Annotated in this window: 49 protein-coding genes and 3 pseudogenes (1 of these 52 running past the window's edge); 24 read left to right on the top strand and 28 right to left on the bottom strand. The window is 37.3% G+C overall.

Annotated elements, in window-relative coordinates; genetic code table 11:
- Positions 1-908, bottom strand: the beginning of a protein-coding gene (locus tag ACOWPH_RS19655) for an AAA family ATPase (RefSeq protein WP_015217077.1). 1,285 nt of this gene lie to the left of the window's left edge; only the first 908 of its 2,193 coding nucleotides appear in the window; the start codon lies at positions 906-908; its stop codon lies beyond the left edge, outside the window.
- A gap of 180 nt (positions 909-1,088) precedes the next feature.
- Between ACOWPH_RS19655 and ACOWPH_RS19650 the strand changes: the two genes are divergently transcribed.
- Positions 1,089-1,349 (top strand): AbrB/MazE/SpoVT family DNA-binding domain-containing protein, encoded by a 261-nt coding sequence (locus tag ACOWPH_RS19650; protein ID WP_015217076.1) that lies wholly within the window; start codon positions 1,089-1,091, stop codon positions 1,347-1,349.
- A pseudogene (locus tag ACOWPH_RS19645) lies at positions 1,337-1,666 on the top strand (type II toxin-antitoxin system PemK/MazF family toxin). Before ACOWPH_RS19650 ends, ACOWPH_RS19645 begins: the two are co-directional and overlap by 13 nt.
- Before the next feature lie 73 nt (positions 1,667-1,739).
- On the opposite strand, the gene ACOWPH_RS19640 reads toward ACOWPH_RS19645, so the two are convergent.
- The 8 genes from ACOWPH_RS19640 to surE form a co-directional block, all read right to left on the bottom strand.
- The gene (locus tag ACOWPH_RS19640; RefSeq protein ID WP_015217075.1) at positions 1,740-2,366 is read right to left on the bottom strand and encodes a class I SAM-dependent methyltransferase; all 627 of its coding nucleotides are present in this window, start codon (positions 2,364-2,366) and stop codon (positions 1,740-1,742) included.
- Positions 2,367-2,488: 122 nt separating this feature from the next.
- The gene (secA, locus tag ACOWPH_RS19635; RefSeq protein ID WP_015217074.1) at positions 2,489-5,278 is read right to left on the bottom strand and encodes a preprotein translocase subunit SecA; all 2,790 of its coding nucleotides are present in this window, start codon (positions 5,276-5,278) and stop codon (positions 2,489-2,491) included.
- 312 nt (positions 5,279-5,590) lie between these two features.
- A complete protein-coding gene (locus ACOWPH_RS19630; RefSeq protein WP_015217073.1) occupies positions 5,591-6,130 on the bottom strand; it encodes a dihem cytochrome c in 540 nt (179 codons plus the stop codon).
- Positions 6,131-6,388: 258 nt separating this feature from the next.
- Positions 6,389-8,203, bottom strand: coding sequence for an ATP-binding protein (locus ACOWPH_RS19625; protein WP_015217072.1), 1,815 nt, complete (start codon positions 8,201-8,203; stop codon positions 6,389-6,391).
- 205 nt (positions 8,204-8,408) lie between these two features.
- The gene (locus ACOWPH_RS19620) at positions 8,409-9,317 is read right to left on the bottom strand and encodes an AAA family ATPase (protein WP_015217071.1); all 909 of its coding nucleotides are present in this window, start codon (positions 9,315-9,317) and stop codon (positions 8,409-8,411) included.
- Positions 9,318-9,478: 161 nt separating this feature from the next.
- Complete coding sequence (locus ACOWPH_RS19615) at positions 9,479-10,582, bottom strand: bifunctional riboflavin kinase/FAD synthetase (protein ID WP_015217070.1); 1,104 nt, start codon at positions 10,580-10,582, stop codon at positions 9,479-9,481.
- A gap of 722 nt (positions 10,583-11,304) precedes the next feature.
- Complete coding sequence (locus tag ACOWPH_RS19610) at positions 11,305-12,192, bottom strand: MBL fold metallo-hydrolase (protein WP_015217068.1); 888 nt, start codon at positions 12,190-12,192, stop codon at positions 11,305-11,307.
- 281 nt (positions 12,193-12,473) lie between these two features.
- Positions 12,474-13,271, bottom strand: coding sequence for a 5'/3'-nucleotidase SurE (surE, locus tag ACOWPH_RS19605; protein WP_015217067.1), 798 nt, complete (start codon positions 13,269-13,271; stop codon positions 12,474-12,476).
- Between the two features lie 416 nt (positions 13,272-13,687).
- Here surE and pheS point away from each other — a divergent pair, with 416 nt between their 5' ends.
- From pheS to ACOWPH_RS19590, 3 genes are all read left to right on the top strand, one after another.
- Positions 13,688-14,680, top strand: a complete 993-nt coding sequence (gene pheS / locus ACOWPH_RS19600; RefSeq protein ID WP_015217066.1) for a phenylalanine--tRNA ligase subunit alpha — start codon at positions 13,688-13,690, stop codon at positions 14,678-14,680.
- 84 nt (positions 14,681-14,764) lie between these two features.
- Positions 14,765-15,166 carry a putative toxin-antitoxin system toxin component, PIN family gene (locus ACOWPH_RS19595; protein ID WP_015217065.1) on the top strand — a complete coding sequence of 134 codons (402 nt, stop codon included), beginning with the start codon at positions 14,765-14,767 and terminating at the stop codon, positions 15,164-15,166.
- Between the two features lie 26 nt (positions 15,167-15,192).
- Positions 15,193-15,429 carry a hypothetical protein gene (locus tag ACOWPH_RS19590; protein ID WP_015217064.1) on the top strand — a complete coding sequence of 79 codons (237 nt, stop codon included), beginning with the start codon at positions 15,193-15,195 and terminating at the stop codon, positions 15,427-15,429.
- 105 nt (positions 15,430-15,534) lie between these two features.
- On the opposite strand, the gene ACOWPH_RS19585 is transcribed toward ACOWPH_RS19590, so the two are convergent.
- From ACOWPH_RS19585 to ACOWPH_RS19575, 3 genes are read right to left on the bottom strand one after another with little or no spacing between them, the layout of a single operon-like run.
- The gene (locus ACOWPH_RS19585; RefSeq protein ID WP_015217063.1) at positions 15,535-16,980 is read right to left on the bottom strand and encodes a RecQ family ATP-dependent DNA helicase; all 1,446 of its coding nucleotides are present in this window, start codon (positions 16,978-16,980) and stop codon (positions 15,535-15,537) included.
- Entirely contained in the window at positions 16,977-17,723 is a 747-nt protein-coding gene (locus tag ACOWPH_RS19580; protein WP_015217062.1) for an HNH endonuclease, read from the bottom strand. Before ACOWPH_RS19580 ends, ACOWPH_RS19585 begins: the two co-directional genes overlap by 4 nt.
- Before the next feature lie 2 nt (positions 17,724-17,725).
- Positions 17,726-19,030, bottom strand: coding sequence for an AAA family ATPase (locus ACOWPH_RS19575; RefSeq protein WP_015217061.1), 1,305 nt, complete (start codon positions 19,028-19,030; stop codon positions 17,726-17,728).
- A 96-nt stretch (positions 19,031-19,126) separates the two neighbouring features.
- Here ACOWPH_RS19575 and ACOWPH_RS19570 point away from each other — a divergent pair, with 96 nt between their 5' ends.
- On the top strand, positions 19,127-19,552 hold the full coding sequence (locus tag ACOWPH_RS19570; RefSeq protein ID WP_015217060.1) for a DUF29 family protein: 426 nt from the start codon (positions 19,127-19,129) through the stop codon (positions 19,550-19,552).
- Positions 19,553-19,592: 40 nt separating this feature from the next.
- Here the strand turns inward: ACOWPH_RS19570 and ACOWPH_RS19565 are convergent, their stop codons facing one another.
- Together ACOWPH_RS19565 and ACOWPH_RS19560 are read right to left on the bottom strand one after the other, a co-directional pair.
- A complete protein-coding gene (locus ACOWPH_RS19565) occupies positions 19,593-21,185 on the bottom strand; it encodes a 2-isopropylmalate synthase (protein WP_015217059.1) in 1,593 nt (530 codons plus the stop codon).
- Between the two features lie 90 nt (positions 21,186-21,275).
- Positions 21,276-21,797 (bottom strand): NYN domain-containing protein, encoded by a 522-nt coding sequence (locus ACOWPH_RS19560; RefSeq protein ID WP_015217058.1) that lies wholly within the window; start codon positions 21,795-21,797, stop codon positions 21,276-21,278.
- Positions 21,798-22,616: 819 nt separating this feature from the next.
- Between ACOWPH_RS19560 and ACOWPH_RS19555 the strand changes: the two are divergent.
- From ACOWPH_RS19555 to ACOWPH_RS19540, 4 genes and pseudogenes are all read left to right on the top strand, one after another.
- Positions 22,617-24,945: pseudogene (locus ACOWPH_RS19555) on the top strand (CHASE2 domain-containing protein).
- Between the two features lie 269 nt (positions 24,946-25,214).
- Positions 25,215-26,903, top strand: coding sequence for a potassium channel family protein (locus tag ACOWPH_RS19550; RefSeq protein WP_015217056.1), 1,689 nt, complete (start codon positions 25,215-25,217; stop codon positions 26,901-26,903).
- A 353-nt stretch (positions 26,904-27,256) separates the two neighbouring features.
- Complete coding sequence (locus ACOWPH_RS19545) at positions 27,257-27,634, top strand: hypothetical protein (protein ID WP_015217055.1); 378 nt, start codon at positions 27,257-27,259, stop codon at positions 27,632-27,634.
- Between the two features lie 277 nt (positions 27,635-27,911).
- Complete coding sequence (locus ACOWPH_RS19540) at positions 27,912-28,301, top strand: hypothetical protein (RefSeq protein WP_015217054.1); 390 nt, start codon at positions 27,912-27,914, stop codon at positions 28,299-28,301.
- 160 nt (positions 28,302-28,461) lie between these two features.
- Here the strand turns inward: ACOWPH_RS19540 and ACOWPH_RS19535 are convergent, their stop codons facing one another.
- The 5 genes from ACOWPH_RS19535 to ACOWPH_RS19515 form a co-directional block, all read right to left on the bottom strand.
- Complete coding sequence (locus ACOWPH_RS19535; protein ID WP_015217053.1) at positions 28,462-29,415, bottom strand: class I SAM-dependent methyltransferase; 954 nt, start codon at positions 29,413-29,415, stop codon at positions 28,462-28,464.
- 149 nt (positions 29,416-29,564) lie between these two features.
- Positions 29,565-29,762, bottom strand: coding sequence for a hypothetical protein (locus ACOWPH_RS19530; protein ID WP_015217052.1), 198 nt, complete (start codon positions 29,760-29,762; stop codon positions 29,565-29,567).
- A gap of 4 nt (positions 29,763-29,766) precedes the next feature.
- Positions 29,767-30,039 (bottom strand): BrnT family toxin, encoded by a 273-nt coding sequence (locus ACOWPH_RS19525; protein ID WP_015217051.1) that lies wholly within the window; start codon positions 30,037-30,039, stop codon positions 29,767-29,769.
- 154 nt (positions 30,040-30,193) lie between these two features.
- The gene (locus ACOWPH_RS19520) at positions 30,194-31,438 is read right to left on the bottom strand and encodes an NYN domain-containing protein (protein ID WP_015217050.1); all 1,245 of its coding nucleotides are present in this window, start codon (positions 31,436-31,438) and stop codon (positions 30,194-30,196) included.
- 398 nt (positions 31,439-31,836) lie between these two features.
- Positions 31,837-31,968 (bottom strand): hypothetical protein, encoded by a 132-nt coding sequence (locus ACOWPH_RS19515; protein ID WP_015217049.1) that lies wholly within the window; start codon positions 31,966-31,968, stop codon positions 31,837-31,839.
- Positions 31,969-32,114: 146 nt separating this feature from the next.
- Between ACOWPH_RS19515 and acnB the strand changes: the two genes are divergently transcribed.
- Complete coding sequence (gene acnB / locus ACOWPH_RS19510; RefSeq protein ID WP_015217048.1) at positions 32,115-34,745, top strand: bifunctional aconitate hydratase 2/2-methylisocitrate dehydratase; 2,631 nt, start codon at positions 32,115-32,117, stop codon at positions 34,743-34,745.
- Positions 34,746-34,920: 175 nt separating this feature from the next.
- Positions 34,921-35,250, top strand: a complete 330-nt coding sequence (locus ACOWPH_RS19505) for a hypothetical protein (protein WP_015217047.1) — start codon at positions 34,921-34,923, stop codon at positions 35,248-35,250.
- A gap of 322 nt (positions 35,251-35,572) precedes the next feature.
- Here the strand turns inward: ACOWPH_RS19505 and ACOWPH_RS19500 are convergent, their stop codons facing one another.
- On the bottom strand, positions 35,573-37,240 hold the full coding sequence (locus ACOWPH_RS19500) for a mechanosensitive ion channel family protein (RefSeq protein WP_015217046.1): 1,668 nt from the start codon (positions 37,238-37,240) through the stop codon (positions 35,573-35,575).
- A 367-nt stretch (positions 37,241-37,607) separates the two neighbouring features.
- Between ACOWPH_RS19500 and ahcY the strand changes: the two genes are divergently transcribed.
- The 5 genes from ahcY (at position 37,608) to ACOWPH_RS19475 (ending at position 41,785) form a co-directional block, all read left to right on the top strand.
- The gene (gene ahcY / locus ACOWPH_RS19495) at positions 37,608-38,885 is read left to right on the top strand and encodes an adenosylhomocysteinase (RefSeq protein WP_015217045.1); all 1,278 of its coding nucleotides are present in this window, start codon (positions 37,608-37,610) and stop codon (positions 38,883-38,885) included.
- Positions 38,886-39,004: 119 nt separating this feature from the next.
- Positions 39,005-39,424 carry a XisH family protein gene (locus ACOWPH_RS19490; RefSeq protein ID WP_015217044.1) on the top strand — a complete coding sequence of 140 codons (420 nt, stop codon included), beginning with the start codon at positions 39,005-39,007 and terminating at the stop codon, positions 39,422-39,424.
- Complete coding sequence (locus ACOWPH_RS19485; protein ID WP_015217043.1) at positions 39,412-39,744, top strand: XisI protein; 333 nt, start codon at positions 39,412-39,414, stop codon at positions 39,742-39,744. The genes ACOWPH_RS19490 and ACOWPH_RS19485 overlap by 13 nt, the downstream gene beginning before the upstream one ends.
- A gap of 181 nt (positions 39,745-39,925) precedes the next feature.
- A complete protein-coding gene (locus ACOWPH_RS19480) occupies positions 39,926-40,468 on the top strand; it encodes a hypothetical protein (RefSeq protein WP_015217042.1) in 543 nt (180 codons plus the stop codon).
- Between the two features lie 150 nt (positions 40,469-40,618).
- Positions 40,619-41,785: a hypothetical protein gene (locus tag ACOWPH_RS19475; protein WP_015217041.1), complete on the top strand. Its 1,167-nt coding sequence runs from the start codon at positions 40,619-40,621 to the stop codon at positions 41,783-41,785.
- Between the two features lie 69 nt (positions 41,786-41,854).
- Here the strand turns inward: ACOWPH_RS19475 and ACOWPH_RS19470 are convergent, their stop codons facing one another.
- Positions 41,855-42,472, bottom strand: a complete 618-nt coding sequence (locus ACOWPH_RS19470; RefSeq protein WP_015217040.1) for a hypothetical protein — start codon at positions 42,470-42,472, stop codon at positions 41,855-41,857.
- Between the two features lie 341 nt (positions 42,473-42,813).
- On the opposite strand from ACOWPH_RS19470, the pseudogene ACOWPH_RS19465 reads away from it, so the two are divergent.
- Together ACOWPH_RS19465 and ACOWPH_RS19460 are read left to right on the top strand one after the other, a co-directional pair.
- Positions 42,814-43,090 (top strand): annotated as a pseudogene (locus tag ACOWPH_RS19465) (XisI protein).
- A gap of 234 nt (positions 43,091-43,324) precedes the next feature.
- The gene (locus ACOWPH_RS19460; protein WP_284697386.1) at positions 43,325-43,459 is read left to right on the top strand and encodes a hypothetical protein; all 135 of its coding nucleotides are present in this window, start codon (positions 43,325-43,327) and stop codon (positions 43,457-43,459) included.
- A gap of 166 nt (positions 43,460-43,625) precedes the next feature.
- On the opposite strand, the gene ACOWPH_RS19455 is transcribed toward ACOWPH_RS19460, so the two are convergent.
- Entirely contained in the window at positions 43,626-44,930 is a 1,305-nt protein-coding gene (locus tag ACOWPH_RS19455) for a Tudor-knot domain-containing protein (protein WP_015217039.1), read from the bottom strand.
- A gap of 745 nt (positions 44,931-45,675) precedes the next feature.
- Positions 45,676-46,581: a hypothetical protein gene (locus ACOWPH_RS19450; protein ID WP_015217038.1), complete on the bottom strand. Its 906-nt coding sequence runs from the start codon at positions 46,579-46,581 to the stop codon at positions 45,676-45,678.
- A gap of 628 nt (positions 46,582-47,209) precedes the next feature.
- On the opposite strand from ACOWPH_RS19450, the gene ACOWPH_RS19445 reads away from it, so the two are divergent.
- The 3 genes from ACOWPH_RS19445 to ACOWPH_RS19435 all read left to right on the top strand — a co-directional run bounded on the left by ACOWPH_RS19445 (position 47,210) and on the right by ACOWPH_RS19435 (position 51,047).
- Positions 47,210-47,371, top strand: coding sequence for a ribbon-helix-helix protein, CopG family (locus ACOWPH_RS19445; protein ID WP_015217037.1), 162 nt, complete (start codon positions 47,210-47,212; stop codon positions 47,369-47,371).
- 260 nt (positions 47,372-47,631) lie between these two features.
- Positions 47,632-50,217 carry a GAF domain-containing protein gene (locus ACOWPH_RS19440; protein ID WP_015217036.1) on the top strand — a complete coding sequence of 862 codons (2,586 nt, stop codon included), beginning with the start codon at positions 47,632-47,634 and terminating at the stop codon, positions 50,215-50,217.
- 344 nt (positions 50,218-50,561) lie between these two features.
- Positions 50,562-51,047 carry a hypothetical protein gene (locus ACOWPH_RS19435; protein WP_015217035.1) on the top strand — a complete coding sequence of 162 codons (486 nt, stop codon included), beginning with the start codon at positions 50,562-50,564 and terminating at the stop codon, positions 51,045-51,047.
- Between the two features lie 63 nt (positions 51,048-51,110).
- On the opposite strand, the gene ACOWPH_RS19430 is transcribed toward ACOWPH_RS19435, so the two are convergent.
- From ACOWPH_RS19430 to ACOWPH_RS19420, 3 genes are all read right to left on the bottom strand, one after another.
- Positions 51,111-51,398, bottom strand: a complete 288-nt coding sequence (locus ACOWPH_RS19430; RefSeq protein WP_015217034.1) for a TMEM165/GDT1 family protein — start codon at positions 51,396-51,398, stop codon at positions 51,111-51,113.
- Between the two features lie 27 nt (positions 51,399-51,425).
- A complete protein-coding gene (locus ACOWPH_RS19425) occupies positions 51,426-51,830 on the bottom strand; it encodes a TMEM165/GDT1 family protein (protein ID WP_015217033.1) in 405 nt (134 codons plus the stop codon).
- 93 nt (positions 51,831-51,923) lie between these two features.
- Positions 51,924-52,274 (bottom strand): YkgJ family cysteine cluster protein, encoded by a 351-nt coding sequence (locus tag ACOWPH_RS19420; RefSeq protein ID WP_015217032.1) that lies wholly within the window; start codon positions 52,272-52,274, stop codon positions 51,924-51,926.
- A gap of 165 nt (positions 52,275-52,439) precedes the next feature.
- On the opposite strand from ACOWPH_RS19420, the gene psb30 reads away from it, so the two are divergent.
- Positions 52,440-52,559: a photosystem II reaction center protein Ycf12/Psb30 gene (psb30, locus tag ACOWPH_RS19415; RefSeq protein WP_015217031.1), complete on the top strand. Its 120-nt coding sequence runs from the start codon at positions 52,440-52,442 to the stop codon at positions 52,557-52,559.
- A gap of 240 nt (positions 52,560-52,799) precedes the next feature.
- On the opposite strand, the gene recJ is transcribed toward psb30, so the two are convergent.
- A complete protein-coding gene (gene recJ, locus ACOWPH_RS19410; RefSeq protein WP_015217030.1) occupies positions 52,800-54,860 on the bottom strand; it encodes a single-stranded-DNA-specific exonuclease RecJ in 2,061 nt (686 codons plus the stop codon).
- A 331-nt stretch (positions 54,861-55,191) separates the two neighbouring features.
- On the opposite strand from recJ, the gene ACOWPH_RS19405 reads away from it, so the two are divergent.
- A complete protein-coding gene (locus ACOWPH_RS19405) occupies positions 55,192-55,950 on the top strand; it encodes a Uma2 family endonuclease (RefSeq protein WP_015217029.1) in 759 nt (252 codons plus the stop codon).
- A 62-nt stretch (positions 55,951-56,012) separates the two neighbouring features.
- Here the strand turns inward: ACOWPH_RS19405 and ACOWPH_RS19400 are convergent, their stop codons facing one another.
- Positions 56,013-56,438 carry a hypothetical protein gene (locus ACOWPH_RS19400; RefSeq protein WP_015217028.1) on the bottom strand — a complete coding sequence of 142 codons (426 nt, stop codon included), beginning with the start codon at positions 56,436-56,438 and terminating at the stop codon, positions 56,013-56,015.
- Positions 56,439-57,671: the final 1,233 nt, after the last annotated feature.

The following is a 57,671-nucleotide window of genomic DNA, read 5'->3' as shown; positions in this document are numbered from 1 at the left end:
AAAGTTGTAAATAATTCCTTCAAAGTATCAGTTATTTTATCAGTTTCATTGCTAGATGATCCAGATTTTTCTCTAATAAGCTGACGTAGATAACTAGAAGCAATAGCTGTTTTCAGGTTTGAATATTTGTTTGTATGATTATATAGAGCAGATTGCCGTAATTGGTTTTCTGTTGAATCAGTCTTTAGGTTAATACCACCAACTTGCTCACGAGAATAAACTCGATTTGCGCTATGGTAATCAATAATACCAATTTTTTGCGGATCATAAAGACTAAAAACAAGACTTAGTACTGGTGATGGCAATATTTCTAGTTCACGTTTACGATCAGACCATAGTTTAATAGAACCAGCATAATAATTCTGATTTAATTCATTTTCAAAATATGAGACTTTAACTAAATTAGAATCAAGCAATTGTTGATTATTTTCATAAAATGGAGTTGCTAATGATAAGGATGTTGTACTAAATAAATATTGTGGATTTTGTGGACTTGTAAAACTATCCCAATTTTGATTATTTTCTCTAATTTGATTTGTTGTATATTCAGAAATAAGCTTTTTTTGTTGTGATCCGCTTAATGAAGCCAATTCATGTAAAATGTGTTGTTTTTCTTGGTCAGTAAATAAAAACTCTGCATTTATTTCTATAGGTTTATTTGGATCTTGAAATATAGATGATATATTAGCTGATCTCTGATTCCAATTAAGTAGAAACTCATTAAACCATTGCTGCCATTCATTATCCTGATAACCTCCATAGGCTGACTTTAATAGTCTAATTGCATCAAATATACAAGACTTCCCGCTACCATTAGGACCGGCAATCACAACAACATCACCCAAATCTGTTAATTTCAAAGATGTTATGGCACGAAAATTTTTGATTTCCAGTCTAGTAATACGCATTATTAAGAAATTTAGATTCAAACTAGAATAGATACATAATACAACATGAAATATAATCATGCAACTTGAAACAAGTCTTAACCTATCTCAGAGATTTAAACCCTTACTTTTAGCTTTACACTTGACTATCCCCATCCTTGTAATTACAATGTAAATACCACCTATTCCCAAACACAAAAAATGGATACATCAATCAAAACCAGAATAGTCAAAATCGGTAACTTCCAAGGTTTACGCATCTCCAAAACCCTATTAGAACAAAGCGGAATTAAATCAGAAGTAGAAATAGAAGTTCAAGAAAATCATCTCATTATTCGCCCAGTTGAACAAGCAAGAAAAGATTGGGAAAAAGCATTTATAGAAATGGCAGAAAACCGCGATGATATCTTATTAGATGACATCAATACAACAGAATGGGATAAAGCTGAATGGCAATGGTAGTCAACAGATTTGATGTTTTCCTAATTAATGTTGACCCTACCATTGGCAGTGAAATAAAAAAAACACGCCCCTGTTTAATAATTTCACCCAACGAAATTAACCACCATATTGCTACCGTCATAGTGGCACCAATGACAACAAAAGGGCAACCATAACCGACAAGAGTAACTTGTCAATTTCAAGGACAAGATGGACAAATTGTACTTGACCAAATTCGCACAGTAGATAAAACTCGATTAGTCAAATTTCTTGGTCAAATTAGTGCAGAAGAGCAAAAAACAGTTATGGATATCTTAGCTGAAATGTTTGCTGAATGATTAACCTCAAATCTCTTAACTTCGTGTTCTTACGTCAACTTATATGATAAAAAACATCTTTAATATTTAATTTTTATGTTTGTTTTTGTGCTAATGCCCAAACGCAAAAAGGAAAATCAGGCTCATTTTTTAATGACTGCAATAAAATTGGACGATAAATAGCCCATTCATGCCAGTTTGCTTGAATGCAAGCGCGATTTCCCCATGAACCTGTTTTTGTATTTTCTAAAGGAAATCCGCATTCTGCTAAAAAATATTTTAATCCTGTTTCTGTCCAGCGACTGCAATCAATAGGATAGTCATGGATACGAATTAAAAATGGTGTAGATAGGAGAAAATATCCTCCAGGATTCAGCATTTGATACACATTTTTAGCTGCACGATAAGGCCAAAGCAAATGTTCAAATACTTGATCAGCAATAATTAAATCAAAAGTTTCTGGTAGAACCATTTCGCAAATATCGTATTCAGGATACTCAACTGTCTTATATTCCTTAAATTCAGTTTTCTGCCAATAATTACCTGATATTTCTAAAACTTTTAATTGATTGGGCTGTAAACTTTCCACAAGCTTTTCAGTCTCTTGTTGCATCACAACTCTACCCCAGTGTGTGGATTGATTATTGTTATTCAACAGAAAATCTAAAGATGCTCTAATTTTTTTAAATCCAGGTACTGTTCTCAATGCGTTATTAAACATATTTACTAAGTAGATTTTTCCTAATTGAATGCCTATTATCCTAACTCAAATACGCTAATTACATAAAATAAAGACGCAGAGAAAACTCTCTGCGCCTCTCTTGTCTCTGCGTGAAAAAAATCTTAAACCATCTCAGAAGTCTGCACAGTAGGCTGAGGCTGAGGCTGGAACATAAACAGCGAATAAACCACATCACGGCGGATATTCACCATCATATCCAAGAACAACTCATAACCCTCACTCTTATACTCAATCAACGGGTCTTTTTGACCATAACCACGCAAACCAACCGACTCACGCAAAGCATCCATTTGTTGCAGATGTTCCCGCCACAAAGTATCTATGCGTTGGAGAATAAAGAACCGTTCCGCTTGACGCATCAAACCCGGTTGAATTTGGTCAATTTGCGCTTCCTTCATATCATAGGCAATTCGCGCTTGTTCATGGAGGAAAGCTTTAATTTCGCCCATTCCCATATCTTCTAATTGGTTAGGCTGCATATCAGCCAACAGGTAAACAAACTCCTTCACCTTCTCCACCAATTTTTCTAATTCCCATTCTTCCGAAGGTAAATCAGGGTTGATGTAATAATCAACGATGTCATCCATCGTTTTTTCAGCGTATTTAATTACCTGTTCCTTCAAATCTTGACCTTCTAGCACCCGCCGACGTTCCGCATAAATAGCACGACGTTGGTTATTCATTACCTCGTCATACTCAAACACCTGTTTACGGATGTCGTAGTAATAGGTTTCGACCTTTTTCTGTGCGCCTTCCAAACTGCGGGTTAACATACCTGATTCAATAGGCATATCTTCCTCTACTTGGAAAGCATTCATCAAGCCGGCGACGCGATCGCCCCCAAAGATCCTTAATAGGTTATCCTCTAAGCTAAGGAAGAATCTTGTCGTGCCTGGATCACCTTGTCTACCAGCCCTTCCGCGCAACTGGTTATCAATCCGGCGTGACTCATGGCGTTCTGTGCCGATAACGTGCAAACCGCCTCTACTCACCACATCATCATGTTCAGTGCTGGTGAATACTTCATACTCATGCTTAATGCGTTGGTAAGCTTCCCGCAATTTTTGAATAACAGGATCATCTATTGGTGCTTTTTCCGCAGCTACAGCTACCTTATCTTCCGCTTCCAATTCTGGTAAACTGCGCTCACCATATTCCTTCACCGCTACTTCTACAGCTTCTTTTAAAAGCTGTTCAGTCTCCTTCGACAACTGAGTGGGAAAAATTTCTGGGGAAGCCCGCCAAGTTTTCACCTTTTTACCAGGTGCAAAACCTTGTCCACTACCATGACCCATAGGTAGCCCAGAAGCCCTTTGCATACCGAAGCTATCTTCATCTTCTGGGCTGACAATACGGGGCATAAAGTATTCCCGTAGCTTCAACCGCGCCATATATTCGGAGTTACCACCGAGGATGATATCTGTACCTCGTCCTGCCATGTTGGTGGCGATAGTTACAGCCCCTCTGCGTCCGGCTTGGGCGACAATTTCCGCTTCCCGTTCCACGTTTTCTGGTCTAGCGTTAAGTAACTCGTGGGGAATTTCTATTTCCTTGAGGAGTCGGCTGAGAAGTTCGGATTTTTCGACGCTGGTTGTACCCACTAACACAGGTCTACCATTTTCGTGCATTTGGGCGCATTCTTGAGCGATCGCTCTCCACTTACCCAATTCCGTCTTAAACACCATATCAGACAGGTCTTCCCGTCTTCTAATGCGGTTAGTAGGAATAATCGCAACTTCCAGTTTGTATATCTTCTCAAACTCCACTTCTTCCGTTTTTGCAGTTCCCGTCATTCCCCCCAACTTGGGATACAGCAAAAACAGGTTTTGATAAGTAATCGTAGCCAAAGTTTGGGTTTCTGGCTGAATTTCTACGTGTTCCTTCGCTTCAATTGCCTGGTGTAATCCATCACTCCAACGTCGTCCCGGCAGCACCCGGCCTGTAAATTCATCCACAATCACAACTTCATCATTGCGGACAATATAATTTACATCCTTAAGAAACAATTCCTTAGCCTTAATCGCATTAAACATAAAATGCGCCCAAGGATCTTCCGGGTCAAATAAATCTGTCACACCCAAAAGATTTTCAGATTCTGCAAAACCTTCATCGCTTAAAAGAACGTTACGCGCCTTTTCATCCACCTCATAATGTTCATCTTTTTTCAGCGTAAAAGCAATTTCTGCCGCTTGCAGGTATTTTTCTGTTGGTCTTTCCACCTGTCCAGAAATAATCAGCGGTGTCCGCGCCTCATCCACTAAAATCGAGTCTACCTCGTCAATAACGCAATAATTAAACGGCGGTTGTACCACATCAGCCATAGATGTCGCCATATTATCCCGCAAATAGTCGAAACCTACTTCGCTATTGGTGACATAGGTAATATCGCACTGATAGTTTTTTTGGCGTTCACTGGGAGTCATAGTGGACTGAATTAGCCCTACACTTAATCCCAAGAATCGGTGTACCTGCCCCATCCATTCCGCGTCCCGACGTGCCAGATAATCGTTAACGGTAATGACATGGACACCTTTACCAGTTAAGGCATTTAAATAACTCGGTAAAGTAGCCACCAAAGTTTTACCTTCACCGGTTTTCATTTCGGCGATTTGTCCGCTATGCAGAATCACACCACCTAATAGTTGCACATCAAAGTGGCGCAACCCTAATACTCTCCGTCCCGCTTCCCGGACAACAGCAAAAGCTTCAGGCAATATATCATCAAGTGTTTCACCTTTGGCAAGCCGTTGTTTAAACTCAACAGTTTTGCCTTTTAACTCCTCATCAGAGAGTGGCTGAATTTCTTCCTCTAAGAGGTTAATTTCTGTAATGTAAGGTTGGTATTTTTTAAGCTTACGAGCGTTGGGATCGCCCAACAATAGTTTTAGCATGGCAGTTTATAGAACTAAATCAAGGGGGATGGGAATTAAAGGTTTAGCAAATAGCTATATGATTATAGACATTTAACTCAATCCAGCCATTTTGCTTTTGAATGGCGTGGAAAAGAGAATTTACTCAAAAACCTAATAAAAACAGGACAATCACCTTGATATGATGATTGGTTTCAACCTATATTTTATATTTAAAGTCCCTTCATAGTATCATTTTGGCCTCAGATGATGCAGGGAAGAAAGATGAGGAGCATGAGGGAGATATTCTCTTAACTTACTATCACCTGTTACCTGTCACCTGTCACCTTCTTCCTACTCCCACTCAGTCGTCAGGCTACGGAAATTATACTTACTAGCACCGGGATGACAACTTACACAACTGTTAACTTGCAAAGGTTTTGGCAATTTGACATCAGGATGCAAAGCTTGGAAATAACGTGATCTATTGAAGCGATAAGGTGTTGCTTCGTCTTCGAGTCGCACACGGGAAAAAGTTGATAGGTATTTCCACACCAAAATCCGCTGCGGATCTACTAAGGGCTGAATCTGTACCCCATAGTGCTGAGAATCTTCAATCAGATTTTTCCAAGTTTGGGTAGGAAAAATTGCTGGTGGGATGCCAATGTGACAACTGGCGCAGTTTTCTAAATATAGTTCTTGCCCTAGTTGGTATTGTGCAGGTACTACATCAACAGTGCCAATAGAGGCAGCGGGGTTAGCTGCTTGGGTGCTGGTAGCTAAACCTAGTATGAATCCTATGGCTATACTCCAAGCAAAAATCACCAGCATGACAATGAAGAGTTGGCGCTTGAGTCGGCGTTGGGGAGATTTGGACTTTACTAAATTTGACATATACCTCACACTCACAAATAAATGTCGTACCTGTTGCTAATCATAATCGGTGATACCTCTCTATTGGGTTCCTCTTTTTTGGAAAAATTGCAGTGGTATACTCTGAGGAAAATGAGGCTAAATCGAGCTATTCTTGTTCCGTCCGAGTATCATTTTCCTCAGAAATAAATCTTTACAAACCGTTTACCAGATCAAGCTTTTAGGTAAAGTCATCAGATGATTTTACCTAAATTTGGCATTAACGTATAAATCAAAATTTTAGATTCCTTTGTACTTTTGTACGTAAAGTTTTCTATTACGTAAAAATAGTGGGTTTGTATTTTCTAACGCTTTTTTAGCTGATTCTAATTGCTCAAACTCAACAATCGCAAAACCTCTACTTTTTCCGGTCATTCTATCTTTAGGAAGATATACATCAGAGATTTCACCAAATTGACTAAATAATGTTTCTAAATCCTGCTCATCAGCATTAAAATCAACATTACCAATAAATATTTTTGCATAATCTGAAGTATCATTACTTCCAGATACTTTTGCAGTATCTATCACATTATAAGGTAATTGAATTTTAAATCGAGCAATGCTTTTTTTAGAAATATTTTGTTTTTTAGCAAGTCTTGTTGCTTCATCAGATGAAACCTCGCTAACCAAAATACCAATTTTTCTTAAACCTTCTACCAATTGACGATAATAATCAGTATCTAAAATACCCACATTTTCAAAAATCTCCTTTGGAGAAATTAATCTGCCATTAATTCCCAACTTAACTATAGTTTTCTGCTCTCTAGAAAGTTGTAAATGCTCAAAATTATCTAACCACATTTTCTCTTCTTTGGTATAGATAAATTTATGAAATAGTGAGACAATAAATGATTTATTAGGTGAAGAAATTTCTGGTTCAACCAATTCATTGCTTTTCATTAAAGCAAACATCCTTCTAATGCCTTCACCAAGTTCGCGGATATAGCCAAACTCTCTTAAAACTCTAGCGACATAGGTATTTCTGGTTTCATGTGCGCCTTTGAGTTCTTTCAAATCTTCAATAGTATATTTAGATAATAATTTTCCTGGACTAAGTACCTCTAACCTATCGTCAAATCTTCTGATTTCAATTCCACGACCTTCAATGCTATAATCTCGGTGGGTGATTGCATTGATTAAGGCTTCTCTGCAAGCAAGTTCGGGATAAATTACTTGTGTTTTAAATAGTCCATCACTTGAATAACGTGTTTCTGTTAAAGCCGGTCTCAGTGCTTCCCAACTATCTTCCACAAGTTTAAATATATTACCCGTTACCTCTGCTACTTCATTGATGTTATAGTCAGGAGCAGGTTTTTCTTCAGTTCCGTTTATCCTTAATATTCTTACTTGTAATCGAGGATGCCATTTGGTAGGATTTTTTGCAAATAACAATAAGGCTGCTCGTCTTAACCTTAAACGATCTCCATCAAATTCTGCTAATTCAGCATACTGTAAGAACTTTTCCGGTGAAATAGATTTAATTTTAGTGATTTCTTGTGCAACCGTTGCTACCAACTCTAAGTCTAAGTCTCTTACACTTGCCAAATCTACAAATTGTCTATCATATTCTCTAGAAATGGCTTCTTCTCTCAAGAATCTAATACTATCAGCAGAAGTTGGTACACTTTCTCGATCTTTGCGTTGAAAACATTCTCCTTTTGATGTTTGATGAACAAATGTAGCACCTTTATCAATGGAAAAATAAGCTACTTTTTTTCCTTCATAGTCAATAAGATTTTTACGCTTAATAGATAGTGGTGTATCTTTCAAAACATAATTTTCAGGTGCATTTAAAATAGCGTTTATTTTTTCTTCTGTAAAAGGCAAGCCTGTCACCATATTATTATCTTCTATACCCACAAAAAGTTCCCCACCGTCAGCATTGGCAAATGCCACCAAGGTTTTTGCTATATCAGCACAAATTTCTTTTAAATCACGGGGCTTTTTGTCATTTGCATGACCTTGTAATGCACTTTTAAATTCACGATAATAACTTTCACCTAATTCTAAGGCGATTTCAATTCTTTCTTTAAGTCTTAAAAGGTCTTCCATAATTATTATTTGTAATTTTTTGTTTAATTAATTTTTGTAGCCACCATTGGGTAATTCATTTTAATGCTGTGAATAGTTTTTTGTGTAAGACTTACGCAAGTGTCACATCAAAAATCTATATGTCAGTTGCGTAAATCCTGTTGTAGTGCGATCGCTTCTTTTGTGCTGTTACTATTGATTGTAGCGCGATCGCAAGGTTTCAAAACTAAGGAATCGACACAGTTCGCAATAAACGATCTACTATAGTCCTAGAATTCCTGCCACCTCTAGGAATCAGGCGATGAGACATAACGTAAGGTGCAAGAAACTTCACATCATCGGGAATAGCATAATCTCGCCCTAACATAAAAGCTCGTGCTTGACTGGCTTTTTGTAATGCCACAGTCCCACGAGGACTAACACCAAGAGTGATTTCTTCATCCTCTCTAGTTGCTCGCACTAATTCTAAAATATATTGCTGCAAAGATATTTCTACTTTTACTTGCGAACAAAGTTGCCGTAACTGAGCTATTTCGTCCAAGGTGATACAAGGCTGCAAATCAGCTACCTGAATCCCATTTTGCAGGTTTTGCAACATTCCCAATTCGTCTGACTCAGAAGGATATCCCAAGCTTAAGGACAACATAAACCGATCCATTTGTGCTTCGGGCAAAGGAAAAGTACCTTGGTACTCAATGGGGTTCTGGGTAGCAATGACAAAGAAGGGCTGAGGAACTGCACGGGAGACACCATCAACTGTTACCTGATTTTCTTCCATCACTTCCAGCAATGCTGACTGGGTGCGGGGGGTAGCACGGTTAATTTCGTCAGCTAACAGCACATTGGCAAATATTGGCCCAGGGAGAAAACTAAATTCGCCGCTTTTAGGATTCCAAATATTAGTGCCAGTGATGTCAGTTGGTAACAAATCGGGGGTACACTGTAACCTTTGAAATTTACCATCTACAGACCGAGCTAAAGATTTGGCGAGTAGGGTTTTACCAACCCCAGGAACATCTTCTAGCAAGGCATGACCACCACTCAACAAAGCAATTATCACTAAATGTATTGCTTCATTTTTACCAACGATGGTACGAGCCAGATTTTGTGTTAAAGCGTCAATTTTTTCTCTCATGCACTGGGGTTGGGGAATTGGGGAGGTGGGGACTGGGGACTGGGGACTGGGGAAGATGAGGGAGATGAGGGGGAATATTTATTTTTCTCGTCCCTCCAATCACCTATTACCCATTACCAATCACCCTTTACCATACATTGTTCCCAATTAACATTCCAAATTCAGCATTGTGTACTCAAAATTTCTCTAGCTACTGTACAGTCAAGTTGGATTTGGGTTTTTAGGGCTTCTAGGGCAGGAAATTTTTGTTCGGGACGCAAAAATTTTACTAGCTGTACTACCAAGTTTTTTCCATATAAATCACCAGACCAATCTAACAAGTGTACTTCTACTGAAGAATGAGTACCGTTGACAGTGGGGCGATTGCCGATATTCATGACACCTAAGTTCTGTATAGGCAGATTTTCTGGCGTTTCGTTGAGGATGATCACCCGCACTGCATAAACTCCTTGAAGGGGTAAAAATTTATCTTTTGGTAGTTGCAGGTTGGCGGTGGGAAAGCCAATGGTTCTACCCAACTGTTGACCTGGTATGACTACACCTGTGAGTGTATAAGGTCTTCCTAGTAAGCGGTTGGCTCGTTGAATATCGCCTGCTTCTAAAGTTTGGCGAATTAAGGAAGTGCTAATGCGACCATCTTCAATTGGCTCGGTATTGCTACAACTGCTATTTTTGAGCAAGTCGCCTGTATCAGTTTGTAAGGGAACAATGGTTACAGGTATATTGTACTGGGCAGCGAGTATTTGCAAATCTTGGGCAGTACCCATGCGCTTTTTCCCAAAACAGAAATCTTGCCCAACGCTAATTTTTTGACATTGTAGTTGTTGGACGAGGATTTTGGCGACGAAATCTTGGGGTGATAGGGCAGATAGTTCTTTGTCGAAGGGTAATAGTACTAATTGTTCTACTCCAAGCGATCGCAATTGTTGAACTTTTTCATCAAGTGGTGTCAACAAAGCACGGGGTTGACCTGTAAAAAATTCCTGGGGATGAGGATCAAAGGTGACAACTGTTGAATATATATGTCCTGAGGATGATGGCAAAGTTGATGATTGACTAGGATGAATAGGTGCGCCTTCTGGTATTTTCTCCCCAGTTCCTCGCCCATCTTCACCCCTTGCTGACTGCAAAACTGGTTGAATTACCTTTTGATGACCAATATGAACACCATCAAATTTACCAAGAGCGATCGCAGTCGGTGTTCGAGCCAATTCGGTCGAAGAAGCAACCCACACAGAACACCCATTTTGAGACAAATTTAGCACGTGGATTCTGGGATTTTAGGTTTATTTTTAGCTATCAGCGCTTGGCGACCTCTCAGTTGCTTATATTTTTGCTGTAGGACGTTTACCTATCCTCAGCAGCTTGAGAGGCTTCTAGAGGCTTGTTTGGCCTGCTGGTGAAGCCAAAAAGCTGATCTACCAGTAATTGCCACTTCACCAATAGGTAGGCTATGGCGCTGTTAGCTCTCTGATCACCAATTTAATCTAAAATCTACAAATGACGGAAGAAAGGCAGAGGACAGAGGAATAAGACGCAGAAATATTGAAGAAGGAGTCAGAAGCTAGACGCTCGTTCCTCGCTAACGCTGTGCTATCAGTCGAGGATACCCCTGCGGTAAGCAAGCTACAGATTTGCGACTGATTATTCGCCCTTGGCGTTCCCGAAGGGTAGTCCACTAAATCTACGATTTAGTGGGGGTCTTAAACCCGGTTATTCATCCGTCACTCCCACAGAATACCCAACATTCTGTTCGATAAATTTTTGCTGAATCGTTTTTACAGAAACACCTAATTTTTTGGCGAATTCATTAGACATAGGTAGTGAACAACAATGTAGAAACGTTCCATGGAACGTCTCTATAAGGGTGCTGGAAAACGCATATTTAAATTCGGTTGATGTCTATTAGGCTTATACATAATACACCTATAGATATTTGTCAATAAGTGTACAGACTTGTTTGTTTAATTATCAACGATAGACTTACTTACTTGCTCAGAGGTAAGGATTCTGATACAGGATCTAAAACAGGAATTGGTAGTACTAATCCTTCCTTTGCCATGATTGCACCAGGAAATTTTTCAAATGCTTGTTTGCCTATATTATCTAAAAAATCATCGTTGTGGGCTGGATCATGGTGGTAAATAACTAGGGTTTTGACGTTGGCCGCTTGTGCTATTTTGACTGCTTCTTGCCAAGTGGAGTGTCCCCAGCCAATTTTTGGTGATTTTGGAGAATAGTATTCTTCGTCAGTGTAGGTGGAATCGTAAATTAAAATATCGGCATCCCGTGATAGCCAGAGAATATTTTCATCTAATTTGTCAGGAAAATGCTCTGTATCTGTGATGTAAACAGCGGCTCCACCTCGCCAGTTCACTCTATATCCTACGGCTTCACCGGGATGGTTTAACGGTGCAGTTTCTATGATAATGTCGTCGATGTAGATTGGTTTGCCGGCTTTAATGTTGTGAAATTCCAGATTAGCCTGCATAATCTGCAATGGAACGGGGAAGTTGGGATGAAGCATTTGATCATTGAGCCGTTGCTCAATGGTTGACCCATCGGGTGCGATCGCTCCATAGATATGAAACTTATTACCTTTGATAAAGGCTGGGGTAAAGAAAGGAAACCCCTGCATATGATCCCAATGGGAGTGGGTGAAGAATATATGACCTTCTACTGGCATTTGGGGCAATAAAGATTGTCCCAAAACGTGTACTCCCGTACCACAATCAAAAACTAAGTTTTTACCACCCACTTGCATTGCAACGCAAGGAGTATTACCACCATAACGGACGGTATTTGAACCTGGACAGGGGATGCTGCCCCTAACGCCCCAAAATTGAACTGTAAATTGATTCTCTATCCTAGACATGGGTGTTGGTTGCTGGACTGAGCTGGCGATCGATCAAAAAATGCTTTTTATTTTTTCAGTTTATGCTGTCTGACTAACCTTGGGTATAACAATTCTACTAGTAAAAATGTATACCTTAATAAATTTTTATCGTAACTATATTGTAATAATATATATTACAACTTTCGATCTAGCATAATTTATGTGTATTGAGTTATCCCAGTATATCTCCTAAATTCGCAACTTCAGATGTACGGCGGTAAATTTAATGAATACTAAATTTTGAGCAGACTCTGAAAAATTTACGGAAATTTAAACTCCCATGTAGATAGTTTATCCAGTCCATTAGCATAGGTAAGATTGTATTGCAATGGAGTAATACTGATGTAGTTATTACGGACAACATTGACATCAATGGGAATATCTGGGGATAAATTTAACCCAGCAGGTGGTTCGACATCCTCTAAAACCTCACCAGTTAACCAGTAATAAGTTTTGCCACGCGGATCAACTCGTTTGTCGAAAACATCAACATAGCGACGTACTCCCTGACGAGTGAGAGTGACACCAGCAATTTCTTCCCAGGCTATGGGAGGAATATTGACGTTAAGTAACATTAAGTCTGGCAAAGGTGCTGCTGCTATCTGCTCAACTAAGAGTTTGGCAAAGTTGGCAGCTGGGTGAAAGTCTCTGTGGGTATGACTGGTAAGACTCAGCGCAATACTAGGAATGCCTTCTATCATACCTTCCATCGCCGCTGAAACAGTACCTGAATACAGAATTTCGGTTCCTAAATTGGCACCTTGGTTAATTCCAGATAACACCAAGTCAGGAGGAGAATCTAGCAAAGCCCACAATGCTAATTTTACACAATCAGAAGGTGTCCCATCACAAGCCCAAGCTTTGATGGCGGGATGAAAAACAGATTCAACTATTTCGGCACGAATTGGTTGATGTAAGGTTAATCCGTGTCCTGTTGCTGATCGCTCTCTATCTGGACAAACTACGGTAACGTCATGACCAGCTTGTGCCAGACAGTCGGCTAAGGTGCGTATACCCAAAGCGGAAACACCGTCATCGTTGCTAATTAATAATTTCATGTGTGATTGATCATTGGTTCTTGGGTAATTGGTGATTAGTCATTAATAATGAGTTAAATGTCTATTGTCAGTGTTTTTGGTCACAAGAGAGAATATAAAATTTCTGTTATGGGAGATCTAAGTTAAATTCTATTGTCTTACAGCGGATTGCAGGTCAATGATGTACAGAATCTAAATTCAAAGCCAGACACCAAGCCAGTACAGAGTAATGAGTAAGAAGGAGAGTCAAGCACTCGGTACTCACAACTCTTCTGACTCCTGAATTCTGCTGTATATCCATGCTAGTACAAAGAGGCAGGAGTCTCCGCTAAAAACTAGGGCGGTGGAAATAATACCATATAATCATGGTCGTTTACGCCCTCTGTCTGTGGCTGGGGACTATAAACTATAGACTAATCACAAATGACTAATAACTAATGACTAGCAATTTAGAGGAACAACTTTTAGCATTGCGACAAGAGGGAGAAAGTGCGATCGCATCTGCTGATACCCTGGAACGCCTAGAGGAACTTAGAGTTAACTATTTGGGCAAAAAAGGTCAATTGGGGGCGCTGTTACGCAGTATGGGACAGATGAGTGCAGAGGAACGTCCCAAAATTGGTGCGATCGCTAATACAGTGAAAGAAGCCATTCAAAACAGTCTCGACCAGCAACGCACTGCTTTAGAATCTGCTCAAATTCAGGCACAGCTAGAGGCTGAAACTTTAGATGTAACAATGCCCGGTATTTACCGCCCCCAAGGTCGCATACATCCCCTCAACGGCATCATTGATCAGGCGCTGGATATCTTCGTCGGTATGGGTTACACCGTCGCCCAAGGGTCAGAGATGGAAACAGATTACTACAATTTTGAAGCCCTGAATACCCCTCCTGACCATCCAGCCCGTGATATGCAGGATACTTTCTACTTGCCAGATGGTAATTTACTGCGGACTCATACCTCATCGGTGCAAATTCGCTACATGGAAAAAGAAGAACCACCGTTTCGGATTGTGGCCCCAGGACGAGTTTACCGAAGAGATGATGTAGATGCGACCCACTCCGCAGTTTTCCATCAAATTGAACTTTTAGCGATCGATGAAGGAATGACTTTTACAGACCTCAAAGGCACTGTAAAGATGTTTTTGCAAGCAATGTTTGGCGATTTACCAATTCGCTTCCGGGCTAGTTATTTCCCCTTTACCGAACCTTCTGCTGAGGTAGATTTACAGTGGAATGGCCGCTGGTTAGAGGTCATGGGTTGCGGAATGGTTGACCCAAATGTACTGAAATCAGTGGGTTATGACCCAGAAGTTTATAGTGGTTTTGCCGCCGGTTTTGGTGTAGAACGTTTTGCGATGGTGTTACATCAAATTGATGATATTCGCCGTTTGTATAATAGCGACTTACGCTTTTTGCAGCAGTTTTAACGTAGGGGCGGGGTTTCCCCGCCCTTTACAATATCAAACAAAGCCGTGTGCCAACAGTGAAAAGCGTCCAGCAACTATAAGAAAATGACAATTCCATACCAAATTGTATTAGATACAAATGTGCTATTATCAGGACTAATATCAAGTCGTGGCGCATCCTATAGGCTTTTAACAATACTTAAGGATACCCGTTGGCAATTAAATATTTCTACTACCTTAATCTTCGAGTATGAAGCAATTCTCAAACGAGAAAAAGACCTCTTAACTTTAAATGATGAAGATATTGATAACATTATAGAAGCTATTTGTGCCATTGCCAATAAACGTACCATTTTTTATTTATGGCGACCAATAGCCATCGATCCAAATGATGACTTTATCATAGATTTAGCCGTAGAATCACAAGCTGATTTTATTATTACTTACAATCAAAAAGATTTAAAGCCAGCAGATAAATTTGGCATTAAAGTTGTATTACCCAAATAATTTTTGCAAATCGTAGGAGAAATATCATGAGTAACTTAAACGTGCAAATTCCTGATTCTTTATATAAACAAGTTGAAGCCTTAGCAAACAAAGAAAATATGTCTCTTGAACAACTTGTTTCCATTGCACTATCAGCACAAGTTTCAGCATGGATGACAAAAGATTATATTGATGAAAAAGCTAAACATGGTAGTTGGGATAAATTTCAGCAAGTTTTAAATAAAGTTCCTGATATAGAACCAGATGAATATGATCAATTGTGATTGATCATATTTATTAAGTAAACATATTTGATATGTGCTAAAAATTCCATATATCCAACAATACAGTGGGGGAATGCGTCCTTTTTTAGAATCTCTAGTCTAAAATTATTGATGTTTACAATTATCACAATGTCCACAACGCCAGTTTTCAGCTTCTTTACTAAAACCAAAAGCATTTAACAAAAACTGCCAACGACACTTTTTAGTATTCAGATATTCACTCATTTGTTTCGCAGCTTGTAACTGCATTTGCGGCTGACTTCCTGACTTTACAGAAATCGTATAATGAAAAGGATCAAGCCATTGTAATTGTCCACTACTATGCAGTAAAGAAAGCGCCATTGCACCATCAGGAAATTGTCGCGTTACAGCAGTTACTTCTCCCTGTTGTGGTAACTTTTTCGCTAATTGTTGGGCTTTTTGTTGTTGCTTCAACATTTGTTCTTGAAAAAATTGCTGTCTTTGTTTATCATCAGCATCTAAAAATCCCGTCGGTTCACTGATTAAAGTTAACGCTTCTGCTGGTTTTCCATCTCTACCTCCACGTCCTATTTCTTGCACATATTCAGATAATAAATGTGGTGCATGAAAATGAATAACCCAGCGCACATCACTTTTATTAATACCCATCCCAAAGGCGCAGGTACACACCACAAATGGTATTTTTCCACCTAACCAACTTGCTTCTACGGCACGTCTTTCTGTTGCACCTAATCCTGCGTGATAACTAGCAGTTTTATATCCTATTTCTGTTAACCACTGGGCTAAATTCTCGCTATCTCTCCGAGTGCGGACATAAATTAAACCAGCCTGATTTGGTCGATTTTGAATAAACTTTAATAATTGTTGTTTTCTTCCCTTTGGTGTCCAAGCAATTTTAACACTAAGATGTAAATTATTCCGATAAGGATTAAGTCTATAATTATCAGGTTGTTGTAATTGTAAAACTGTAGAAATAATCTTTTGGGCTGAAGGATCAGCAGTTGCAGTAAAAGCTGCTAAACTAATTTTAGTTCCTGGTGGTTTTGATTTTAATAACGCTGGACGGACTGCACCTAAACGTCGATAAGCTGGACGAAAAGTATCACCCCATTGTACTAAACAATGAGCTTCATCAAGGATAATTCCATTAATTTGTAATTGGGGATGAGATAATTTTTCCCAAACCGGGGGACTCAATAAAGTTTCTGGTGATAAATATAATAATCTTAATTGTTGTTTTTCTAAAGCTTGCAAAGTTGTACGACGTTGGGATGTAGATAATTCACTATGTAAAAGTGCAGCTTTTTGATTTTGCTGTTTGAGTTCTTCTACTTGGTTTTCCATTAGTGCTACCAAGGGAGAAACTACTAAAGTTAATCCTGTTTTTAATAATGCGGGAAGTTGAAAGCAAATTGACTTTCCGCCTCCTGTAGGCATAATTATTAAAGCATCTTTTTGTGATAATAAATTCTTGACAATTTCTCCCTGTGGAGGACGAAAATCTTCATAACCCCAGATTTGTTTTAATGCGGTGCGGATTTCGGTTAATGATGTGGTGGGGTGATTCATATTCTTGCCTTGGGACGATGAATAGCCTTTCCTTCCTGATCAAAGCAATCTATAGCAGTTCCCGGAAATGCAAAAATAAAACGTTTTAGCATTTCAGGATCATCTTTAAATACTGTCATCCAAACTGAGAAAAATCCCTTATCAACTGCATGACTAACGATGATATCTTGCATTTGTTTTAGTGATTCTTTATCATTATATTGACGAAGTATTTTTAAATATTTTTCTGCTGTATCCCAAGCGTCTTTCCGATTTATCCATCGGCGATCTTTCATTTGCATATCAGGCTTAGGTGTTTTATCAAGTCCCACCATTTCAATAGTTGCTTGTGCTACTTTTTGTTCTTCAATACCTAAAGAAGGATTTATCGTAACCAATCCACCTTGGCTATATTCTACACATCGAAAAGTATTATCTTGATCAATCCAATAAAATTCACTTCTAGCGGCTATTTTAGCAGAGGTTATGTGAAGATGTTTCCATGAACTGTTCCATCTCTTATCCATAGCCCCTTTTTTAGTTGAATTGCAGTTATTACAAGCTAAACACAAATTTTCCCAATTAGTTTCTTCATCAGGAAATTGCTCTTTTGCTTTTGGTAATATATGTTCAACAGCGATAGATGAGCCAATACGCATTTCACAGTAAGAACAGTATTCACCAAGTTGATTAATTAAATCTCCTCGTGCATTTTTATAATCTTTAAAAACTTTAGTATTCTTACCTCGAATAACTGGCCTCATTTTTATAATCCTCTAGCAAGACGTTCCATTTTTAAAAAAGCATGATAGGCAACATCATCACTATATGGTTCTATTAATTCATCCAGTTCCATTTTTAATTTTTCCAATTCTTCTGGTGATGAATTATTAGCATTTTCTAACATTTGATAGTATCTTTCTGCTGTTTTCATCATCCTTTCGTATCGTTCATTTCTATATGGATGAGGAACGTGCATAACATTTTCTGTTATGTATTCTATATTTTTGTTTTCATATTCATCTGCTGGTATTAAATCTGGATTATTGAGATCAATAAGTTCTCCGTCTCTTAAAGATTGGATGATATGTTCAGAATGGGTAGTTGCAAAAAATTGAATGTTAGGAAATGTTCTTTTTAAATCTTCGACTACTCGACGTTGCCATTTGGGATGAAGGTGTAAATCAAGTTCATCAATCAGTACAATACCTGGTGTAAGTCGCGCAGCTTCAGATTCAAGATGAGGATTGAGGACTGCTGCACGATAAGCAATATCGGCAACCATGGCAACCATATTTTTTACACCATCGCTGAGTTTATTAAAAATTTGGGAGTTTCCATCCAGGGATCTCACAACTAAATTATCTTCACGATCATCGTATTTTATCTCAATCCAATTATCTATTTGACAAACAGATAGAGCATTTAAAATTGCTGGATGAGTTGTTACAGATCCTTCTCCGAAGCGAATTTCAAATTTAAACCAATCAAGAATTAAATTTGATCTACGATCAAGACACTCTGTGTATCCCCAAAAACGAGATTGTCTTGTTGGTGAATTTCTCATATCCTCTAACGCTTGATTATCCTCTAACGCTTGATTATTCTGGCTCTTCCACCAAAGCCTACCTGTTCCATAATATGCTACTAAAGGAAGGTTGATGTTTTGAGAATTGTTCACTTTTTCTCTTAGATAATCTGCAAATTGGAGAATATTTAGAGATTGGTTTATAGAATTTATTCTAGAATTTATACGAGTAGTTGACCATTGAAGTTGAACATCGTTAATTATAGATTTACAAAATAATCCAACAGGTAGTTTCCATTCAATTTTCTGATTTCTAACTTGTCTAATATCTGAATCTTGGATTCGACTTTTATCTTGAAATGTATTTTCTCTAATCTCAGCAAGACGATATATAAATACTGCAATTATCAATCCTATCGCGTCACAAAATGCAGTTTTACCAGTACCATTATCACCGATAATAACGTTAAATTGATCGGAGAACTCAAAAATTTTATGTTCAAAGCATCGAAAATTCTGAAGTTCAAGCTGTTGTATTTTCATAATTATTCCTCAGAAATATAGTTTCATAAAGTACGTTTAATGATAAATTCAAAATATAATAAATATTAATTGCTAATCAAAATTTCCACAAATAACATGGAAGAAATACTAGAACTGAGACAACTCCTAGAACAGGGTAAAATTTCTGAAGCTTTACTATTGGTGGATGAATTGGAAGAAATGAGCCTAAGTGATAAAATCAATAAAATTGATAGTTATGGCGTAATTCTACTCATCCATTTAATCAAACAAAAAGCTGAAAAACGTTCTACCCGTTCTTGGGAAATATCTATTGAAAATGCAGTACGGGAAATCAATAAAATTAACAAGCGCCGCAAATCTGGTGGTGTTTACTTGAATCAAACAGAATTAATGGAAATTTTCCAACAAGGATATCAAGTAGCACTAAAAAGAGCGGCGCTAGAAGCTTTTGAAGGACGTTATGAAACTGAAGAATTAGCAGCTATGGTTGTTAAACAAGAAATTTTAACTCAGGCGCTGGAATTGATAAAGGTGGGTTAGTACAGGATTGATAACTTACCCCTTCTAACCCACCCTACTGTTATGCTGTTACTTCTTCTTTGGGATTTTGTTGTAAAGCCCCGTACAGCCTATTTAGTGCATTTACGTAGGCTTGAGCCGATGCAACGATGATATCGGTGTTGGCTGCATGACCTGAAAATACACGCGATTCATATTTCAAGCGGATGGTTACTTCTCCAAGGGCATCTATTCCGCCTGTGACAGATTGCACAGAGAATTCAATCAATTCATTTGGTACATTTACTACCCGATTGATGGCTTTATAAACTGCATCTACTGGGCCTGTACCTATGGCAGCATCTGTTAATTCTTCGCCGTCGGGGGTGCGGAGTGTGACTGTGGCGGTAGGTTTGGCGTTGCTACCGCAGGAAACCTGTACTAACTCGACTCGGAATAGTTCGGGTGCTTGTTGGATTTCGTCGTTAACGATCGCTTCCAAATCCCAATCTGAGATTTCTTTCTTTTTATCTCCTAATTCTTTGAATCGCACAAAGGCTTTATTTAATTCGGTTTCTGACAGTTCAAAACCCAATTCTTTCAAGCGAGTCCCAAAGGCATTTCTACCGGAATGTTTACCCAAGACGATTTGATTGTCTGTTAAACCAATCAATTGGGCATCCATAATCTCATAGGTGAGTTTATTTTTCAACACCCCATCTTGGTGAATACCAGACTCGTGTGCAAAGGCATTTGCACCAACTATGGCTTTATTTGGTTGCACCAACATTCCTGTCAAGTTGGAAACAAGACGTGAAGTTTTGTAAATTTGTTTGGTGTCAATATTAGTTAATGATTCTTGAGAATCAGCAGGTCTACCAAAGAAGGGGTTAAAATATTGCCGGCGGACGTGCAGTGCCATTACCAATTCTTCTAAAGCGGCATTTCCAGCGCGTTCACCAATGCCATTGATGGTACATTCTAATTGTCTAGCACCATTTTTAACTGCTTCGAGGAAGTTAGCAACTGCTAAACCTAAATCGTTATGGCCGTGAACAGAAATAATGGCTTTGTCGATGTTGGGGACGTGTTCTGTAATGCCTTTGATGATGTTGCCAAATTCGCTGGGTGTGGTGTAACCCACGGTATCAGGAATGTTAACTGTTGTTGCACCAGCTGCGATCGCTCTTTCTAAAACTTGATACAAAAATTCTGGGTCAGAGCGTCCTGCATCTTCAGGAGAAAATTCTACATCATCGGTGAAGGTTTTGGCATAAGCTACCATTTCTTCAGCAATGGCTATCACTTCCGGCCTAGTCTTTTTCAGCTTGTATTGCAGATGGATATCGGAAGTGGCAATAAATGTATGAATCCTACGTTTAGCGGCTGGTTTTATCGCTTCTGCTGCGGCTTTAATATCATCATGTCTGGCTCTGGCTAAACTACAAATTACAGGCCCATCTTCTATGCCCACAGTTTGGGCAATTTTGCTGATTGCTTCAAAATCGCCGGGACTAGCGAAGGCAAAACCAGCTTCAATTATATCTACACCTAAACGAGCTAATTGTTTAGCGATAATTAGCTTTTCGTCAATGTTTAAGGTTGCTCCTGGACACTGTTCCCCATCTCGCAGTGTCGTATCAAAGATGATAATTCTGTCTGCTTGATTGCTCATTGGTTTTGGTTTGTTTAGTTGTGACTGTGGGCTTAAAATACCTTGAACTTTATTTTTTAACTCTGGCTTTGTAAATAATTATTAATTTTACTAAGCTTCAGTTTTTTCTATCTGGTCTCTGATATCGTTCAAGTCTATATATCTGTCAGTAGCATTACGCAACTCTCTAGCAATCATCCCTTCTGTTGATACAACTGTAATATGAGTATTTTTAGAACGTAATAGTTCTATAGCTCTCTCAAAATCCCCATCACCGCTAAATAAAACAACTCTGTCATACTGGTCAACTGTATTAAACATATCTACAACAATTTCAATATCTAAATTCGCTTTTTGCGAGTAACGACCAGAAACATCGTCATAGTATTCTTTAAGAATTTTGGTGCGGACTGTATATCCCAAACTAATCAGTGCATCTCGAAAACCGCGTTGATCTTGTGGATCTTTTAAGCCTGTGTACCAAAAGGCATTAATTAATGTTGTGTCTGACTGCTCATTCTTGAAATATTCTAATACCCGTCGCGGATCAAAAAACCAGCCATTTTTTTGTTGAGCATAGAACATATTGTTTCCGTCTACAAAAATAGACAGACGATTCATTGGAGAACCCATAGAAATTTACACCTAATAATAGATAAGAATGTAAGATGGAACAATAGATTATAGCAATTCTTAATTGGCAAGGTCGCTAATATCTATAAAGGTAGTTTTCATGTATAGCTTTTATCTTACCTCTGTCAAAGCATAAAATTGGCTAAAACATTAAATTTGATATACTCGTTAACTGAACTTGTTTAACCTCCAACTTTTTTCAAGATACCCTACGATCAAAATCTACCAATAAAATCGACCCAGTTACAGGATTGTGATCTGTATATCGATCAAGTTTACTCCTAAAGAGGTATAGTATGGGCTGGGAATAAGATCTAGGCTGATGCCCATCAATAGATTTTGTCCTCAATAGCAGAAATAAGTTTCTGGTAAGTATCAAGATTTAACCACAGAAAGAAGACTTCCTGGCAAGGTTGCCTAGTATACCATTGTTCAGAAGTTGCCTTTTGCCTGGACTTTGCTAAATCAAGAAGGAAGCAGTTAGTGATAGAAGGCTAAAAGTTTAGTCTCTTCCTGCTGTCCTTTTAGTGGAGTTGAGTCCTAAAGTTAGGATAAAATCTCACCGTCACCAATCACAAAGGTGAAGCATATCTGGAAGATATCTGTGCAACAATCACAGATAGGAATTTAGCCACAAGGAAAGTAGGGCAGTATCTGGATGGGAAGTTCTTTAGCGGTAATGTAACAATGCAAGTTTAATTGGAATTAAAGCATACTTGAGTAATGATATAAGGTATAAGAGTTTGATTTCCCGATGTTAGTACTAGATGCTGTGTGTATAAATAAAAGCGTTGTACTTAAATTAATGAGTAACACGATATGGCAGAAGAATCTAGATCGACCTCAATTAAAAAATCGCTATCTGCTGCCCAGAACCAGTTAAGTAAATTCACAAAAGGAAATTTAACTGCCTCGTTACACCAGTCTAAACTAATGGTGCATGTTTGGTCATCTGCTCAGTGGTACTTCGGCAATACTGGCAGCAGTACTGAGTGCTTCTGGTGGAGATGGGGTGAAACTGATAGAAACTCAAGCTTTAACTACTTTTTTTCAAATACGTGGGCCAATAACGGCACCGCAAGATATTGTGATTTTGGCAGTTGATGATCAGTCGATATCAATTCCTGAACAGTATTATAGGACTGATCCTCAACAGTATGCCTACTTAGAACCACTAAAATCTTTTCCTTACCAACGTGCAGCCTATGCTCAAGTGATTAGTAAATTGATGAAAGCGGGTGCGCGTACGGTAGCTTTAGGTATAGTTTTTGATGGGCCAAGTAGTTATGGTGAAGCTGATGATCAGCAATTACAGTCAGTTTTACAAAAATATGGGAATAAAGTTACCTTAGCCGCAGTTTATGAAGATTTTACGACACATCAAGGATCATTCCAGCAATTGACCCAACCGCAAGAAATGTTTCGCATGGGTTCTGTGTCTATTGGTTCAGTAAATTTTCCTGTGGAGGTGGATGGTAAGGTTCATCGATTGGCCAGTGAATATTCCCAGTTTTTAGCTCAAGAGAATGTGATTACAACTAAAATACCCTCTTTTGGGGAAGCAGTTTTAGGAGCAGCACAAGAGAATTATTCTCAACCTAGGGGCGATCGCATTTATTTTTGGGGAAATGGCGATAGATTTAAGATAGTGCCGTTTTGGTATGTATTTGATTCAGAAAATTGGAACAATTATTTACAACAGGGAAGGGTTTTCCAAAATAAAATCGTGCTAATTGGTGCAACATCGCAACTAAGCAATGATTATCATCGAGTAGCCGTTTCAGCACATGATCCTATGGCTGGAGTAGAAATTCATGCTCATGCGATCGCTACCTTGATGGAAAATAAAACTATTGGTACAGCAATTACAAGTCCAATATTACGTGGTCTATTTGTGCTGTTGCTTGTAGGGGGTGCAACTGTGATAGTGACCATCAAGAAAAGAGGTGTTTCGAGATTTTTTTTGAGTATAGCTTTGGCTAGTATTTGGGGAGCAATCAGTTATAGCAGCTTTATCTATAGTCAACTGATGTTCCCGACTATAGTACCCATGATAGCGATCGCTCTCACAGGACTCTCTTATTTAGTCACTGAAGTGGCTAGGGAAAAAATCAATAAACAAAAATTATTCCTAATTTTCCAAAAATACAAATCTTCTCCCATTATTCAAGAAATTATCAGCCAACAAGACGACTTAAAAGACCTAATTCAGCAAAGGGATTTAGCATTGAATGGTAAAATACTCGCCGCACGCTACAAAATTATTAAAGTTTTAGGTGCAGGTGGATTTAGTGAAACTTATGTAGCTGAAGATATACAGCGTCCTGGAAACCCCCAATGTGTAGTCAAGCAGCTAAAACCAGCCACAACTAAAGCAGAAAGTTTAGCACTAGCTAGGCGTTTATTTAGTGCAGAAGCCAAAACCCTGGAAAAACTAGGAACACACCATCAAATTCCTCAGCTTTTAGCATATTTTGAAGAAGACAAAGAATTTTATTTAGTGCAAGAATACATACTTGGACATCCTTTAAATCAGGAATTAATTTCCGGTAAGTGTATCACAGAAAGTTTAACAATTACTCTGTTAAAAGAACTATTGCTAATCTTAAGATTTGTCCATGAAAATGGTGTGATTCACCGAGACATCAAACCTAACAATATTATCCGCCGTCACTCAGATTGGAAACTCGTACTAATTGACTTTGGTGCAGTCAAAGAAGTTAGTACTCAAATAACAGAAAGTCTTGATTCAACCGCCTTCACAATCGGTATTGGGACTAAAGGTTATGCACCTAGCGAACAATGTTTTGGTCGTCCTAAATATAATAGTGATATTTACGCCATTGGCATGATTGGAATTAAGGCTTTAACTGGTATTTCTCCCCACGAATTAGCAAGAGATAGTGATGGCGAAGTCAAATGGATAGACAAAGCTATAGTGAGTCAGCCTTTGACAGAAATTATCAATAAAATGATTTCTGAAGATTATAAACAACGATATCAATCTGTGCTAGAAGTATTAGATGAACTGCATAAATTACCAATTTGTGAAGATAGCAAAATTAACTTCCATACAAAGTATTCCACAGATCATTTATCTTTGCTTGATACTGACTCTCCCACCACACCTTGGACAGGAATCTCTTGAGAGAACGTATTTTTGATAAACATAAAACTACCCCGCAGCAAAATCTGTAAATTGACACAATTTAAGTTTATAGCAGTTTGCGTAGTTAGGAGGTACAAAATCTAAATTGAAACCTATACACAAAGCCAGTTTTACTTCTGACTCCTGACTCCTGACTCCTGAATTCTGCTGTATAGTATTTTCTGCTACAGTTATCCCTTCCGCAAGTAAGCAACAATGGAAATAAAGGACTTATATGCAGCCTTTCTTGTAAATCATGCTGCTGTTTCATGAAACCTCGAATCATTGTTTGTGGCTTAGGACGTACTGGATATAAAATCTTTCGTTTGCTGAGACAACAGGGTGCTTCCGTTGTTGGTATTCATCGCAAACCCATACCTGGCGAAGCTACGGGAGATGTAATTATTGGTGAATTATACACAGCTTCTACCCTGAAAGCAGCAGGAATTGAGCAAGCACATACTTTAGTAATTGCTAGCTCTGATGATGCATTAAATTTGTCAATTATGATGCAGGCGCGGATACTGAATCCCCAAATTCGGATTATTAATCGCTTCTATAATCCGAACTTGAGCGAACGCCTAGATCAAACTCTTGTAGATCATTTAAGTATGAGTGTTGTCGGTTTAGCAGCACCAGTATTTACCTTTGCCGCCCTGGGAAATCAAGCAATTGGGCAAATCAAGTTATTTGATCAAACTTGGCCAATTCAGGAAGAATATATTGATGAAGATCATCCTTGGAGAGGTTATAAACTAAGTGATTTGTGGGAAGATAAGTCCCGGATGCTAATTTATTATTTACCCTTGCTAGGGAAGATAAATTTAGTATCTGCCGTATTATCAGAACAAAAATTGAAAGTAGGTGATCGCTTAATTATTGGTTCTCAACCTCGTGTCAATCTCCCTCGTAAATCATGGGGAAGAAAACTGCTGAAAATTTTCACAAGTGTTCGGCAGTTTCAGAAACACGCCCAATCAGTAATCGTCATGGCGATAGCGCTAATAGTCATTATTTTACTCGCCACATTTACCTATGTTTCGGCTAAATTAAATATCTCATTTGTTGATGCTTTATATTTTGCTGTAGGCATGATTACAGGTGCTGGTGGTAATGACAAAGTTGTAGAACAAGCACCCAATAGCATTAAATTATTTACAGTTTTTATGATGCTGGCTGGGGCAGCAGTTTTTGGTATTTGGTATGCTATGCTCACCGATTTCGTTTTAGGTACTCGCCTCAAACAATTTTGGGATGCTGCCAGAATTCCCCAACGTAATCATTATATTGTTTGCGGTTTGAGTGGAATTGGTATTAGAATTATTCAACAACTTCATGCTGGCGGATATGAAGTAGTAGTAATTGAAACAGATCCTAATAATAGATTTGTCAACGCTGCTAGGGGAATGAGTATTCCTGTTATTCTTGCAGATGCAAGTTTCCGCACAACGCTACAAACAAGTAATATAGATACCGCAGCTGCTGTTCTGGCTGTTACTAATAACGATGCTACTAATTTAGAAATTGCTCTCAAAGCTAAAGGTTTAACACCGAAAATTCCTGTGATTGTTCATTATGCTGATCCTGATTTTGCAGGGATGACAAAACAGGTATTTGACTTTGAAGCTGTACTCAGTCCTGCAGAATTAGCAGCACCAGCTTTTGCTGCTGCTGCCCTAGGAGGTAAAATTATTGGTAATGGCATTATTGGCGATAGTTTGTGGGTAGCTTTTGCTACTTTGATTACGCCGTTACATCCTTTTTGTGGTCAATGGGTAAAAGATGTAGCTAGGTCTGCTGATTTTGTACCTTTGTATGTAGAGACAAATCATCAAACTTTACACGGTTGGGATTTGTTAGATACCAATTTGAGTGCAGGAGATATTTTGTACATGACCATACCTGCAAATCGGTTATATCAGTTATGGCGCGAAGAGCAGCAGCCGATAATAGGATGAACTACCCCATCTGACTGCATGGAAGTTAGGGTAATAATACCAAAATTGATCCCTAATAGTTTATGCTGCGTTTTGTATATTTTTTTGTAAAAAATTGTAAATTTCAAATAATTAGAATTATAAACCGATAATATCAAAAATTAAATGAATACTATTTTTAAGCTTGTACTCAAAAGAGTATAAATTTAACCTAAAAATAGGATAATTAAATATCTAAAATTTTGCCAAAAACAATTTTTAGATAAGGTTATGAGGTCTAATACTGGAAAATTTCCAGATGTTTATCATAAAAATACACCATTTAGATAGCTTTTTCGTTGTGTAAATTATTAACAATCAGGAGATAATAAATCATGGAAACAGTAGTCAAGTTATCCCACCAATCAGTCATCGGTGAAATTGAAAGTGTTTTAGATACATATCTGTATGAACCTTATCAACAAGCTTTTGCAATTCCTGATTTACGACAAGAGCTAATTTCCTTTGTTATCAATCGTCTTCCTGGCTTTTATAGCGCAGTTCCTGATAGTCAAATTTCCATACATGAAGATGAACAAAATAACTCTATCAACCAAAAGTTACCACGTCATCCTCTAGGGCAACACTTACATCTACAAAATTTGATTCATCAAGGTATATTTTCAATTATCCAACAAAAATCAGACTGGATTAGTAATCACCTTCGTGAAACAGTTCAACCGGGTTGTCAACCCTCTCACTGGTTTGGTTAACCTTTTTTAAGGTACTTTTCTGTTAACAGTAATATTTGTAGGGGTGGATTGATTGTTCATATCCACTACTTACAAATAAATATAACTTACAATTTTTTGTATAATCTTAATATTCTTTATCAAAATGATACCTTGTTTAACATTTATGATTAGTATCAACTTCTGATGATTTTTTATAATTTCAAGGAATAGTTGTACGGATTCATAACGCCATATATACTTGTTGTCATCAGTCTATTGATAGAATATTGACAAATTAGCTGGCGAGATGTAAAAAATGTCAACAGTGAAACTTGAAGTTCAATTATCTTCAGAAGCTTTGTTCCAAGCTGTTCAACAATTAAACGAGCCAGATTTCGATAAATTCGTCTCTCAAGTCATTATTTTGCATACCCAAAGAAAAGCCGCTAAATTGATTAAAGAAGAAGCTGAATTGTTTCTCAAAAATAATCCAGATATTTCTGATAATACTCAGATTTATTACAACCAATTAATAGCTAAAGCGGATGAAGAAAATCTGACAGATGAGGAGTATAGAGAGTTATTACGTTTAAGTGAACAGATAGATCAACTGCAAGCACATCGTTTTGAATATCTAGCAGATCTGGCACATTTGCACGGAGTTTCTTTAATGGAATTGATGAAAAATTTGGGTTTTCAGACGTAAATTAGAAATTGAATATTGATTAAGATAAATTTCAAGTTAATGGATGTTTAATAGTCTGAATCAGTATTTAAAGATTGACAGTTGTGATGATATTGTGAATGGTTTTTAAAATCAATCTAAACGTAGGGATAAATAAAAATTTTCCCTACAAACTACACTTTTACAAAATTGTTTTTTTAGCAACAATAGCACGGTGTCGTGGGTCAGTAGAAACCGTCGTTAGTACCTCAAAACCTATAGTTTGTAAAGTCCCTTCTATGTCAAACATATAGTATTCATCAGACCAAGGTTCTGTACTTTTCATCAGTGTAAATAGTACAGGAGGTAAGTTTTGAATTACAGGTGATTTTGGATTATTATCTACTATGGCAAAGCAACCACCAGGACGTAACAACCGCAAAGCTTCCTGAAAAATAGCCTGACTAGCAAAACTAGGAAGTTCATGAGTAACAAATTGGAGAGTTACTAAGTCAAAAGACTCATTTGCTAATCCTGTATTTTCTGCTTGAGTGTGCAACCATTGGGATATTTCGTTATCAACATCTAACTGTTTAGCTACACTCAACATATAGGGAGATAAATCTAAACCTATTGTGTTAACTGGATGGTTTTGTTTTTGTTGATAATAGCGGTGTATTTCTAAAGTAGAAATACCAACTGAACAGCCAATATCTAAAATATCCTGCACATCTTGAGTGACATAAGTGCCTAAAACTTCGTGAAAACTTGACCTTAATCTGTGGTTTGCAGTTTGCCAAGTAATTTTCTCTTTTGGCCATACCCGTAATCCCATAGCATAGGTAGCACTGGGAGCTTCAAAAGCCGCTTTCCAGCAAAGATTACCTTCACTATAAGCATGAAAAGGAACTTTGTAGTACTCAGGATAAACTACATTGGGATTAACAACTTCTGTCAGCTTTTCTTTGATTCCTGATGCTTCTAGTTTCTCGTAATTTTTACGCCAAGCAACACCGTTTTTTTCGGCAGTTTTAATCATTACTTGCCTAGCTTGTTGTTTCATTAAGCTGTAGATAGGTTTAGTATTAATCAGCAGGTTGACAAACTGAGAAAGTAAACCTTGTCCAGCCCAGTCTGGTTTGATTTTTGTATTCATCTGAACAGTAAGTATAGAGGTACAATAATTATTTATATTGTAGCTAATTTCGGGTATTTTCTGAATCAGGATTTTTAGGATGAGGTTATTTTTGATTTTAGTTATAAATAAAAATGTTGGGTTGAAAAACCCAACTTACAGAATTTAATTTATAATGGAACTTGATTTTCTCTGCTGATTCTAATTAAAAATCTCAGAGCTTCATTAACTGATTCAGCATTAGGAAAAACTTCTGCTACATCTGCATCTAGTTTGATAATTGTATTACCAAAACTTTTACGCTTTGCTCCCATTTTCCTGACTTTTAGACTTTTTAAATCATATTCCTCTCTTAATTCATCTTCCATTGCTTTAACCTTCTTGATAAGCTTTGAGTTCTTGTTTTGTGACTTGTCTAGCACTAATAATTCTAATTATATCTTCTCTTTCGGTGTAGGAAACTAACAAGATACGATTGTTTGATGATTCTCCTATAATGATATAACGATGTTCTGTTTCTGAATGATCAGGATCATAAAAATCAACATAGAGTGGATCATCAAAAACTGTTTGAGCTTCTGTAAATGAAACTCCATGTTTGGATAAGTTAGATTCTGCTTTTTTTGTATCCCATTCAAATTCCATAGTTGATAATTATATTTTAGATTAAATTCGCTCTTTCAAGTTACTATATCATTTTGTCTGATAGCGTAGCGTGACGCAAACCATATCAGGATTTAAGGACTTAAAGGATGGAGTTACTTTTGAGGATGAGAGGTTGAGAGCTTGAGCGATAACTTTACTCATGCTCTAGTTTACACTGAGATATAATTTCTTGAATTTTGTTCTTATTTTTAAAAAAATTACTTATCATTAAAGATATACATAAATCAGGTATAAATTTGATATTTTTATTTTGGCATTGATAATAAATATGTGATAAAATAATTTTGTCAATTTTTATAAGTACATACTCTTGAGAAAAGGTTGTTATTAGCGATAAATTAGCTGTATCATTTACATCTTCACTTTTAATAATATAACCACATTTATAAAGGAGAAAAGAAGCTGCTCTAATTTCTCCACGACTATAAAGATTATCAAATGTATCAAATAAAAATTCCAGTTGTTCTGATGTGCTGAATTTATCTTTAAACTTTTGATTAAGTTTGACAAAAGCTTCACATAGTAATTTTTTCTTGCATAATCGTAATCCAATTTTCTTTAATAATCGTTTATATAAATCCGGTGTAGGTTGTAGTTGTATATTTTGGTTTTGATTATTTTGATCTTCAGATGAAATTTTTATTTCATCATTATTATCTTCTGCTGATTTAGCAAACCAAGTTGTTTTTTGTTTATCTAATCTTAAACTAACAATATCAGGAACACTTTTTAAGAATGATAAAAATTTTGAATAACCAAAATTTCTTTCATCAAATGAAGGATCAAGTTCTAAAATTGCTGTTTTAAGGACAGATACAGGAATTTGATCGGTATTTCTATTTAAAATCTTTTCTAATAGTTCTAAAGAAGATTCTTGCAGTTCTTTATTGTTTATAGGAAATGTAGTTATGTCAATATTTGTGACAATGTTTGTAACATTTGTATCTGTATAAATAAAGCGGTTACAAGATTTTTTGACAACTTCACTTAATTTAGATTTGGGACCAATTCCAACAACAGATTTTCCTAACTCTTTTAATCTTCTAAATAATGGAGAAAAATCAGCATCACCTGTAGCTAATACAAACCATTGAAGATCAGGAACTCTTGTTAAATATTCCATCACATCAACTACAATTTGAATATCAGCAGAATTTTTCCCTTTAACTGGATGATAAACATGAACAAACTCAAATCCTAATAAATTTAATTCAGATTGTCTTTTGCTAACAGATGGTAAACTAAAATCCCCATAAGCACGACGTACTACAACACTACCTAATTCACTAGCTCTATCAAGTAGCGTTTCTCCTCCATCTAATTTTAGCCAACCAGCTAAGTTTTCAATATCTAAAAAAATGCCAACTTTATCTATCATATATTAATTTATTTTCTCTCTTTATATGGTATGTTTATTGTAGTCTGAAAATATATTTTAAAGTAGAATTATTGTTAAAAAAATAATTCGATTAACAAATATCCTCTTCTGGGTCATACCATTATGTAAATCCTGTTTCTGCTAATTTCATAAACTCTCTCATTTCCAAAGCCTTCCTAATTTCTTCCATTAATTCATTAATTTCTTATACAGGAAATTGTAGAATCATGGCTTTAATTTCTTCCTTTCTCACCTTCATTGTTCACAACTCCTATTGATTAAAACAACAAAAAACCAAGTATCTACGAAAATTTTAGTCCTCATCTATATCTCTCCCAAAACTAATCGCAATTTTAACCGAATAATCTTCGGGAGCATCAATAGAAATTTTTCGTAATTTAGACATTAAAATAGGTTTTTTTAATGATATTTTCTGCAATACTTAATTGTTCAATCACATCATAAACTTGATTAAGTTGTTCTTCTGTTAAACTTTCTAATTTTTCTTGAATTATTTGTTTTGAAACCATAGTAAATTACATAGAATAAAGATTCTATTAAAAATAATAATCTATAAATTGTTTGTTTCTGACAAATTCGTTTACCAGTAACTCCTGTAACAATTCCCTTACAATAAAATAAAGAAAACAAAACATAGCAGGAAAAAGGCTAAATCATGTTAGCAAAATATCAACAACACACCCAAGAACGCGCCCAACTGGATATTCCCCCTTTACCGTTAGACGCACAACAAACATCAGAGTTGTGTGAATTACTGAAAAATCCACCAAAGGGCGAAGAAGAGTTATTATTAAATTTATTGCGCGATCGCATTCCCCCCGGTGTAGACCAAGCAGCCTATGTAAAAGCTGGGTTTCTCACTGCTATTGCGAAAGAGGAAATAACCAGTCCCTTGGTTTCACCAATAGACGCAGTGGAATTGCTGGGAACAATGATAGGCGGTTACAATGTACAGTCCTTAATTGATTTACTCCAAGTTTCCACCACATCTGTATCAACATCTTCAGAAACACCCTTGGTCATGAAAGGGGAAGGAAGAGAACAAATAGCCGCCTACGCAGCTTCTTCACTCAGCAGAATTTTGTTGGTGTATGATGCTTTCCATGATGTTTTGGAATTATCGAAAACCAACCCCTACGCTAAAAGAGTGATCAACTCTTGGGCAGAAGCAGAGTGGTTTCTCTCCCGTCCCACATTACCAGAAGCTATCACCGTTACCGTGTTTAAAGTTCCTGGGGAAACCAATACCGACGATTTATCACCCGCAACCCACGCCACAACTCGCCCGGATATCCCTTTGCACGCTTTGGCGATGTTAGAAACTCGTCAACCAGGAAGTTTAGAAACCATTGCAGAGTTGAAGAAAAAAGGATTTCCCGTTGCTTACGTTGGTGATGTTGTCGGTACAGGTTCTTCCCGTAAGTCTGCAATTAACTCTGTATTATGGCATTTGGGAAATGATATACCCTTTGTTCCCAACAAACGGGCTGGGGGTTATATATTAGGAAGTGCGATCGCTCCCATCTTTTTTAACACAGCCGAAGATGCCGGTGCATTACCCATACAATGCGATGTCACCAAAATGGAAACCGGTGACATAATCACCATTTATCCCTACAAAGGCGAAGTTACCAACGCCGCAGGAGAAGTAATTTCCACCTTCAGCCTCAAACCTGACACAATTTTGGACGAAGTTCGCGCCGGTGGACGTATTCCCTTACTAATTGGACGTACCCTCACCGACAAAACCCGTCAAGCATTAGGCTTAGAACCAAGTAACTTATTTATTCGTCCCCAAGCCCCAGCCGACACCGGAAAAGGCTACACATTGGCGCAGAAAATGGTCGGAAAAGCCTGCGGTTTACCAGGAGTACGTCCAGGGACATCTTGCGAACCAATCATGACTACAGTCGGTTCTCAGGACACCACAGGGCCAATGACAAGGGATGAATTAAAAGAACTCGCTTGTTTAGGTTTCAGTGCAGACTTAGTAATGCAAAGCTTCTGTCACACAGCCGCATATCCCAAACCAGTAGATATCAAAACCCATCAAGAACTACCCGACTTTTTCGCCCAACGTGCCGGTGTCGCCTTGCGTCCTGGTGATGGTATCATTCACTCCTGGTTAAACCGGATGTTATTACCGGATACAGTGGGAACAGGTGGAGACTCACATACTCGCTTCCCCTTGGGTATATCCTTCCCTGCTGGTTCTGGTTTAGTTGCGTTTGCTGGTGCATTGGGTGTCATGCCTTTAGATATGCCCGAATCAGTTTTAGTCAGATTTAAAGGAGAATTGCAGCCAGGAATAACACTGAGGGATGTTGTGAATGCAATTCCTTATGTTGCTATGCAAAAAGGATTATTAACTGTAGAGAAGCAGAACAAAAAAAACATCTTCTCTGGCAAGATTTTGGAAATTGAAGGTTTACCAGATTTGAAAGTAGAACAAGCTTTTGAATTAACCGATGCTTCCGCAGAACGTTCTTGTGCAGGTTGTACAATTAAATTGAGTGAAGAGACAGTCGCCGAATATCTGCGTTCCAATATTGCTTTGTTAACAAACATGGTAGCACGGGGTTATCATGATGAGCGAACCATTATGCGCCGAGTGGCAAAAATGGAAGAATGGTTAGCAAATCCTGTATTATTATCTGCCGACACAGATGCCGAATATGCAGAAATAATTGAAATTGATTTAAGTGAAATCAAAGAACCCATTGTTGCTGCTCCCAATGACCCAGATAATGTTAAGTTATTATCAGAAGTTGCTAATGATCCAGTACAAGAAGTATTTGTTGGTTCTTGTATGACAAATATCGGACATTATCGGGCAACTGCAAAGGTTTTAGAAGGTGCAGGTGAGGTGAAAGCTCGTTTGTGGATAGCGCCTCCAACTCGTATGGACGAACACCAATTAAAAGCAGAAGGTGTTTATAATGTTTTCGTAGCTGCAAATGCAAGAACTGAGATACCTGGATGCAGTTTATGTATGGGAAATCAGGCGCGAGTTGATGATAATACAACGGTGTTTTCTACCTCGACTCGTAACTTCAATAATCGCATGGGAAAAGGCGCACAAGTGTATTTAGGTTCGGCAGAATTAGCAGCAGTTTGTGCGTTATTGGGAAGACTTCCTAATGTGCAGGAATATTTGGATATTGTCGCCGAAAGAATACATCCTTTCGCTGATGATTTGTATCGCTATTTGAACTTTGATCAAATTGCCGGTTTTGAAGATGAGGGTAGGGTGATTAGTAAGGAGGAACAGGCAGCTTTAGTATAATGTAATTGGGGTGAGTCTTGATGGCTCACCTGACTGGGATGCTCCCGTCTCTAACTTTAGTCTGAGTCCAAATTTTAATTTCGTTCTTAAACTCTTTCCTAAGAAAGAGCGACTTATGAATTTGATTGTTTAAATTGATATTAGTGATAGCAAAAATTTTATTTTGGTAAAACCCATGACTGATCATCAAGATAAACAAATTAATCAGCCAGTAGATAAAGATAGCTTTTCTAAAAAAGAACTAAATGTCAAAAAAAAGAAATTAACTGCTAATCCTGGGGATAGAATTGCTGAGGAACCGCAATCAATTGCAGAAAAATCTCAACAAATTGCTGTAGACTCACCGGATATTACAGGCGATCATATTACAGTTCCCACTTATTTTGTTGTTGAAACTCCTGAAGGTGAGCAAAAAGCACTTCACCATGTCAAAGATGCAGAAGAAATTTCTGATATAATTCGTCAAGCGCGAGTAGATGAAGACGGAAATCGAGTTTGGTGGTAAGAGGGTGTTTGAAAAGTTTTTGGGTGGTGATTTTAGACACTTGCTGATGGCTTACATGGCGAAGCTATTCCCCTTTAACACTTTTTAACAAGGGGGGTAATTAGAGTCAAAGTCCTCCTTAAAAAGGAGGATTTAGGAGGATCTAAAGTTTTTAATACATCAGCAACTACTTTTCAAACATTCTTTTAGAAGACTCTGCCCATGTTTATAGCCATGCTGTGCTACTAATGAGAGTGGAGGCGGAGCCTTTGTGATAGCATTCCTAGTCAGAGACTAGGAACGAGGTAATGAAACAGCCCTGCGCTTCCAGGGGATTGGTGATTTAAAGATGTCTACCTACTTCAGGACTAGATGCGCTATTACCTTCATAATTTAACAAGTGAGAATCATTGATCCAAATTGCTTGTTGTGGTATTGGAATGGAAATATCGGCTTGGTCTAAGGCAATTTTGAGACGACGACGATATTCTCGCGCTACATCCCATTGCTTGAGGGGCTGGGTTTTAATCCATACGCGAATCATCATACCGCGATCGCTAAAATTATCAATTCCCAAAATACTCGGCTTTTCGATAATTTGCCGCTTCCAAAAGGGTTCTTGATTCATTTTCACAGCCACGTCTTCGATTAACTGCAAAGCTTCATCAATATTGGCTTGGTAGGAAACTGGAATAGTTAAATCAGCCCGTGACCAACGACTAGAAAGATTGGCTACTATTTTAACTTCGCTGTTGGGAATTGTAATCAAACGTCCTTCTGCGTCCCGGACTTGAGTCATTCGCAAATTGAGATTTTCTACTAAACCGCCCACATCTCCTACATTAATGACATCACCAAGGGCATATTGATCTTCGAGGATAATTAAAAAGCCATTAATAGCATCTTTAATTAAGTTCTGAGAAGCGAGGGATACAGCTACACCAATTAAACCAGCACCTGCTAATAAAGGAACTATATCTATACCCAATGCAATGAGGGTGAGTAAAATACCAACTCCCATCCAAATCAAGGTAGTAATACTTTTTGTCACTCCTGAAAATGTGGAAACTCGCAGTTGCATCCGTTCAGAAGTTTCTGAGTTTAATAAAACACCACCACTGATTAAAGTTGTAGTAAATTTATCAATCAGGGCATAACTAAACCGAATTGCTACGTAGGTTCCTAATACTACAATACCTACTTTTAAAGGAATTTGGGCAGCTGCGAGGATACCTAATTGTAATGCTCGTGTGTAGGGAAACAGACCCAAAACGATAAAACTTCCACCACCCCAAATCCCCGTTTGAGTTAATTGAAAGAGTCTTTTTTGAACTTCTGCTAAATGCTGATGTTGCTGTTGATTGAGTTGGGTTGTAATCGGTTGTTCTATTTCGTTGGTTGGTGAAACCGCTTCTACATCATCTTTTTTAAACCGGCGTTGATAACGATATATTAGTAAACTTGTCAAAAGCATTGCTAAAGCAAGACTACCTGCAATTTTACCTTGACCGATTAAAGATGAAGTTTGGCGTTCTTTTTTAGCCAGTTCTAACTCTTTTTGTAAATCTTCAGCAATTTGATTAGTGAGTGTTAAAGAATCTACCTGACGTAATTTAGCATCATCGGAATTAACCGTCATCAAGTATTTTTCATTGACATAAATTACTGGCAAATCCCTGAGTTTGCGAACCTGCACATTAAGTTTTTGTGTCGATGAATAAAAGTAATCCTGGCTAATTTCCTGCAAATTAAGCTGGATATTTTGCAAACGTTCTGAAACATCGGTTTTTGATGCAGCGATCTGAAATAGAGGACGACCATCTAAATAAACCCATTCTGAAACGATTGTGTTTTCGGAAGTATTATTTACACTACTAGGATTTGGTAAGTAAGGCAAAAGAGGAATCTGGGCTGTAGCTTTTGGTACAGAGACAATAGTAATAACCATTGAACCTGCAATCGCCAAAAATTTTAAACGCAATCCAAAACCTCCTTGAGCAAAATCTATCATTGAGTATTTCGATAGTTATTTTCTACCAAAAAAGTTGAGTAAATGTACCTATCTAAGGTTTAATATTGACCTAAAGATGATGATATTTGCACTTTTTTGGTTATTGTCTATCTTTAGACAGATCATATTTAGGGTTGAATTAATTCAAAACTAAAAGTCAACGTCGATAATACTCTTACCAGAGAAAGATGAAAAAGAAAAAAGCTAGATAGGGCGTTGATATTGCTCATATCCAAGGTGAAGCTAGTGCTGAGGACTTATTGACTAGCTGATTGCTAATTAACGGCAAATATGGCTACTCGTGAAATAATCTATTAAAGTACGTAAAGGTATAAGCACCTTTTTTCTTTTTTAGAGGATAATTTGAATGACCGCAACTACTCCCAGATTAAAGCACGAGGTTAAAGACCTCGCCCTTGCTCCCTTGGGAAGACAACGGATTGAGTGGGCTGGACGAGAAATGCCTGTATTGAAGCAAATCCGCGATCGCTTTGAGAAAGAAAAGCCCTTTGCTGGATTGCGTATTTCAGCTTGCGCCCACGTGACCACAGAAACAGCACATTTAGCGATCGCTCTTAAAGCCGGTGGTGCTGATGCAGTTTTAATTGCTAGTAACCCTTTATCAACTCAAGATGACGTAGCAGCCAGTCTTGTAGCTGATCATGAAATTTCCGTATTTGCTCAAAAAGGCGAAGATGCCGCTACCTATAGCCGCCACGTCCAAATAGCCTTAGATCATCGCCCCAACATCATTGTTGATGACGGTAGCGACGTGGTAGCAGAATTAGTTCAACATCGTCAAAACCAAATCGCTGATTTGATTGGTAGCACCGAAGAAACCACCACAGGTATCGTGCGGTTACGTGCCATGTTTAACGAAGGCGTTCTCACCTTCCCCGCAATGAACGTCAACGACGCAGACACCAAGCACTTCTTTGATAACCGCTATGGTACTGGTCAATCTACCTTAGATGGAATTATCCGCGCTACAAATATTTTGTTAGCTGGTAAAACTATTGTCGTTGTCGGTTATGGCTGGTGTGGTAAGGGTACAGCCCTCCGCGCCCGTGGGATGGGTGCAAACGTCATCGTTACCGAAATTGACCACATCAAGGCAATTGAAGCCGTTATGGATGGTTTCCGTGTGCTACCAATGGCGGAAGCAGCACCTCACGGTGATATCTTCATTACTGTCACAGGTAACAAGCACGTCGTTCGGGGTGAACACTTCGATGTAATGAAAGACGGTGCGATCGTTTGTAACTCTGGTCACTTTGATTTGGAACTTGATTTGAAATACTTAGCCGCTAATGCTAAGGAAATCAAGGATGTCCGTCCTTTCACCCAAGAGTATAAGTTGACAAATGGTAAATCCGTTGTCGTTCTGGGAGAAGGGCGTTTGATTAATTTGGCTGCTGCTGAAGGACACCCTAGCGCAGTTATGGATATGAGTTTTGCTAACCAAGCTTTGGCTGTTGAATACCTGGTGAAGAATAAGGGTAGTTTAGCTGCTGGTTTGCATTCTATTCCTAGAGAAGTGGATGAAGAAATTGCTCGTTTGAAGTTGCAAGCTATGGGCATTTTCATTGATAGTTTGACAGCAGATCAAATTGACTATATCAATTCTTGGCAGTCTGGTACTTGATATTTTGATTAGTTGATTTTTTGGGGATAGGCTTTTTGCTTATCCCTTTTTTTCTCACGCAGAGGCGCGGAGGCACAGAGAGAGAATATAATGGGAGGAGGGTGTTATTGTAAGTTTGTATGTCAGCGAAAGATTTTTTTCACAATGCAGTTAGGTTAGCTTTAGAAAAAGATGGTTGGTTAATTACTGATGATCCTTTATATTTTCGACTGACAGCATTAGTTAAGATTAGGATCGATTTGGGTGCAGAAAAGTTAATTGGCGCTGAAAAAGATCATCAAAAGATAGCGGTGGAAGTAAAAAGTTTTATAGGACTTTCAGCAATTTCTGAATTTCATACAGCTATTGGTCAATTTTTGAATTATAGGATAGCATTAGGACAGCAAGACCCTGAAAGAATATTATATTTAGCGATATCTCAAGATATATATCAAGAGTTTTTTACTGATAGTTTCATTCAAACTGTTTTACAAACTTATGAGATTAAATTATTAGTTTTTGATATTAACAAGGAGGAAATAGTGTTATGGAAACCTTAAATTATCAAGAGATAGTAAAAGATATTATCTCTAAATATGCCAAAGACCAAGCAGAGGAAGATTTAGAAAATACAGAAATTGTCTTTGATACAGAACGGGATATTTATTTATTAATATATACAGGATGGAAAGACGAAAATAGAATTTATGGTTGTCCCATTCATATTAGTATTAAAGATGGAAAAATTTGGATTGAAAGGGATTTTACGGAAGAAGGAATTCCTCATCAATTAGTAGAGTTAGGTGTACCGAAATCAGATATTGTTTTAGGTTTTAGATCACCTTATGTGAGACAGTTTACTGGTTTTGCATCGGTTTAGATTTTTTTATATTTTGGTAACTTGATGATTAGTTAGTTTTTTGGGGATAGGCGTTTTGCTTATCCCTTTTTTTTACGAACCGCGAAGACACGAAGAACACGAAGGAAGAAGAGAAGAAAAGATAATTTTTATACTAAAATCTGTTAATATCATGTATTAAATTACATTTAGGAATTTGATTATGAAACAACTTAAAGAAGCAGTACGACAAGCCATAGCACAGGGTAATTGGTATGCTGCACTTGCGAGTGCATTAACATTACCGGATATTTGTGGTTGGCTAGAATACCCTAATAAGGGGGTAGGAGATCGCTATAGGCTTTGGTATGATACTTATATAAAAGGAGAGTATAGTGGCAAGTATAACGATAGCGATAAAGTAGAAGTAATTTTGCTTAGTGGAAACGATTGTTATGCTTTAAGATGTGCTTACTTACATAATGGACAAGACGATATTACAAATCAAAAGGCTAGTAAATCACTGAAATCACTGAATAAATTTATATTTGTAACTCCATCAAAATCAGGTGAGTCATCTAAACATCCGGTAAGAACAACTTATTTTGATGATGATGGAAATATACGATTTGAAGAATTACGATTAGAAGTAGATGAATTTTGTGAACATATTTGTTGTGGTGTAGATAAATGGGAAGTTGATGTTGCAAAACGAGACGATATTCAGGAGAGAATTAAGAAACTTTCAATAATTGTTGAGAGTTAGTTATGTAGGTTTGGTTGAGAAAACCCAACATCTTTGTGATTTGATTGTGTTGGGTTACATTTTAATTAACCTTACTTATTATTCAGAATTATCTTATACCTTAGTTAAGTTAAGGTAAATTTTTTATTGACGATTCTAACTATTTGGATTATGAAACTACTAAATTCAACCCAATTAACAATAGAGATACCTAGCGAAAAGACACTAAAATCGCAAGCAAGGGGAGGAGTAGAGTCTGCTGTATTTTTTTTTATAGTATGTTTACCAATATACTTATTTTTGTTTTTTGTATCCATATCTGCTCATGATCCTGGTATGGCTTCTATTATGTTGATTTTTATGATTTTACATATTGGTGTTTTTTTAGTTCCTTATCTTATTGAACCAATCATAAATAACCGTATTTTATTTCATGTAGTTCATTTTATAGTAATGTTGCCAATATACTTAATTATGTTTTTTGGATTAATATCTTATACTTATCCTTTATTAGCTTTTATTCCTTTGATTCTGATGATTTTACATCTTGGTATTCGTGTAGTTGGTGCTATACAAAAATTTCTTGAACCTTTCTTCTTTATAGAGAAAATTTTCAAAGTTTATGAACATACTAAAGAAGCTCAATTTTTTATTAAAAACAATCGCTGGTACTTAGCTTTATTCCACGGAAACGGTATTGAAATTTATGATGTTCTAAAGGGTAATATTGTTATCCAGCAAGAAGAAGATTTTACTCTAGAAGATTATGAAAAATTTACTCTAAAATATTATGATAAATTTATCATGACATATTCCAGGATTGTAGATAATAAAGATAAAGATAGAAAATTTTTAATAAAAGTGTGGGATGTCAATAAATTAGTATTAGAGTGTATAACTGACAGAATGAACAGATTCTTCTTCACCAAGAATAAAAAATATTTTATATGCTGTATGATAAGCAGTCAAGTATATGAAGATCAAGAAGGACCTATCTATTATAGTATAAAAATATATGAATTAAAAAGTGGTCAAGTTATTTATGATAATTTTTTGTCTATAAAGTACAGCAAGTTTGAATTCACAGATGAAGACTTAAAATCAAAAATAAAAGATATTTTAAAATCTTATAAAGAGGTTAGTGAATTAGATAAATTATGTGAATTAGATGAACCAGAAAATACACCTCTACCTTATCCGATTGCAATAATTTTCCCTTCATGCAAGAAGAAATATAATGGTGATATTGAATATGATATGAAGAAAGTTAGGCAGGATAAATTTACAGAGAAAGCAACTTGTATTAGAGTAAAAATACCTCTTAAAGAATTAAAATGATTGAAATTTAATAATTATCCAATGATTAGAAATACCATAAATCTTGTATATCATTGAGGGTTGATATATTTAGTTTATAGTTAATTTTTTCTGGACAGTAATAGGTGACATGAATGACATTACAGTTTTCTTTATTATTTTATGTTTGCAAGTATTAAAAAATAAATCTGTACTAACTTCTTTTGTTTCTGCAAAATTTTCAATTATCTTAGTTAGTTCAGAAATTTTATCAAATACAGAATCTAAGTTAATATTTTCTATATTTTCTGTGTGCAATAAGGCAAATAAACTGATATAAATAGCATCAATATCTACCGCTTCATCTAGTTCATAAAAAAGCAATATTTCGTTCTTTGTGTGTTCATAACATCTGGTAGATATAAACTTCAGGCTATGCAAAAGTGTTTGATGGGTATTAATTCTTTTTCCGTATTCGGTTGTATTAAATTTAGATTCATTTTGAGACTGCGAGATTTGATTTACAATTTTTTGTATAGTAATACCTCCTCTAAATAGTTCAATATCTTTCAAACTAACATACATATTAGCCATTTCTTTATATAAAGAATGTCGTAACTGTCTACGCTTACATTTACTATTTATACAGTTTTTAACAGGTTCTGCAAAGAACCCAACTAATAAACCTGCAAATGCAGTTGCTAGGGGTGCATATATTTGAATTTCCATACTTTACTTTTGGAGTTATTTATAAAACTGATATTTGTGACTGCTTTTTTCTGATATCCACAATTATTGTATAAATAATGCTCATATGTCAATATGAACACCCGGCGAATATAATTCGCGTCTACACAGACAAAACCCGCCTTCGCGGGTTCAAAAATCTTGTTTTTAGTCCACGCAGGTGGACTTCGTTTGTATAGCCGCGATTTCTAATCGTCAGGGCTTTTTGCTATTAGTCAAAAAACCTACTCAGAACTATTTCAAAAACCAGTTGGTAAAAAATTGTTAGAAAATCAACGCCTTTGTTTACTTGTCTCCGACTCCAAACAAGAGATTATACTGCAATGGATACCTTAGATAAATATCGCCAAATCATTCAAAAAATCTTAACCGAATATTCCCAACTTTCCTACGCTTACGGTGAACTAGAAAGACAACTAATAATAGACCAAACCGCCAACCATTACCTACTACTAACACTCTTGCTGGGAAAATAATCAACGAGTGCATGGTTGCTTAGTTCATATAGACATAATCAACGATAAAATCTGGATTCAAAGAGACGGAACAGAATACGATATAGCCAACGAACTTGTTAACGCTGGTATTCCTAAAAATTAAATTGTTTTAGCATTCCAACCAGCCGATATCAGACAATATACAGAATTTGCAGTTACTTAAAATCTTAAAAATTAGATATTATCTCAGATAAAGTATCATTTCAAATTTTTTATGTCAGCAAAAGACATTTTTCATAACACCGTTAAAATAGCATTAGAAAAGGAGAATTGACAAATTACTGATGATCGGTAATTTAGCATAACAAGTACCGAAGATCCAGAAAATATTACACGGTTGGAAAAATGGGCTGACATTTACGATGTAAAATTCAACTGGGAATATCCTAATTCATCAGGTTTTCCCAGTTTAGAGGCTAAAGAGGCTTTTGAACAAGAAGGTATTAGTTTGTGGAAGCAACTGCAAAAATGACTTGCATTTAACTATGAAGTTTTCTATTTCAGTGAAATATTACGTAAAGTTGTAACTGATATGAATGAATTAGAATCTTTACGCAATATCCATACTTAACAGATAGTCAACTAAAAAAGTAAACAAAGACAACAGCCTTCTTATTCCAATAATACTTGCTCAGTAGTTAGCAAATATCGTCTAGATCAACCCATTCATCATAGGATGAGTCATAGTCAACGTAATGTACAAAGTATTGTTGACCCTGAATTTTATTAATAGTTGCAGAATACCAATCCTCATTATCCTCATCCCAAACTTTGACCTTTACACCCACAGCGTATCCATTATCATCAGATGCAGCTTTGTCGCGGATACGCAAATCATCTGGTTCAACCCATTCATCTGAGGATGACCCGTAACCATCATAATGAATAAAGTATTCGTTATCTTTGACTTTCTCAATAGTTGCAGAATACCAATCTTCTTCTTCTTCATCCCAGACTTCTACTTTTGTTCCTACTGCATACTGCTTATTATCAACTTTTACAGTAGATGATATCTCTCGGACTGATGATTTTTCCTCTTGTTGAATTTCCTGTTTAACTAAAATATGGGATTGCTTGATCAAACTAGAAGCCACAGTTTGAATCCCTGTATGCTCATAATAATTGGTAGTTTGATCGATGAATGCTGCTACAAAGTCTAGATTATCATCAGCAATTTGAATAAAATTACCCAAACTACTAAAAATTGATTGCGGAGTTATACCTGTCTTGGATACTAAATTAGATATCCAGCCTTGTACAGAGTTAAAACCTTGAGTAATAAAACCAAGTTTTTCAGTGGGATTATTGCCTGGTAGAGAGCTATTAATAGCTGAAAAAACTGGGTTTTGAGCTATTTGACTAGCGTCAGTGCCACTAATGAGTTGATGAATTTTGTTCAGGAAGTCGGGACCTAATGGCAGAATTCCATCTAAACAAACTAGAGCTACCATCCTCATGAGAGAGGCATCTTGATAGTTATTGGTTAGAGACTTGGCAAACTCTTGGGGGTTGGGTTGAGGAATACCATTGAGTTTGCAGAAAACTATGATTTCAACAGCAAGTTTCAACACCAAATCAATCGTTTGGGTGAGGTCTGCTTTGGGTGTAATATTGGTGAGAAAAGAAAGAACACCAATTTTCTCACCAACTTTGTTCGCTAAAGCCGCCGCTGCCATAGCTGTATCTGCTTTATCAATTGTTTGATAAAGCTTAATTGCGCTCTGGTAGCCCTGTTGAGGATCGTGATATAAAATAACAGCACGCTCCCGAATTTTCTGGATTACCTTAGCATCAGTTTCTCCGGTAATGGCACGGATACTATTGTCAAAGCCCACCAAATTGTTCCATTGACTTGGTGCTACATAATCGACAGCTTTTAAAACTTTGACGGTAATATTATCAGTTGATAACTCGTCAACCAACTGAATAATTGATTTCTCCATAAGTAATCCTTAAAACCAAAAATGGGATGAAAATACAGTTCAGACAAGCCCATAGAATAAAGTTGGTAGTTAGTACAACACTTGGTAAATCAAGACATTGACTGCATTGCTGCCTATGCACTAGGAGCAGCAACATACTACTGTCGGCATGGGTAGTTAAATCGTATTATATAGAGTTCCCTAAACTAGTAAAAAAGTAACTTTCGTTTTAATTTGAAATTACTACGTGCAGATGTACTAAAAGATGCTGCAATCGTTATAGGGTAATGAATTTAGGCATTGATATCAGAAAGATTATACCCATGTAATTTAAGATTGTTTTAAGATTTGAAAGTTCATTTAAAAATGCAGTGCGTCTTTATAACTGCTTTAAAAAAAGTAAAAACCAGAATGTTAAAACTATTCTCTAAAAGGGTATTGAAAAAGTCTAAGCTTATATCAATATCTCCTCTAACTCTCCCTTTTTCGGAGTGGAATAACCTGCTCAAAGTCCTATTTTTTTTAGGAGGATTGAGGAGGATATATAGCCTTTCCCACTCTAGTTAGATACAAAATTACCCCTCCCCAACCCTACCCTTGGTAAGGGGAGGGTGCGCGACAGCGTGGGTGGGGTGTATTTCATGAGCTTGGAAATTGCTATAAAGTTTTTAATACATCAGTTACCACTTTTGAAACAGCCTCTAAATCAGTAGAGACATTTAAGAAAATGTCCCTACATTTGCTAAAAAAAGATTTGAACTTAAATCTAGTTTAACGACTGATTAGATGAAATATACTGTTGTTGACAATATTCCTGAGTTGGTGTTACAGAAACAACTTCTACTTCCACAGTTTTTTCTGCGGTTGGATTAATAATAAACTCACTCGGACCTACATGGGGTTTTTGTAGATTTCCCCAATCATAGGTATAACCCAACCCTGACCAAGGATAATATTCCTTTTTTGCATTGGTGTAAGAATTGGTGTATATTGCCTTGATTACAGAACTGCTATCTGGCACTGGTAAAGGTAAAAGATTGCAACTGGCATCGTCAATTTCTGGATCAATACAGGGTCTAATTAAATCTTCTCCTTTTACCCACATTTCCACAAAATGGGTTTTAGTAGAATACTTATTTAAAATCAACCCTAAATACTGTTGTAACCGCAGTGAAAGTTCAACATTATCAGGAATATTGGCATCTATGGCTTTATATTGCTGACAAAATTCTTTAACTTGTGGTGATGCCGTAAACCAAGTTTGATAAGCAAGTTGTTTTTTTGCACCTATTGGCCAATCTACACTTGGGTTATTCACATATTTCCAAGTAGACATTAGATATTCAATTTTACCATTATTCTCTCTCCATTGAATTTTAGGATTACTTGGAGACAATGCCCAAAGATTGCTAACTACCTCATCTGCTAATGGCTGTTTTGCATCTTCAATACTATCTGCTAATGTTTTGATCAAAACATTGTAAGTTTCCGGTTGATATTGCAATAGATACTCATAAACGTTAACAGGTGCTTCTGCTTGAGCTAATTGTGCTTTTAGTATCTGTGTACTATTATCTGTAATTTCTTCAGCTAATACTCTCTGCTCCCATCCAAAAATTAAGAAAGCACAACAAAGTAAGCCTAAAAAAAAGCGTTGCTGCCAATTCTTCATGGTAAATGACTTGGTGGTATTTATTGTTTCTGTAAATTCAATTACACGTTAGATTTTATATTAAGGTTGTACGAAATAACCGATGTGTTTACTTTTTGTAATTCACAATTTTATGTATAAAATAAAACTTTAGAGTAAATGATTTTATTCGAGAAATTATACTTTCACCACAAATGATAATTCGGGAATTTTGCCGAACGAAAAACAATGTCCTTTTATTTTTCTGGTATATGTACTAAATTTTAGACAATAATTGCAACTTCTTTACGTAAATTTATGCAGCTAGAGCAATACTAAGGGAACACCAGAAAATAAATTGTCTAATCTTGTGGGATGGGTATCCTGCCCGTCCTTGATAATTTGCGGGCTTTTCGTCCCGCACCACAAGAAATTTTTGTAAATTTTTTTATTTGGAAGTCCCTAAACCCCAACTGCACCTATAGTTTTTAAGGTGGATAGTCTCCTTAATCTGATTTTTTGGAAGTAATTGATACCAATTTTGAATTTTAGATGGGTAATACTTGTACTGAGGCTATTTCATCCATTGGCAATAATATAACTTATTGCTCTTTCCTGTAATTACCAAATCTACTAAAATCAAGATACCTCAGTTAATGGTATCTGAAATATGCCTAAACCTGAAATTTACATAACTTTTAGATTGACCCAGCCAGAGAAAGATTTACTGAGAGAGTATTGTGAACAAACAGGTAGAAATCAAACAGATGTATTGCGTGAATTAATACGTGGATTGAAACGTCGCATCAAAAGAACAAATAAGGAGGTTTAAAAACCGCTTATATTCCCATATCCTATATAATGATTGGTAAAGCTTCCTGCTTTTATATCTGAGTTTGGGTACACTATGCAAGTAATTTTTAGCTCTAACATGAATTCTCAGTTGTTCAGCCTTTTTCCTCCACAGGATTACCCTGGTTAAACAAAGAGTGTATACTGTCAAGCAATGATAGTTAGAAGCAAAACCTAAGATAAATTATATAGTACAGTTGAACAGTCGTAAATTCTAAATCCTACTATATCAAATAAATTATGTCAGTGCAAAACCCGAATGCTGAAGAGTCTACAGAGTTGATTATTGATATTAATAATCAAGAAGTCTATGAGTTACAAAAAAATACTTCACCTGTAGTTAGTCTAGCTACAAGAAAAGGATCTATTTCTCAGTTTCTTGCGCCCTTGACTCAAGATACTTTCAAACAAGTAGTTCAGGAAGTAGAGCATAAATTAAGGATTGTCAATGAAACCTTATCCATGCTGGATTATCAGGGTTTTGAAACTATCCTACAGGAAATGCTGCATTCGATCACCTTGAAAACAGGGGAATTATTAGGAGCAGATCGGACAACAATATTTTTATTGGATGAAGAAAACCAAGAACTCTGGTCTATTTTAGCTGAGGGGAAAGGTAAGCGACCATTAGAGATTCGGATTCCAGCGGATAAAGGTATTGCCGGTGAAGTTGCAACTTTCAAGCGGGTAGTCAATATACCTTTTGATTTTTATACAGATGAGCGGTCAGGATTTGCTCAAGAACAAGACAAACGAAATGGCTACCGTACCTACACAATGTTAGCTTTACCGCTGTTAAATGAAGATGAAAAATTGGTGGCGGTTGTACAATTATTAAACAAATTAAAATACGTACATAATCCCGAAGATCCCCTGTGTGAGCGTATTGACAATAATGGATTTACTAGTGCTGATGAGAAATTATTTCAAGATTTTGCACCTTCAATTCGTCTAATTTTAGAGTCATCTCGCTCTTTTTATATTGCGACACAAAAACAAAGGGCTGCTGCGGCTCTAATGAAGGCAATCAAGTCTCTGAGTCAAAGTAGTCTTGATTTAGAAGATACCCTGAAACGGGTAATGGCTGAGGCTAAGGAATTAATGAATGCCGATCGCAGTACTCTATGGTTAATAGACCGCGATCGCAATGAATTGTGGACAACAATCACTCAGGATAATGGTTTACCCAAGGAATTGCGAGTACCGATGGGTAAAGGCTTTGCTGGTATAGTTGCTGCATCTGCTAAGAAGTTAAATATTCCCTTTGACTTATATGAGCATCCAGACTCAGAAACGGCTAAAGCTATGGATATACAAACTAACTTCCGCACCTGTAGCCTACTTTGTATGCCAGTGTTTAACAGCGATCAAGAGTTGATTGGTGTTACCCAGTTAGTTAATAAAAAGAAACTGGGAGACTTTCCTCCTTATGATCCGGCTAATTGGCCTGATGCTCCCGAATGCTTCCAAGCTAGTTTTGATCATAATGATGAAGAGTTCATGGAAGCTTTTAACATTCAAGCAGGTGTGGCGCTACAAAATGCTCAATTGTTTGCCAAAGTTAAACAACAAGAACAAATGCAGCGAGATATTCTGCGGAGTCTTTCTAATGGTGTAATTTCTTCTGATAAAACAGGGCATATCATCACTGCTAATGAAAGCGCCAAACGGTTATTAGGATTTGATGACGAAGAACGTTTGGAAGGCAGATTAGTTAGTGATGTTGTGAATATTAAGGAGGGTGATTTTAGTAAGTGGTTTGTAGATGCTTTACACGCAACAGATTTAAAAACTAGCCAGCAATATTACCCTGACCGCACACTTTTGACTACAAGCAACGAACAGCATAGCATTAATTTATCACTTAATACTATTGCTGATGCCAGCGACCAAAATCAAGTTTGTGGCGCACTGGTAGTCATGGATGATATTAGTGATGAGAAGCGGCTCAAGAGTACTATGTATCGTTATATGACTCAGGAGTTGGCAGAAGAACTGCTGAAATTGGATGATGCTAAACTAGGGGGCGATCGCAAAGAAGTTACTATTTTATTCTCTGATATTCGTGGCTACACCACCCTCACAGAAAATATGGAAGCTGAGGAAGTGGTGGGTATGCTGAATGAATATTTTGAATCCATGGTCGAGGCTGTTTTTAGACATAAAGGCACATTGGACAAATATATTGGCGATGCCATTATGGCTGTATTTGGTTCGCCTCTACCTTTAAAAGAACACGCACGCATGGCAGTGCAAACTTCTCTAGAAATGCGCTCTCGTTTAGAAGAATTGAACGAAAGTCGTCAAGCTGTGAATAAAACTAGGATCAAAATTGGCATTGGTATTAATTCTGATACTGTTATTAGTGGCAATATTGGCTCTAGTAAGCGGATGGAATTTACCGCTATTGGTGATGGTGTTAATCTTGGTTCCCGACTGGAAAGTGTCAGTAAACAGTATGGTTGCGATATTATTGTCAGCGATAATACATATCGAATCTGCGAAAAAGATATTTGGGCGAGGGAATTAGATTATATTCGCGTTAAAGGACGAAATGAGCCAGTAGCTATCTATGAGTTGCTAGGTTTACGTTCTGATTTGATTAGTGATACCAAACTAGAACTAATTGAGCATTATCATCAAGGGCGTGAGTATTATCTTCAACGCCAGTTTGTCAAAGCTCAATCGGAGTTTGTCAAAGCTTTATTAGCTGATAACAATGATAAAGCCTCTATGTTATATCTAGGCCGTTGTCAGCATTGGATACAGTCACCGCCATCTGATCAAACTTGGGATGATGGTGTTTGGACGTTTAACGAAAAATAAGCTTCAATGGCTTGCTGGAAAATAATTTGCCATCTTTATGGTGTGTTATGGCTTTTGGCCTAACACACTGCTCATGAATATGAATTTAAAAAAGCCCGATTAATTACCGTATTAATTTCCAAGATTTAGCCGTATTGGGCTTATTTTAATTTCAATTAGCCTAAGTTTTTGTTTTTTAATTGTTTTTATTATTTTGTAATTAAACTTAAAAAAGAAGATGTAAAACCTCAAAAATAACTGCATATTAGGTTGTATAGCCTCTAGTTTGTAACAGTTAATTGATATTTGTTGTCAAATCAATCCTCTACATACAAACTAGGAGTACAACACAAGCAATTATTTTTATGAACGCTATTTCTAATTGGGAATTTAAACGGTCAACTTGGCAAACAGCCATTATGTTGACTTTGGGTTTTTGGCTCAGTGCTACTCTAGTTTTAGATTGGGTAATTATGCCTAGTCTTTATATATCTGGCATGATGAACCAAGCTAGTTTTTCTACAGCTGGCTATGCAATTTTTTGGAATTTTAATCGCTTAGAATTACTATCTGCGTCTGTGGTTTTGACTGGAGTTCTGGCTATTTGCAAAGCCAAATCTAATTGGCATTTGAATAGTATAGTTTTGTCGGTGCTTTTGTTAACAGTAGCTTTGCTAGATACCTATTTTTTAACTCCGCAAATGTGCGCCGTGGGAACGAGTTTAAGCCTATTTGCAGAAAGTGTAGTGCCAGTAACAATGAATGTACTACACGGTGGTTATTTTCTGCTGGAAGTATTCAAGCTTGTTGCTGGTGCTATGCTTTTAAACTGGTGCTGGCAGGAAGTTTAAGGCGAAATTGAAAAATGCAATATCCAAATTATGGTGGGTATTGCCCACCATAAAAATACTAAGTTATTCTGATTCGGCTTCACTGTTGGGTAATAGCAAGCGGATGGAGAGGATGGCAAAACCCACAGCCGCGATCGCTTTTAAGATACGTGTAGGAAATAATTCCGATACCGCTCCCCCAGCTAATGCTCCTAATAAGCTGGTTAATAACAGCGCTCCAGCAGTACCAAAGAAAACACCACGCCGGGATTGACCACGACCAGAAAGAGCGATCGCAGCTAACTGACTTTTATCACCTAATTCTGATAGAAAGACTGTAATAAAGCTCAACCCTAAAAGATGCCAGTCCATATTGATTCTATGTATAAATAATATCTACTAACCAATAAACACATCCCAAAATAGCATCACAGAAATCAGCAGCAACATTACCCCTGCTGATTTTTCTACAGTTTTTGGACTGAGTTTACTGGCTATCCAACCACCTAAAAGCACACCTAACAAGCTAGTAGTAATTAATGCAGCCCCAGAACCAATGAATACTACCCAAGGTTGATGAGATTCTGCACTCATTAACAGAGTGGATAGTTGGGTTTTATCACCAATTTCTGCCAAAAATATGGTGATGAAAGTTGTTCCAAACACCATCAAAGCTGAATCCTGCTTTTTGGGACTATCCTCAATTACAGGCTCAAGTAGATAATCACTGGTATCTTTTAGGTCTAACTGGTTTTGAGTCTGAGAGAGATCAGAAATACTTACAGGTGTAGAGTCGAGTTTCACAGGCGGTTGTCCTGCCACTAAGTTGTTTTCATATTCTTTTCATTTTCTCAGATTTTTGTAATAAATTGCAACTCTACTGGAGAAAATCCTAGATTAAAAACCAACAGCTTGATCAAACCGGATAATTTCCAAACTCCTATCCCCATAGACACCCTCAATTTGCTGACGACAGCAGTCAATGGCAAAATCACTAAGTTCCTCCGGTTCAATCCCGTACATCTCCTCAAATGTCTCTGCTTCCACCCGACAAAAACGCGGACGATCATCATAAATGCCACATTCTCGCGTAATATGGTTGAAATTAATGCACCATCCACCCTCTCCCACCATACTCATGTAAACTGCCAATTCTTCTGGTAAGAGATAGTCTTCCAAATCTGGACGATCTGCTGGATCAAGATGACAGCAGGCTCCACATTGCTTTACACATTGCCAAGTAGCCATAATTTCCTCTACCTTGTGACTTCTCGCTATTTTACGTTTTTATGTTGTTTTCTATAATTTTGTTAAGTAAATTAAATCTGGTGTCCGCTTCCCGGATATGATCTATGGCGGGATTGGCATTTGAATTATTAAATCTTTTAAGACAATAGAGAGGAAAAGAAAACAATGGAAGCTTTAGCCAACATTAATTGGGAAGTCATTTTTCAATTGACCTCTGTAGGTCTAATCATCATTGCTGGACCAGTGGTAATATTTGTCCTGGCTTTTCGCAACGGCAACCTGTAAATTGGGTAATCGGTAATGGGTAATCGGTAATGGGTATAGTTTTTGCCAATTACCAATTACCACTTTTAGCTCATAAGAGACTTCCAAATAAAAAAATATCCCAAGATTTCTTGTGGTGCAGGCCGAAAAGCCTGCTAATAATACAAGGACGGGCAGGATGCCCATCCCACAAGATTGGATCATCTTTTTTGTGGAGTTCTCTAATAGAAGTCATAGGTCACGCTATGCTATCAGCAAAATCTAACTATCCAAAGCCTGAATAGCAGCTTGAATAATGCCATCATACTGAGGTAGAGAGAGATTAACCTTTTTAGCATCATCACGACTGCTGCCTAAAAGACCATGATTATCTCCGGGCTGCATGACTAAAACTTTACCTTCAGGATTTTTAATTCTTAATTCAGAGTCTACGCCATTTTGATAAACGCCACAGGTGTATTGACGCTGTTTATATTCAAAGTTGGCGCGTAATTTTTGAGATGGTGGGGTGGAAAATATTGGAGATTGTGCGGGAAGTCGGACACCTACTAACTCCATTTCGATGGAGATTTTGTCATTAAAGTGATTTTCCCGGAGTTTGTAAGCTATATCAACTCGTGCAGGAAGGGGGAAATAATCACGCCAACGCCAAGCGATCGCTTTAATTTGATATTTGATATTATCGACAGTCTGCGCCAATGTCAGTTTAATGTGACCTTTACCGACAATTTGCTGCTCAATTACTTGGGCATTAGGTGTCCAGAATATAGGATCTGGGTTGTCGATGCCGCAGGGATGGAGAATATTTAGCTGTTGATATAAATCCTGATTGATTTGATTGAGGTTGGCTTGAGCATCAATTTTTAGTAGTGGTTTGAGGTGTTGGGGTTCTAAACACTGATTTGCAAACTCACTTAAACGCGATCGCACTGAGAGTAAATTATCTGCTGGTAGAGAAAATCCTCCTGCGGCTTTATGTCCACCAAATTTCCCCAGCAAGTCTCGACAATATTCTAAAGCTGCAAACACGTTAAACTCAGGAATCCCCCGCGCCGAACCGCGAATTACGCCTTCATCCTCAAAAGTACCGATGAAAACAGGAACACCGTAACGTTCCAGCAACCGAGAAGCGACAATTCCAATTACACCATGATGCCAATTATCTTTAACAACAACTAATACCCGGTTTTTTTGTAAAGAGTTTACATATAAATCTTCAACAAGTGCGATCGCTTCCTGTTCAATTTGCTCACACATCTGCTGACGTTGGATGTTTATTTGTTCACACTGCATCGCTCTTTCTAATGCTAACCCCATATCATCAGTAGTCAGCAATTCTATTACTGTCTGTGGATTGCCAATTCTACCAATTGCATTAATACGCGGCCCCAAGCGAAATCCAATATCTTCCGGTTTTAACGATTTTGGATTTTGAACTTTCTCCCCTGCTCCCCTACTTCCCTGCTCCTCTGCTCCTATCGCTTGCACTCCAGCCACTTGAATTAAAGCCTGTACCCCTGGTAAAGTAGATTTAGGTAATAACTTTAAACCACGTTTTACCCAACGGCGATTAACACCAGTTAAAGGAGCTAAATCGGCAATAGTTCCCAATGTAAACAACGCTAACATCGGTTGCACTAAACCCTTAATTTGTCCTAATTGCTGGGCTAAACATACTGCTAAAATATAAGCCACACCCACACCAGCCACACCCCGATAAGGTGAAGATTCAGCAATGAGTTTAGGGTTAAGAATTGCATTAGCTGGGGGCAAAATTGGGGGAATGTCGTGATGGTCGGTGATAATTACCTTTAAACCCAATTCTCTGGCTCTTGCAATGGGTTCAAAAGCAGATATACCATTATCTACAGTTAAAACTAATCCGACTCCTTCGCTGTGAAATTCTTCAATAATGCGTTTGTTAATTCCATAACCTTCGTGCATCCGACTAGGGATAGCGTAATCTACATTAGCACCCAAAGCGCGGAGGCTGCGGAGTAGTAATGCAGTACTAGTCATGCCATCTGCATCGTAGTCTCCACAGATAGCAATCTTCTCTTGATTTGCGATCGCATCTTCCAACAACTCTACACTCACCGCTAAATCTGGAAAATCCTCTAGCGGAGAAGGTAAATCTAAAGTTTCTGGACTTAAAAACACTTGTGCGTCTTCTGGTGTTTTCATCCCCCGATTAATCAACAACTGGCTGATAATGGGGGAAATATTGGTTAAATCTGCTAGGTTTTGAGCTAATTCAGGATTTGCTGGCGCAATTTGCCAGCGTTGATTAGGTAAGCGTTTGATGGGTTGGTCATTAGTCATTGGAATTAGTTACTGTGTAATATTCTGATAAGAAAAGAGGCTGAAACCTCCCCTAAGATAGAATACATATATAGCAATCCTAAATGATTTATGAATACTTCTGTTCCCTATTCCCCGTTCCCTGTTCCCTCCCCTCACCGATAGGTTCTCAACTCAAATAGGATTGCTATATATGATTAGTCCCAGTTAACTATGCAACTAGAAGACTACTTTAACTTTTTAGCATCTGATGATATTCGGCTGAAAGGTAGCAAGAGTAGGAATTGAAACAATTCTATTTGATTACCTAGTATCAGATAAAATAAAAACACATCAACAAAAGGCAGTCTTTATGGTAGCCCAAATCAGTGAAATCAAATTTCCCACTGAACTGGTAATTTCTTGGGAAGCCTTACCTGATGATTTTCAGTTAGAGGATGAACCAGTGGAAAATACAGGACAGCCAATTTTGGCTGGTGCTTTACGAGAAAGTTTAGAAATTGCGGGTTTCATTCAATCTAAAATGTTGATAGCCTCAAATTTTGGTTTGTGTGCAACATTAAACGGTCAATTTATTGCTAAAGCACCTGATTGGCTGTATGTTCCTACGGTTAAAGAGATTTTAGCTGAACGCAAAAGCTACACACCCAATTTAGAAGGGGATATTCCAGCTATAGTAATGGAATTTTTATCCGACAATGATGGTGGAGAATATTCTTTTAAGCGAACTTATCCGCCAGGAAAATGGTTTTTTTATGAGCAAATTTTACAAGTTCCTGTTTATGTAATTTTTGATCCAGATGGCGGTTTATTAGAATTTTATCAACTAGAAAATGGTCGCTATGAGTTAAAACAACCAGATGAAAATGGTCGGCATTGGATTGATTCAATGGGCTTATTTTTAGGAACCTGGAGAGGAGAAAAAGAAACCAGAATAGGGTATTGGTTAAGGTGGTGGGATGAAGCAGGTAATTTGTTACTTTGGTCTGTGGAACAGATTTCACAAGAACGCCAACGTGCTGAACAAGAACGCCAGGAGAAAGAACGATTAATAGCTTATTTAAAATCTCAGGGTATCGATCCTGATAATTTACCCACAGCAATGCCTTAAAATTAAGGATTCAGATCCCTGATTTCTGGAAAAAATCGGGGATCTTAATTGTTGCTGATTAATTAAAATACGTTTACTTTACCATCATTGAGAATATAAAGAGAGCGATAGCCTGGGAATTTTTCACTAGGACGCAGTTCTAAACGCAGAGTCCCAAAATTAGGTTTAGAAACATTAGCTTGTAAAGACCTTCCTGTATCATCCCAAAATAGGATAGAAAAATTTGGTTCTGTAGCACTTTCCCGATCTACACGATATTCCTGTCCTGGTTGTAGAGTAATGCGCCGCATTTCTGGTAATTTTTCTAGTTTTAATACTCTAGGTGTGCGGTTTGCAACTTGCACACGAATATATTGACCAGGTGTAAACTGAAGTGGTTTCGCACCACAATTAGAAGCGCAGGTTCCAGCTAATGTGACCTGAGAATTATTAGTTGGTGTTAACAATAAAGTTGTAACAATCAAGGTTGCCGAAATTAACTTAGACATAAGAAAGAGGATGTTTGAAAAGTTAGAAAGGGCATAAAACCGATCTCTCAGTATAAGCTGTGAATAGATATGGGACTTACGCAAGATGTGGCTGAAAACCTTATTACTATAGCAATTCCCAAGCTCATGAAATACACCCCACCCGCGCTGTCGCGCACCCTCCCCTTGGTAAGGGGAGGGTTGGGGAGGGGTAATTTTGTATCTAACTAGAGTGGGAAAGGCTATATGTAGCGGTAATTCATGTAGCTTGCTTCCCGAAGGGTATTAGAGCTACTTTCGTTCTATTTTGCGTAAGTCCTGGATAGTAAACAGCAGAGAGTAACATGAGTAAAGCATACTCTAGCAAAGTAACCCGCGCCCAATATAAATTTTTCAGGCACATAATTTTGATTCCATAAAACTTTCAAACACCCTCTGAGAAAGTAGGAAAATTCCATCTGTCTAAGCGTGAAATATACCCCCAAAAAAGAGAGTGGGAGGAGGCATATCAAGCGCCTTTCACTCCCACTCTACTATTTGCTGCTGAAGCGATTCAGGAATATACACATAACGCCAATCGTCACTTAGGGGGGTAATTTACAGATTAACGATAACGCCTCTACTCAGTGAGTATTCCTATTGCAGCAAACGCTAATTCTATTTAGTTGTCTGACAAACTTCACAAGAATCATTTGCTAATTTGTGAACCTTTTTCACAACTGCCTTGCTTTCGTTTGTCTAATACAATTTAACTTGGTTCATCAGAAGGTGGTTGCCAATTTGGCATTTTTTTTAAATTTTTATATTGTTCATCGCTAACATTTGACCAGCTATATTTCTGTTAGTGCAACATAAAATTACTAGATAAATTTATTGTAAATTTTCCGGATGAATAGAAAGAGATTGTTTTTAAATTAATAGGGGGTTACACCCCTTATCCTTGTGATGGCTTGATTTCAGTGGAATTTAACTCATTTTTTTATTTGCTTGAAAGCTATTTTAAAGTAAGTCAATCCTGTGAAACTAAGGTTTTAGCTATGGGGGGTGAAACCCTTCCTTAATCTATAAACAGTTTTTTAAAAGTCGTGATTATCGAATTTAGATGGTTAACTCAACGGGTTGGTGAGAAAATTCATGAGTTGCGGGATGTTGATAGTATCTTCAGGCTGAAAGTTGGACTGAAGAAAGTGTTTAAATATACAATAATTAGATTAAGCGGATTGAGAATATTGACGAGCCTGGATTAAGAGTGAA

The organism is Anabaena sp. PCC 7938 (genome assembly GCF_049315035.1).
GTDB lineage: Bacteria > Cyanobacteriota > Cyanobacteriia > Cyanobacteriales > Nostocaceae > Anabaena > Anabaena cylindrica.
This window is presented reverse-complemented; position numbering and strand designations above follow the sequence as displayed.

Bases quoted from the DNA above. Each gene is read 5' to 3' on its own strand.
- ACOWPH_RS19650 (WP_015217076.1), top strand. From the start codon at position 1,089: ATGGATACATCAATCAAAACCAGAATAGTCAAAATCGGTAACTTCCAA.
- ACOWPH_RS19640 (WP_015217075.1), bottom strand. From the start codon at position 2,366: ATGTTTAATAACGCATTGAGAACAGTACCTGGATTTAAAAAAATTAGA.
- secA (WP_015217074.1), bottom strand. From the start codon at position 5,278: ATGCTAAAACTATTGTTGGGCGATCCCAACGCTCGTAAGCTTAAAAAA.
- ACOWPH_RS19630 (WP_015217073.1), bottom strand. From the start codon at position 6,130: ATGTCAAATTTAGTAAAGTCCAAATCTCCCCAACGCCGACTCAAGCGC.
- ACOWPH_RS19625 (WP_015217072.1), bottom strand. From the start codon at position 8,203: ATGGAAGACCTTTTAAGACTTAAAGAAAGAATTGAAATCGCCTTAGAA.
- ACOWPH_RS19620 (WP_015217071.1), bottom strand. From the start codon at position 9,317: ATGAGAGAAAAAATTGACGCTTTAACACAAAATCTGGCTCGTACCATC.
- ACOWPH_RS19610 (WP_015217068.1), bottom strand. From the start codon at position 12,192: ATGTCTAGGATAGAGAATCAATTTACAGTTCAATTTTGGGGCGTTAGG.
- surE (WP_015217067.1), bottom strand. From the start codon at position 13,271: ATGAAATTATTAATTAGCAACGATGACGGTGTTTCCGCTTTGGGTATA.
- pheS (WP_015217066.1), top strand. From the start codon at position 13,688: ATGACTAGCAATTTAGAGGAACAACTTTTAGCATTGCGACAAGAGGGA.
- ACOWPH_RS19595 (WP_015217065.1), top strand. From the start codon at position 14,765: ATGACAATTCCATACCAAATTGTATTAGATACAAATGTGCTATTATCA.
- ACOWPH_RS19590 (WP_015217064.1), top strand. From the start codon at position 15,193: ATGAGTAACTTAAACGTGCAAATTCCTGATTCTTTATATAAACAAGTT.
- ACOWPH_RS19585 (WP_015217063.1), bottom strand. From the start codon at position 16,980: ATGAATCACCCCACCACATCATTAACCGAAATCCGCACCGCATTAAAA.
- ACOWPH_RS19580 (WP_015217062.1), bottom strand. From the start codon at position 17,723: ATGAGGCCAGTTATTCGAGGTAAGAATACTAAAGTTTTTAAAGATTAT.
- ACOWPH_RS19575 (WP_015217061.1), bottom strand. From the start codon at position 19,030: ATGAAAATACAACAGCTTGAACTTCAGAATTTTCGATGCTTTGAACAT.
- ACOWPH_RS19570 (WP_015217060.1), top strand. From the start codon at position 19,127: ATGGAAGAAATACTAGAACTGAGACAACTCCTAGAACAGGGTAAAATT.
- ACOWPH_RS19565 (WP_015217059.1), bottom strand. From the start codon at position 21,185: ATGAGCAATCAAGCAGACAGAATTATCATCTTTGATACGACACTGCGA.
- ACOWPH_RS19560 (WP_015217058.1), bottom strand. From the start codon at position 21,797: ATGGGTTCTCCAATGAATCGTCTGTCTATTTTTGTAGACGGAAACAAT.
- ACOWPH_RS19550 (WP_015217056.1), top strand. From the start codon at position 25,215: ATGAAACCTCGAATCATTGTTTGTGGCTTAGGACGTACTGGATATAAA.
- ACOWPH_RS19545 (WP_015217055.1), top strand. From the start codon at position 27,257: ATGGAAACAGTAGTCAAGTTATCCCACCAATCAGTCATCGGTGAAATT.
- ACOWPH_RS19540 (WP_015217054.1), top strand. From the start codon at position 27,912: ATGTCAACAGTGAAACTTGAAGTTCAATTATCTTCAGAAGCTTTGTTC.
- ACOWPH_RS19535 (WP_015217053.1), bottom strand. From the start codon at position 29,415: ATGAATACAAAAATCAAACCAGACTGGGCTGGACAAGGTTTACTTTCT.
- ACOWPH_RS19530 (WP_015217052.1), bottom strand. From the start codon at position 29,762: ATGGAAGATGAATTAAGAGAGGAATATGATTTAAAAAGTCTAAAAGTC.
- ACOWPH_RS19525 (WP_015217051.1), bottom strand. From the start codon at position 30,039: ATGGAATTTGAATGGGATACAAAAAAAGCAGAATCTAACTTATCCAAA.
- ACOWPH_RS19520 (WP_015217050.1), bottom strand. From the start codon at position 31,438: ATGATAGATAAAGTTGGCATTTTTTTAGATATTGAAAACTTAGCTGGT.
- ACOWPH_RS19515 (WP_015217049.1), bottom strand. From the start codon at position 31,968: ATGGTTTCAAAACAAATAATTCAAGAAAAATTAGAAAGTTTAACAGAA.
- acnB (WP_015217048.1), top strand. From the start codon at position 32,115: ATGTTAGCAAAATATCAACAACACACCCAAGAACGCGCCCAACTGGAT.
- ACOWPH_RS19505 (WP_015217047.1), top strand. From the start codon at position 34,921: ATGACTGATCATCAAGATAAACAAATTAATCAGCCAGTAGATAAAGAT.
- ACOWPH_RS19500 (WP_015217046.1), bottom strand. From the start codon at position 37,240: ATGATAGATTTTGCTCAAGGAGGTTTTGGATTGCGTTTAAAATTTTTG.
- ahcY (WP_015217045.1), top strand. From the start codon at position 37,608: ATGACCGCAACTACTCCCAGATTAAAGCACGAGGTTAAAGACCTCGCC.
- ACOWPH_RS19490 (WP_015217044.1), top strand. From the start codon at position 39,005: ATGTCAGCGAAAGATTTTTTTCACAATGCAGTTAGGTTAGCTTTAGAA.
- ACOWPH_RS19485 (WP_015217043.1), top strand. From the start codon at position 39,412: ATGGAAACCTTAAATTATCAAGAGATAGTAAAAGATATTATCTCTAAA.
- ACOWPH_RS19480 (WP_015217042.1), top strand. From the start codon at position 39,926: ATGAAACAACTTAAAGAAGCAGTACGACAAGCCATAGCACAGGGTAAT.
- ACOWPH_RS19475 (WP_015217041.1), top strand. From the start codon at position 40,619: ATGAAACTACTAAATTCAACCCAATTAACAATAGAGATACCTAGCGAA.
- ACOWPH_RS19470 (WP_015217040.1), bottom strand. From the start codon at position 42,472: ATGGAAATTCAAATATATGCACCCCTAGCAACTGCATTTGCAGGTTTA.
- ACOWPH_RS19455 (WP_015217039.1), bottom strand. From the start codon at position 44,930: ATGGAGAAATCAATTATTCAGTTGGTTGACGAGTTATCAACTGATAAT.
- ACOWPH_RS19450 (WP_015217038.1), bottom strand. From the start codon at position 46,581: ATGAAGAATTGGCAGCAACGCTTTTTTTTAGGCTTACTTTGTTGTGCT.
- ACOWPH_RS19445 (WP_015217037.1), top strand. From the start codon at position 47,210: ATGCCTAAACCTGAAATTTACATAACTTTTAGATTGACCCAGCCAGAG.
- ACOWPH_RS19440 (WP_015217036.1), top strand. From the start codon at position 47,632: ATGTCAGTGCAAAACCCGAATGCTGAAGAGTCTACAGAGTTGATTATT.
- ACOWPH_RS19435 (WP_015217035.1), top strand. From the start codon at position 50,562: ATGAACGCTATTTCTAATTGGGAATTTAAACGGTCAACTTGGCAAACA.
- ACOWPH_RS19430 (WP_015217034.1), bottom strand. From the start codon at position 51,398: ATGGACTGGCATCTTTTAGGGTTGAGCTTTATTACAGTCTTTCTATCA.
- ACOWPH_RS19420 (WP_015217032.1), bottom strand. From the start codon at position 52,274: ATGGCTACTTGGCAATGTGTAAAGCAATGTGGAGCCTGCTGTCATCTT.
- psb30 (WP_015217031.1), top strand. From the start codon at position 52,440: ATGGAAGCTTTAGCCAACATTAATTGGGAAGTCATTTTTCAATTGACC.
- recJ (WP_015217030.1), bottom strand. From the start codon at position 54,860: ATGACTAATGACCAACCCATCAAACGCTTACCTAATCAACGCTGGCAA.
- ACOWPH_RS19405 (WP_015217029.1), top strand. From the start codon at position 55,192: ATGGTAGCCCAAATCAGTGAAATCAAATTTCCCACTGAACTGGTAATT.
- ACOWPH_RS19400 (WP_015217028.1), bottom strand. From the start codon at position 56,438: ATGTCTAAGTTAATTTCGGCAACCTTGATTGTTACAACTTTATTGTTA.